49 protein-coding genes, 1 other RNA gene and 2 pseudogenes are annotated in these 56,497 nt (G+C 73.9%); 25 read left to right on the top strand and 27 right to left on the bottom strand.

The window, feature by feature from the left end:
* Positions 1 to 63: 63 nt before the first annotated feature.
* Positions 64 to 2,022 carry a phosphatase PAP2 family protein gene (locus tag ACFYOU_RS08645; protein WP_391304947.1) on the bottom strand — a complete coding sequence of 653 codons (1,959 nt, stop codon included), beginning with the start codon at positions 2,020 to 2,022 and terminating at the stop codon, positions 64 to 66.
* A 558-nt stretch (positions 2,023 to 2,580) separates the two neighbouring features.
* Between ACFYOU_RS08645 and ACFYOU_RS08650 the strand changes: the two genes are divergently transcribed.
* Positions 2,581 to 3,252 (top strand): class I SAM-dependent methyltransferase, encoded by a 672-nt coding sequence (locus tag ACFYOU_RS08650; RefSeq protein ID WP_391304239.1) that lies wholly within the window; start codon positions 2,581 to 2,583, stop codon positions 3,250 to 3,252.
* A 37-nt stretch (positions 3,253 to 3,289) separates the two neighbouring features.
* Here ACFYOU_RS08650 and ACFYOU_RS08655 read toward each other — a convergent pair whose 3' ends face one another.
* Positions 3,290 to 3,685 carry a hypothetical protein gene (locus ACFYOU_RS08655; protein WP_387004995.1) on the bottom strand — a complete coding sequence of 132 codons (396 nt, stop codon included), beginning with the start codon at positions 3,683 to 3,685 and terminating at the stop codon, positions 3,290 to 3,292.
* Positions 3,686 to 4,467: 782 nt separating this feature from the next.
* On the opposite strand from ACFYOU_RS08655, the gene ACFYOU_RS08660 reads away from it, so the two are divergent.
* Positions 4,468 to 5,925 carry an aldehyde dehydrogenase family protein gene (locus ACFYOU_RS08660; RefSeq protein WP_391304240.1) on the top strand — a complete coding sequence of 486 codons (1,458 nt, stop codon included), beginning with the start codon at positions 4,468 to 4,470 and terminating at the stop codon, positions 5,923 to 5,925.
* Between the two features lie 19 nt (positions 5,926 to 5,944).
* Here ACFYOU_RS08660 and ACFYOU_RS08665 read toward each other — a convergent pair whose 3' ends face one another.
* A complete protein-coding gene (locus ACFYOU_RS08665) occupies positions 5,945 to 6,577 on the bottom strand; it encodes a TetR family transcriptional regulator (RefSeq protein WP_391304242.1) in 633 nt (210 codons plus the stop codon).
* 270 nt (positions 6,578 to 6,847) lie between these two features.
* Here ACFYOU_RS08665 and ACFYOU_RS08670 point away from each other — a divergent pair, with 270 nt between their 5' ends.
* Genes ACFYOU_RS08670 through ACFYOU_RS08680 form a run of 3 tightly spaced genes read left to right on the top strand, consistent with a single transcriptional unit; the run spans position 6,848 to position 10,112 of the window.
* Positions 6,848 to 8,311 (top strand): glycosyltransferase, encoded by a 1,464-nt coding sequence (locus tag ACFYOU_RS08670; protein ID WP_391304244.1) that lies wholly within the window; start codon positions 6,848 to 6,850, stop codon positions 8,309 to 8,311.
* Positions 8,311 to 9,045 carry a methyltransferase domain-containing protein gene (locus ACFYOU_RS08675; RefSeq protein ID WP_389770816.1) on the top strand — a complete coding sequence of 245 codons (735 nt, stop codon included), beginning with the start codon at positions 8,311 to 8,313 and terminating at the stop codon, positions 9,043 to 9,045. Before ACFYOU_RS08670 ends, ACFYOU_RS08675 begins: the two co-directional genes overlap by 1 nt.
* Positions 9,042 to 10,112, top strand: a complete 1,071-nt coding sequence (locus ACFYOU_RS08680; RefSeq protein ID WP_391304246.1) for a prenyltransferase — start codon at positions 9,042 to 9,044, stop codon at positions 10,110 to 10,112. The genes ACFYOU_RS08675 and ACFYOU_RS08680 overlap by 4 nt, the downstream gene beginning before the upstream one ends.
* 113 nt (positions 10,113 to 10,225) lie before the next feature.
* Here ACFYOU_RS08680 and ACFYOU_RS08685 read toward each other — a convergent pair whose 3' ends face one another.
* The 4 genes from ACFYOU_RS08685 to ACFYOU_RS08700 form a co-directional block, all read right to left on the bottom strand.
* Positions 10,226 to 11,065 carry a hypothetical protein gene (locus tag ACFYOU_RS08685; protein ID WP_391304248.1) on the bottom strand — a complete coding sequence of 280 codons (840 nt, stop codon included), beginning with the start codon at positions 11,063 to 11,065 and terminating at the stop codon, positions 10,226 to 10,228.
* A 156-nt stretch (positions 11,066 to 11,221) separates the two neighbouring features.
* On the bottom strand, positions 11,222 to 12,196 hold the full coding sequence (locus ACFYOU_RS08690) for an N-acetylmuramoyl-L-alanine amidase (protein WP_391304249.1): 975 nt from the start codon (positions 12,194 to 12,196) through the stop codon (positions 11,222 to 11,224).
* Positions 12,197 to 12,217: 21 nt separating this feature from the next.
* Complete coding sequence (locus tag ACFYOU_RS08695) at positions 12,218 to 12,880, bottom strand: class I SAM-dependent methyltransferase (protein ID WP_391304251.1); 663 nt, start codon at positions 12,878 to 12,880, stop codon at positions 12,218 to 12,220.
* Between the two features lie 99 nt (positions 12,881 to 12,979).
* A complete protein-coding gene (locus ACFYOU_RS08700) occupies positions 12,980 to 14,728 on the bottom strand; it encodes a hypothetical protein (protein WP_391304253.1) in 1,749 nt (582 codons plus the stop codon).
* 10 nt (positions 14,729 to 14,738) lie between these two features.
* On the opposite strand from ACFYOU_RS08700, the gene ACFYOU_RS08705 reads away from it, so the two are divergent.
* Positions 14,739 to 14,990 carry a hypothetical protein gene (locus ACFYOU_RS08705; RefSeq protein WP_391304254.1) on the top strand — a complete coding sequence of 84 codons (252 nt, stop codon included), beginning with the start codon at positions 14,739 to 14,741 and terminating at the stop codon, positions 14,988 to 14,990.
* Positions 14,966 to 15,082 (top strand): annotated as a pseudogene (locus ACFYOU_RS08710) (methyltransferase domain-containing protein); the annotation flags it as partial. The gene ACFYOU_RS08705 and the pseudogene ACFYOU_RS08710, both read left to right, overlap by 25 nt.
* Before the next feature lie 220 nt (positions 15,083 to 15,302).
* On the opposite strand, the gene ACFYOU_RS08715 reads toward ACFYOU_RS08710, so the two are convergent.
* Positions 15,303 to 17,327 (bottom strand): protein kinase, encoded by a 2,025-nt coding sequence (locus ACFYOU_RS08715; protein ID WP_391304255.1) that lies wholly within the window; start codon positions 17,325 to 17,327, stop codon positions 15,303 to 15,305.
* A gap of 443 nt (positions 17,328 to 17,770) precedes the next feature.
* On the opposite strand from ACFYOU_RS08715, the gene ACFYOU_RS08720 reads away from it, so the two are divergent.
* The 4 genes from ACFYOU_RS08720 to ACFYOU_RS08735 are packed head-to-tail and all read left to right on the top strand — an operon-like array spanning position 17,771 to position 21,539.
* Complete coding sequence (locus ACFYOU_RS08720) at positions 17,771 to 18,307, top strand: hypothetical protein (protein WP_389770834.1); 537 nt, start codon at positions 17,771 to 17,773, stop codon at positions 18,305 to 18,307.
* Positions 18,308 to 18,310: 3 nt separating this feature from the next.
* Positions 18,311 to 19,603, top strand: coding sequence for a peptidoglycan-binding protein (locus ACFYOU_RS08725; protein ID WP_391304257.1), 1,293 nt, complete (start codon positions 18,311 to 18,313; stop codon positions 19,601 to 19,603).
* Entirely contained in the window at positions 19,600 to 20,340 is a 741-nt protein-coding gene (locus ACFYOU_RS08730) for an ATP-binding cassette domain-containing protein (protein ID WP_391304259.1), read from the top strand. Before ACFYOU_RS08725 ends, ACFYOU_RS08730 begins: the two co-directional genes overlap by 4 nt.
* Positions 20,337 to 21,539, top strand: a complete 1,203-nt coding sequence (locus tag ACFYOU_RS08735; protein ID WP_391304260.1) for an ABC transporter permease — start codon at positions 20,337 to 20,339, stop codon at positions 21,537 to 21,539. The genes ACFYOU_RS08730 and ACFYOU_RS08735 overlap by 4 nt, the downstream gene beginning before the upstream one ends.
* Before the next feature lie 26 nt (positions 21,540 to 21,565).
* Here ACFYOU_RS08735 and ACFYOU_RS08740 read toward each other — a convergent pair whose 3' ends face one another.
* From ACFYOU_RS08740 to ACFYOU_RS08755, 4 genes are all read right to left on the bottom strand, one after another.
* Positions 21,566 to 23,317: an ATP-binding protein gene (locus tag ACFYOU_RS08740; protein ID WP_391304262.1), complete on the bottom strand. Its 1,752-nt coding sequence runs from the start codon at positions 23,315 to 23,317 to the stop codon at positions 21,566 to 21,568.
* Entirely contained in the window at positions 23,314 to 24,015 is a 702-nt protein-coding gene (locus ACFYOU_RS08745; RefSeq protein WP_389770846.1) for a response regulator transcription factor, read from the bottom strand. Before ACFYOU_RS08745 ends, ACFYOU_RS08740 begins: the two co-directional genes overlap by 4 nt.
* Before the next feature lie 157 nt (positions 24,016 to 24,172).
* Positions 24,173 to 24,520 (bottom strand): PRC-barrel domain containing protein, encoded by a 348-nt coding sequence (locus tag ACFYOU_RS08750; RefSeq protein ID WP_391304263.1) that lies wholly within the window; start codon positions 24,518 to 24,520, stop codon positions 24,173 to 24,175.
* 46 nt (positions 24,521 to 24,566) lie between these two features.
* Positions 24,567 to 24,737: a hydrophobic protein gene (locus ACFYOU_RS08755; protein WP_385495286.1), complete on the bottom strand. Its 171-nt coding sequence runs from the start codon at positions 24,735 to 24,737 to the stop codon at positions 24,567 to 24,569.
* A gap of 263 nt (positions 24,738 to 25,000) precedes the next feature.
* Between ACFYOU_RS08755 and ACFYOU_RS08760 the strand changes: the two genes are divergently transcribed.
* Positions 25,001 to 26,077 (top strand): alcohol dehydrogenase catalytic domain-containing protein, encoded by a 1,077-nt coding sequence (locus ACFYOU_RS08760; protein WP_391304264.1) that lies wholly within the window; start codon positions 25,001 to 25,003, stop codon positions 26,075 to 26,077.
* 163 nt (positions 26,078 to 26,240) lie between these two features.
* Complete coding sequence (locus tag ACFYOU_RS08765) at positions 26,241 to 26,987, top strand: VOC family protein (RefSeq protein ID WP_391304265.1); 747 nt, start codon at positions 26,241 to 26,243, stop codon at positions 26,985 to 26,987.
* A gap of 137 nt (positions 26,988 to 27,124) precedes the next feature.
* On the opposite strand, the gene ACFYOU_RS08770 is transcribed toward ACFYOU_RS08765, so the two are convergent.
* Together ACFYOU_RS08770 and ACFYOU_RS08775 are read right to left on the bottom strand one after the other, a co-directional pair.
* The gene (locus tag ACFYOU_RS08770) at positions 27,125 to 27,277 is read right to left on the bottom strand and encodes a hypothetical protein (RefSeq protein ID WP_389770856.1); all 153 of its coding nucleotides are present in this window, start codon (positions 27,275 to 27,277) and stop codon (positions 27,125 to 27,127) included.
* Between the two features lie 62 nt (positions 27,278 to 27,339).
* Positions 27,340 to 29,133: a hypothetical protein gene (locus ACFYOU_RS08775; RefSeq protein ID WP_391304267.1), complete on the bottom strand. Its 1,794-nt coding sequence runs from the start codon at positions 29,131 to 29,133 to the stop codon at positions 27,340 to 27,342.
* A gap of 209 nt (positions 29,134 to 29,342) precedes the next feature.
* On the opposite strand from ACFYOU_RS08775, the gene ACFYOU_RS08780 reads away from it, so the two are divergent.
* The 4 genes from ACFYOU_RS08780 (at position 29,343) to ACFYOU_RS08795 (ending at position 33,392) form a co-directional block, all read left to right on the top strand.
* Positions 29,343 to 30,386 (top strand): ABC transporter substrate-binding protein, encoded by a 1,044-nt coding sequence (locus ACFYOU_RS08780; RefSeq protein WP_391304269.1) that lies wholly within the window; start codon positions 29,343 to 29,345, stop codon positions 30,384 to 30,386.
* Between the two features lie 71 nt (positions 30,387 to 30,457).
* Positions 30,458 to 31,324, top strand: a complete 867-nt coding sequence (locus ACFYOU_RS08785) for a Nif3-like dinuclear metal center hexameric protein (RefSeq protein ID WP_391304270.1) — start codon at positions 30,458 to 30,460, stop codon at positions 31,322 to 31,324.
* Positions 31,321 to 32,064 (top strand): zinc ribbon domain-containing protein, encoded by a 744-nt coding sequence (locus tag ACFYOU_RS08790; protein ID WP_385495314.1) that lies wholly within the window; start codon positions 31,321 to 31,323, stop codon positions 32,062 to 32,064. The genes ACFYOU_RS08785 and ACFYOU_RS08790 overlap by 4 nt, the downstream gene beginning before the upstream one ends.
* 23 nt (positions 32,065 to 32,087) lie before the next feature.
* A complete protein-coding gene (locus ACFYOU_RS08795; RefSeq protein WP_391304948.1) occupies positions 32,088 to 33,392 on the top strand; it encodes a bifunctional RNase H/acid phosphatase in 1,305 nt (434 codons plus the stop codon).
* A gap of 24 nt (positions 33,393 to 33,416) precedes the next feature.
* Here ACFYOU_RS08795 and eda read toward each other — a convergent pair whose 3' ends face one another.
* Together eda and yaaA are read right to left on the bottom strand one after the other, a co-directional pair.
* A complete protein-coding gene (eda, locus tag ACFYOU_RS08800; RefSeq protein WP_391304272.1) occupies positions 33,417 to 34,097 on the bottom strand; it encodes a bifunctional 4-hydroxy-2-oxoglutarate aldolase/2-dehydro-3-deoxy-phosphogluconate aldolase in 681 nt (226 codons plus the stop codon).
* Between the two features lie 61 nt (positions 34,098 to 34,158).
* On the bottom strand, positions 34,159 to 34,959 hold the full coding sequence (gene yaaA / locus ACFYOU_RS08805) for a peroxide stress protein YaaA (protein ID WP_389770866.1): 801 nt from the start codon (positions 34,957 to 34,959) through the stop codon (positions 34,159 to 34,161).
* A 209-nt stretch (positions 34,960 to 35,168) separates the two neighbouring features.
* Here yaaA and ACFYOU_RS08810 point away from each other — a divergent pair, with 209 nt between their 5' ends.
* Positions 35,169 to 36,902: an ABC transporter substrate-binding protein gene (locus tag ACFYOU_RS08810; RefSeq protein ID WP_391304274.1), complete on the top strand. Its 1,734-nt coding sequence runs from the start codon at positions 35,169 to 35,171 to the stop codon at positions 36,900 to 36,902.
* 28 nt (positions 36,903 to 36,930) lie between these two features.
* On the opposite strand, the gene ACFYOU_RS08815 is transcribed toward ACFYOU_RS08810, so the two are convergent.
* From ACFYOU_RS08815 to ACFYOU_RS08830, 4 genes are read right to left on the bottom strand one after another with little or no spacing between them, the layout of a single operon-like run.
* On the bottom strand, positions 36,931 to 38,133 hold the full coding sequence (locus ACFYOU_RS08815; RefSeq protein ID WP_389770871.1) for a C45 family autoproteolytic acyltransferase/hydolase: 1,203 nt from the start codon (positions 38,131 to 38,133) through the stop codon (positions 36,931 to 36,933).
* Entirely contained in the window at positions 38,130 to 38,882 is a 753-nt protein-coding gene (locus tag ACFYOU_RS08820; protein ID WP_391304276.1) for an SDR family oxidoreductase, read from the bottom strand. The genes ACFYOU_RS08815 and ACFYOU_RS08820 overlap by 4 nt, the downstream gene beginning before the upstream one ends.
* Complete coding sequence (locus tag ACFYOU_RS08825) at positions 38,879 to 39,670, bottom strand: SDR family oxidoreductase (protein WP_391304278.1); 792 nt, start codon at positions 39,668 to 39,670, stop codon at positions 38,879 to 38,881. Before ACFYOU_RS08825 ends, ACFYOU_RS08820 begins: the two co-directional genes overlap by 4 nt.
* Complete coding sequence (locus ACFYOU_RS08830) at positions 39,667 to 40,440, bottom strand: polysaccharide deacetylase (RefSeq protein WP_389770877.1); 774 nt, start codon at positions 40,438 to 40,440, stop codon at positions 39,667 to 39,669. The genes ACFYOU_RS08825 and ACFYOU_RS08830 overlap by 4 nt, the downstream gene beginning before the upstream one ends.
* A gap of 304 nt (positions 40,441 to 40,744) precedes the next feature.
* Here ACFYOU_RS08830 and ACFYOU_RS08835 point away from each other — a divergent pair, with 304 nt between their 5' ends.
* The gene (locus tag ACFYOU_RS08835; RefSeq protein ID WP_391304280.1) at positions 40,745 to 42,148 is read left to right on the top strand and encodes an amino acid permease; all 1,404 of its coding nucleotides are present in this window, start codon (positions 40,745 to 40,747) and stop codon (positions 42,146 to 42,148) included.
* 100 nt (positions 42,149 to 42,248) lie between these two features.
* Here ACFYOU_RS08835 and ACFYOU_RS08840 read toward each other — a convergent pair whose 3' ends face one another.
* Both ACFYOU_RS08840 and ACFYOU_RS08845 read right to left on the bottom strand, forming a co-directional pair.
* The gene (locus tag ACFYOU_RS08840) at positions 42,249 to 42,932 is read right to left on the bottom strand and encodes a hypothetical protein (protein WP_391304282.1); all 684 of its coding nucleotides are present in this window, start codon (positions 42,930 to 42,932) and stop codon (positions 42,249 to 42,251) included.
* A 5-nt stretch (positions 42,933 to 42,937) separates the two neighbouring features.
* Positions 42,938 to 43,726 carry a MerR family transcriptional regulator gene (locus ACFYOU_RS08845; RefSeq protein ID WP_391304283.1) on the bottom strand — a complete coding sequence of 263 codons (789 nt, stop codon included), beginning with the start codon at positions 43,724 to 43,726 and terminating at the stop codon, positions 42,938 to 42,940.
* A gap of 149 nt (positions 43,727 to 43,875) precedes the next feature.
* Here ACFYOU_RS08845 and ACFYOU_RS08850 point away from each other — a divergent pair, with 149 nt between their 5' ends.
* From ACFYOU_RS08850 to ACFYOU_RS08870, 5 genes and pseudogenes are all read left to right on the top strand, one after another.
* A complete protein-coding gene (locus tag ACFYOU_RS08850) occupies positions 43,876 to 44,340 on the top strand; it encodes a DUF4260 family protein (RefSeq protein WP_391304285.1) in 465 nt (154 codons plus the stop codon).
* Between the two features lie 49 nt (positions 44,341 to 44,389).
* Positions 44,390 to 45,022: a WHG domain-containing protein gene (locus ACFYOU_RS08855; protein WP_391304950.1), complete on the top strand. Its 633-nt coding sequence runs from the start codon at positions 44,390 to 44,392 to the stop codon at positions 45,020 to 45,022.
* A gap of 44 nt (positions 45,023 to 45,066) precedes the next feature.
* Positions 45,067 to 45,472: RNase P RNA component class A (gene rnpB / locus ACFYOU_RS08860), an RNA gene on the top strand.
* 31 nt (positions 45,473 to 45,503) lie between these two features.
* Positions 45,504 to 45,680, top strand: a pseudogene (locus ACFYOU_RS08865) (type I restriction endonuclease subunit M); the annotation flags it as partial.
* Between the two features lie 124 nt (positions 45,681 to 45,804).
* Positions 45,805 to 48,063, top strand: a complete 2,259-nt coding sequence (locus tag ACFYOU_RS08870; RefSeq protein ID WP_391304286.1) for a WD40 repeat domain-containing protein — start codon at positions 45,805 to 45,807, stop codon at positions 48,061 to 48,063.
* A gap of 4 nt (positions 48,064 to 48,067) precedes the next feature.
* Here ACFYOU_RS08870 and ACFYOU_RS08875 read toward each other — a convergent pair whose 3' ends face one another.
* The gene (locus ACFYOU_RS08875; RefSeq protein ID WP_391304287.1) at positions 48,068 to 50,596 is read right to left on the bottom strand and encodes a hypothetical protein; all 2,529 of its coding nucleotides are present in this window, start codon (positions 50,594 to 50,596) and stop codon (positions 48,068 to 48,070) included.
* 83 nt (positions 50,597 to 50,679) lie between these two features.
* Between ACFYOU_RS08875 and ACFYOU_RS08880 the strand changes: the two genes are divergently transcribed.
* A complete protein-coding gene (locus tag ACFYOU_RS08880) occupies positions 50,680 to 51,234 on the top strand; it encodes a hypothetical protein (protein ID WP_391304289.1) in 555 nt (184 codons plus the stop codon).
* Between the two features lie 48 nt (positions 51,235 to 51,282).
* On the opposite strand, the gene ACFYOU_RS08885 is transcribed toward ACFYOU_RS08880, so the two are convergent.
* The 4 genes from ACFYOU_RS08885 to ACFYOU_RS08900 are packed head-to-tail and all read right to left on the bottom strand — an operon-like array spanning position 51,283 to position 56,409.
* Positions 51,283 to 51,669: a DUF4913 domain-containing protein gene (locus ACFYOU_RS08885; protein ID WP_391304290.1), complete on the bottom strand. Its 387-nt coding sequence runs from the start codon at positions 51,667 to 51,669 to the stop codon at positions 51,283 to 51,285.
* A complete protein-coding gene (locus ACFYOU_RS08890) occupies positions 51,666 to 53,426 on the bottom strand; it encodes a TraM recognition domain-containing protein (RefSeq protein WP_391304292.1) in 1,761 nt (586 codons plus the stop codon). Before ACFYOU_RS08890 ends, ACFYOU_RS08885 begins: the two co-directional genes overlap by 4 nt.
* A complete protein-coding gene (locus ACFYOU_RS08895; RefSeq protein WP_391304294.1) occupies positions 53,423 to 54,919 on the bottom strand; it encodes an ATP/GTP-binding protein in 1,497 nt (498 codons plus the stop codon). Before ACFYOU_RS08895 ends, ACFYOU_RS08890 begins: the two co-directional genes overlap by 4 nt.
* On the bottom strand, positions 54,916 to 56,409 hold the full coding sequence (locus ACFYOU_RS08900; protein ID WP_391304296.1) for an SCO6880 family protein: 1,494 nt from the start codon (positions 56,407 to 56,409) through the stop codon (positions 54,916 to 54,918). The genes ACFYOU_RS08895 and ACFYOU_RS08900 overlap by 4 nt, the downstream gene beginning before the upstream one ends.
* Positions 56,410 to 56,497: the final 88 nt, after the last annotated feature.

A 56,497-nucleotide genomic window follows, 5' to 3' on the forward strand; every position in this document is an offset into this window, starting at 1 on the left:
GGGGTGGGGGGCGCCGTCCACACCCCCGCCCCCCCCCTCCCGCGTCCCCGACCCTCCGGGCCGTCAGCTCTTGCGGCCCGCCGAAGCGCCGCTCAGCGCCTCGGCCGGTGGGCCCTTCTGCTCGGGGATCTTGACGGACTCCTCGACCTCGGCGGTCCGCCCGGCCCGGGGCCCGGCGAACAGGTAACCGAGCCCGAAGCCCGCGGCGACCACGGCGCCCCCGCCCACCGCGTCCAGCACCCAGTGGTTGGCCGTGCCGACGATCGTCGCCAGGGTGATCGCCGGGTGCAGCGCGCCCAGCAGCTTCATCCACGCCTTCGGGGCGAGGATGACGATGACGACCCCGCACCACAGGGACCAGCCGAAGTGCAGCGAGGGCATCGCCGCGTACTGGTTGGTGAGCCCGGTCAGGGTTCCGTAGTCGGGCTTCGAGAAGTCCTGCACGCCGTGGATGGTGTCGACGAACCCGAGCCCGGGCATCAGCCGCGGCGGAGCCAGCGGGTACAGCCAGAACCCGAGCAGGGCGAGCAGGGTGGCGAAGGCCAGCCCGGTCCGCGCCCACCGGTAGTCCACCGGCCGCCGCACGTACAGCAGTCCGAGCACGCTCAGCGGAACCACGAAGTGGAAGGACGTGTAGTAGAAGTTGAAGAAGTCCTCCAGCCACGGCAGGCTCACCACCTGGTGGTTCACCCAGTGCTCGATGTCGATGAACAGCGCCTTCTCGATGGCGTGGATCTGTTCGCCGTGCGCCTCCGCGGTCTCCCGTCCCGAGGTGGCCGCGAGCCGCACCTGCTGGTACGCGGAGTAGCCGACCCGGATCAGCAGCAGTTCCAGCAGCAGGTTCGGTCGGCTCAGCACCCGCCGCCAGAACGGCACCAGCGGCACCCACTTCCAGCGGGCGGGCACGGGGGCGGCGTACTGGGTGGGCGTCGGGTCGTCGTAGTGCGGCGAGGTGCGCGACAGGAACGGCACGAAGCAGGCCGCGGCGAGCGCCGCGATCAGGATCACGTTGTCCCGCAGCGGATGCATGACGCCCATGTTCGGCAGCATCATCTTCGCGGGCAGCGTCATCGCCAGGACGACGGCGACGGGCCACACCGGCCGGTCCGCTGCCCGCTTGCCGACCCGGCCGACGACGGCGAGCAGCACCCACAGCAACTGGTGCTGCCAGGCGGTCGGCGAGACCGCGGCGGCGACGCAGCCGGTGATGGCGACGGCGAGCAGCAGCTGCCCGTCCTGGGCGTAACGCACGGCCCGGCGCAGTCCGAGGAAGACCACCGCGGCGGCGAGCACCAGGAACAGCGCCCACTCCAGCGGTCCGCTCAGCCCGAACCGCAGCAGCGCGCCGTGCAGGGACTGGTTGGCGAGTCCGTCCGGGGTCGCTCCCAGCCCGGCGCCCGCGATCTGCTCGATCCAGTACGTCCACGAGTCGTCGGGCATCGCGGCCCAGGCGAGGGCGGAGCACGCGGCGAAGGTGGCGCCGGCCGACACCGCAGCCTTCCGGCGGCCGGTCAACCACAGCAGCGGGGCGAACAGCAGCACGGTCGGCTGGAAGGCCGCCCCGACGCCGATCAGGATGCCGCTCGCCCGTTCCCCCCGGGCGGCGAAACAGCCGAGCAGCACCAGCAGCACCGGGATGATGCTGGTCTGACCCAGGTACAGGGTGTTGCGCACCGGCAGGGACAGCATCAGCAGGCAGACCGCCACCGGTGCGGCGAGCAGCGCGGTGCGGCGGGACACCGGCCCGGGCAGGGCGCGCGCGGCGACCAGGCCGAGGGCCACCACGAGCAGGAGGGTCCCGAAGGTCCAGCCCCAGCCGAGGGCTTCCTCGGCCGCGCTCGCGAACGGTTTGAGGACGAGTCCGTTGAACGGGGTACCGGTGAACTGGTCGCTGTCGTAGACCGACCCCGGGACGTGCAGCACGCCGTCCGTGCCGATCCAGGTGCCCAGGTCGGTGAGGCGTTCATCGGGAGGCTGCCGCACTATCACCGCGACCTGTCGGACGGCGAGCAGCGCCGCCATCAGCCACAGGCCGATGCGGACGGCCGCGATCCGGGGGTGCACCGCTGGTGCGGGTGGCCCTCCCGGTCTCGCTGCTCGTGCCTCTCCTGGTCCGTGCTCCGTCTCAGCCACGCCGCGTCGGCCCTCCCGCCCCGTTTCGCTCACTGCGCTCATCGATGTACGGCCTGTCTCGATGGGCCGACCCTAAGAGGCTCGCATTGCCCGTGCGAAGAGACGCAGGCAACCCCCGTTTCACCTGACGGCCTCTTTACTTTTGATCGGACGACGATAGTGGGGAAAAGGCTCAGCACTGAACGCGGAATGCGATCTTGATCACACTCTAGCCGGTTCGTGCGGGTGGTCCTCCGGGCGTCTCCCGCCTGCCGGGGGCGCGGTGGACAGGGCGCGCGACGGGCGCCGCGCCGCCTCGTTCCGCGGTGGCTCCGGCATTTCGGCCGTGCGCCCGAACCACCCCACCGGAGGACCGGGCGCCGGGTCGAGGTCACCGGGGGCTCGGCCGGGATAGGTTCTGTGAGAAACACGACTGAGCGGGACCGAGGAAAGCGGGGAGTCCGTCACATGGCCGAGCAGGAGCGTTGGGACGCCGTCGACGACTACGTCACGTCCGCACTGACCCTCGCCGACGAGGCGCTGGACGCGGCACTGGGCGACAGCGACGCGGCGGGGCTGCCGCAGATCGCGGTCGCCGCGAACCAGGGCAAGCTGCTCCAGCTGCTCGCCGAGGTGCAGGGCGCGCGGAAGATCCTGGAGATCGGGACCCTCGGGGGCTACAGCACGATCTGGCTGGCCCGCGCGCTCCCGGCCGACGGTCGACTCGTCACCCTGGAGTACCAGGCCGCGCACGCCGAGGTCGCGCGGCGCAATCTCGCCCGGGCCGGGCTGGACGGGGTGACCGAGGTCCGCGTGGGCGCCGCCCTGGACACGCTCCCGCTGCTGGAGGCCGAGGGCGCGGGCCCCTTCGACTTCGTCTTCATCGACGCCGACAAGGTCAACAATCCGCACTACCTCGACTGGTCGGTGCGGCTCACCCGGCCCGGCTCGGTCATCGTCTGCGACAACGTGGTGCGCGGCGGGGCCGTCGCCGACGCGGACAGCGCCGACCCCGCCGTCGTCGGGACCCGGGAGCTGATCGACCGGGTGGCCGCCCATCCCGGGCTGAGCGCCACCGTCGTCCAGACGGTCGGCTCCAAGGGGTACGACGGCTTCCTGCTGGCCCGCGTCACCGGCTGAGCCCGGCCCGCCGCCGGGCCCGCCGTCCCGACCGGTTTCACACCTCGTGGTAGAAGCCGACGTTGACCGAGCGGGGCCCGGTGCGGTCCAGGATGACGACCTCGCCGGAGGAGCCCGGGGGAAGCGGTGAGGTGCCGCCGTAGGCGAGCGGCTGCGAGGGGCCCCGGCCCACCGTGAGCCGTACCTCGGAGGACGGGTCCACCTGGGAGCCGCGCAGCCAGGACACCGTCCAGCTCCCGTCGGCTCCGCAGCGGAACTCCAGATGGGTCCGGGACACGAAGAGCCAGTCGCCGGGGGTGGCGAGGCGACACACGCTCCGGTCCCGCCCCACTCGCAGGACCGAACCCGCGTCGCTCGTCTCCTCCGCCATCAGCATGCCGGCGGTGGCGCCTGCGTCGGCCTCCGACAACGTGGCCATGGTCAGCTCAAGCACCCGGTGCTCCTTCGTTCCGCCCGGCCCCTGGCGTCGGCCGTGGTCAGTCGCTGTGGTCATGGGGAGGGTCGCACAGCCCCCCACGGTAGGGGAGCCCCCGCATTTCCCCGAGCCCCCTCGGCAAGCCCCGCCGGCCCTGCACTGTCCCCTGCGGGTGCGCTGTGCTTGCTCGCGCCGTTCCCCGCGCCCCTTGCGGTGCGCCCTGGCTGGGGTGCGCTGTCTCCTGCGGGTGCGTCGTGGTTGCTCGCGCCGTTCCCCGCGCCCCCTTGGGTGCGTCCTGGCTGGGGTGCGTTGTTCAGCTGAGCTATGTGCCGCGTTCGCGCGGTTCCTCGCGCCCCTTGCGGTGCGCCTTGGCGGGGGTGCGCTGTCTCCTGCGGGTGCGCTGTGGTTCTGCGCAGTTCCCCGCGCCCCTTTCCGGTGCGCCCCGGCGGGCCTGCACCGTCCCCTGCGGGTGCGTGGTGGTTGCTCGCGCGGTTCCCCGCGCCCCTTTGGGGGGCTCCGTGCCGCAGACGGCGAGCGGGGCGTCCGGGATCAGGGGCGCGGGGAACTGCGCAACACCACAGCGCACCCCGCCGGACAACGCACCCGTGCGTGAGCGCACCTAGAGGGGCGCGGGGAACGGCGCGGGCAACCACCACGCACCCGCAGGCGCCGGACAACCGAGTACCCCGCGCGCCGAAAGGCCGGTCCGATTCAGGGGGCCCCGCCCGGGGAACACCCTGATCTGGTGTGCGACCAGGACGGACGCCCGTACGGCGTTCCACGGGGAGGCGGTTGAAGGCATGACCGAGCGAGTGGAGCACGGACAACTGTTCATCGGCGGAGCGATGGCCGACCCCCTCGGCAGCGACGTCATAGAGGTGGTGTCACCCCACACGGGCGAGGTCTTCGCCCGGGTCCCGCACGCATCACGGGCCGACGTGGACCGGGCCGTCGCCGCCGCGAGGGACGCCTTCGACCACGGACCCTGGCCCCGGGTGGCCCTCGCCGAGCGCCTGGAGGTCGTGGGCCGGATCAGGGACGGCCTCGCCGCACGGCACGAGGAGATGGCCCGCCTCATCACCTCCGAGAACGGCACCCCGTACACGTCGAGCGTGCACATGCAGGCCCTCGCCGCGCTGCGGGTGTGGGACGCGGCGATCCTCGTCGCCCGGGACTTCGTCCACGAGGAGCCCCGCACGGGAGCCTCCGGCCGGCTGCTGGTCCGCCGGGAACCCGTCGGGGTCGTGGCGGCCGTCGTGCCCTGGAACGTGCCCCAGTTCACGGCCGCCGCGAAGCTCGCACCCGCACTGCTCGCCGGCTGCCCGGTCGTCCTGAAGACCTCCCCCGAGACCCCGCTGGACGCGTACGTCCTCGCGGAGATCGCCGCCGGGGCGGGGCTGCCCGAGGGGGTCCTGTCGATCCTCTGCGCCGACCGCGGGACCAGCGAGTACCTGGTCGGGCACCCGGACGTGGACAAGGTGTCGTTCACCGGCTCGGTCGCCGCGGGCAAACGGGTGATGGAGATCGCCGCCCGCAACCTCACACGTGTCACCCTGGAGCTGGGCGGCAAGTCGGCCGCGGTGGTGCTGCCCGACGCCGACGCGACCACCGCCGTCGCGGGCATCGCCCCCTTCGCCTGGCTGCTGAACGGCCAGGCGTGCGTGGCCCAGACCCGCATCCTGGTGCCCCGCACCCGGCACGACGAGTTCGCCGACGGCTTCTCGGCCGCGGCGAACGCCCTGCTCGCCGGGGACCCCCTGGACCCGGCCACCGAACTCGGCCCGCTGGTCGCCGAACGCCAGCAGCGGCGCTCCCTGGACTACATCCGGCTGGGCCGGGACGAGGGCGCGAAGGTCCTCGCCGGCGGCGGCCGTCCCCGCGGGTTCGACCGGGGCTGGTACGTGGAGGCGACCCTCCTCGGTCAGGTCGACAACTCCATGCGGGTCGCCCGGGAGGAGATCTTCGGCCCGGTGGTCTGCCTGCTCCCGTACGAGGACGAGGAGGAGGCGGTGCGGATCGCCAACGACTCCGCGTACGGACTCTCCGGCAGCGTGTGGACGGCCGACCCGGAGCGCGGGCTCGACGTGGCGCGCCGGGTGCGCACCGGGACGTACTCGGTGAACACCTTCGACATCGACGTGCTCGGTCCGTTCGGCGGGTACAAGGACTCCGGCCTCGGGCGCGAGTTCGGCCCCGAGGGGTACGCCGCGTACTTCGAGCACAAGACGATCCACCTGCCCGCGGGGTGGGAGGGCTGACCCCCGCCCCGGGCGGGGCTCAGTGGCGGCCCGCGCAGGGCGGGTCGAGCAGTCGGCAGGCCGTTTCGACGTCGTGCCGCACCTGCTCGATCGACGCCCGCCCGGACAACCAGGCGATGAGCACCGAGTGCCAGGTGTGCTCGATCACCCGCACCGCGGCCGTCCGCTCGGGGCCGAGGTCGTCCAGGCCCGTGGCGTCCACGATGATCGCGGTGGTCAGCCGGCACACCTCGTCCACCTCGGAGCTGACCGACCGGTCGGCGAACGTCAGGGCGCGCACCATCGCGTCGGCGAGGTGCGGTTCCCGCTGGAGCGCGCCGAACGCCCCCATCAGGGTCCCGGCGACGCGCTCGGCGGGACCGTCCCCGGCGGGCGGTCGCTTGCGCAGCGTGGCGTGCAGGCGTTCCAACCGGTCCCGCATGGTGGCGACCAGCAGATGGACCTTGGACGGGAAGTAGCGGTACAGCGTGCCGAGCGCGACGCCCGACAGCTCCGCCACCTCCCGCATCTGCACCGCGTCGAAGCCGCCCCGGCCCGCGAGCCGTGCGCTGGCGTGCAGGATGCGGCGGCGCCGGGCCTCCTGGCGTTCGGCGAGGGGCGGTGCAGCGGCGGTGCGCCCACTGGCGTCCCCGGGTCTGGCGTGCGCTGTCATCTAACCCGATCGTCCCGTTCCGTGGCCGTCGTGGAGGTCCGGGCGCAGCCGGCCCGCTCGCCCGGAGGCGCCCGGCCCCGCGCCCGGAGGCTCCCCGGACCGTACGGCATGGTAGGGCGCCGCGTCGTGGCGCGAATCACCCGAACCGCCCGGCCACGCAGGGCTACCAGCCGGTAGATTCAAGCTCTTGAACGAGCGGGTCTGAAACTTGTTCTACATTACCGCCCGCGCATAGGGTCGCCGGTGTACGCCGCGAGAAGGGGGCCACGAGTGACGGCTGAGGCCATGGAGGCCCGCCCCCGATCGGGAGGGGACCCCTCGACCGGTCGGCCCGACGGCGCACCCCCCGGGCACGGGGGACAACGGCCGCTGCGGATCGCGCTGCTCAGCTACAAGGGCAACCCCTACTGCGGGGGGCAGGGCGTCTACGTCCGTCACCTGTCCCGCGAACTGGTCCGCCTCGGCCACACCGTCGAGGTGATCGGCGCCCAGCCCTACCCCGTGCTCGACGCCGTCGAGGGCGAGAGCGAGGGCGAGGGCCGTGGCGCCGACGGCGAGGGGCCGGGACGGCTCTCCCTCACCCCGCTGCCGAGCCTCGACCTCTACCGCGAACCCGACCCCTTCCGCACCCCCGCCCGCGACGAGTTCCGCGACTGGGTGGACGCCCTGGAGGTCGCCACCATGTGGACCGGCGGCTTCCCCGAACCGTTGACGTTCTCGCTGCGCGCCCGCCGCCACCTGCGGTCCCGCCGCGGAGAGTTCGACGTCATCCACGACAACCAGACGCTCGGCTACGGACAGTTGGGCGATCTCGGCGCCCCCCTGGTCACCACCGTCCACCACCCCATCACCGTCGACCGGCGGCTGGAGATCGACGCCGCCGCGGACTGGAAGCGACGGGCCTCCGTCCGCCGCTGGTACGCGTTCACCCGGATGCAGAAGCGGGTCGCCCGGCGCCTCCCGTCGATCATCACCGTCTCGGGCAGCTCGCGCCGCGAGATCATCGACCACCTCGACGTGCGCGCCGGCCGCGTCCACGTCGTCCCCATCGGCGCCGACACCGACCTGTTCACCCCCGACCCGTCCGTCGCCGAGGTCCCCGGCCGGATCGTCACCACCTCCAGCGCCGACGTCCCACTCAAGGGCCTGGTGCACCTCATCGACGCGTTGGCGAAGCTCCGCACCGAACACCCGGACGCCCACCTCGTCGTGGTCGGCAAGCGCGCCGAGGACGGCCCGGTCGCCCGGGCGATCGAACGGTACGGGCTCGACGGCGCCGTGGAGTTCGTCAAGGGCGTCAGCGACAGCGCACTCGTCGACCTGATCCGGTCCGCGCAGATCGCCTGCGTCCCCTCGCTGTACGAGGGCTTCTCCCTGCCGGCGGCCGAGGCCATGGCGACGGGCACCCCGCTGGTCGCCACCACCGGCGGGGCGATCCCCGAGGTCGCGGGACCCGACGGCGAGACCTGCCTCGCGGTGCCGCCCGGCGACCCCGGCGCCCTCGCCACCGCACTCGGCCGCCTCCTCGACGACGAGCAGCTGCGCACCCGGCTCGGGGCCGCGGGCCGCGCCCGGGTCCTCGACCGGTTCACCTGGGCGCGCGCCGCCGAAGGCACCGTCGAGCACTACCGCACGGCCATCGCCCGCGCGCACACCGGCCGGGGCGGCGCCCCGGCCGCACCGACAGGCACCGGCCGCACCGCGGCCGTCGCCGCCAGGGAGAACAACCGCTGATGCTGACCGTCGACTTCACCCGCTTCCCGCTCGCCCCCGGCGACCGCGTCCTCGACCTCGGGTGCGGCGCCGGACGCCACGCCTTCGAGTGCTACCGGCGCGGCGCCCGGGTCGTCGCCCTCGACCGCAACGGCGAGGAGATCCGGGAGGTCGCCCGCTGGTTCGCCGCGATGCGGGAGGCCGGGGAGGCACCCCGAGGGGCCACCGCCACCGCCATGGAGGGCGACGCCCTCGCCCTGCCCTTCCCCGACGCCTCCTTCGACGTGGTCATCATCTCCGAGGTGATGGAACACATCCCCGACGACAAGGGCGTCCTCGCCGAGATGGTCCGCGTGCTGCGGCCCGGCGGCCGGATCGCCGTCACCGTGCCGCGCTACGGACCCGAACGGATCTGCTGGGCGCTCAGCGACGCGTACCACGAGGTCGAGGGCGGCCACATCCGGATCTACCGCGCCGATGAACTGCTCGCCCGGATGCGGGAAGCGGGCCTGCGCCCCTATGGCAGCCACCACGCCCACGCCCTGCACGCGCCGTACTGGTGGCTCAAGTGCGCGTTCGGCGTCGACAACGACCGGGCGCTACCGGTGCGCGCCTACCACAAGATGCTGGTCTGGGACATCATGAAGAAGCCCCTCGCCACCCGGACCGCCGAACGGGCCCTCAACCCGCTGATCGGCAAGAGCTTCGTGGCCTACGCGACCAAACCGCACCTCCCGCCGGTGGACGCCCCGTGACCACCCCCCGCACCGAGCACCTCGCCCTGCCCGGAGTGCTCACCGCGGCGCAGGCGGCGGCCACCGTACGGGCCCTCCTCGCCGTCCAGCGGCCGGACGGCGCCATCCCCTGGTTCCGCGGCCACCACCTCGACCCCTGGGACCACGTCGAGGCCGCGATGGCGCTGGACGCCGCCGGCGAACACGAGGCCGCCGCCCGCGCCTACGCCTGGCTCGCCCGCCACCAGAACCCGGACGGCTCCTGGTACGCGGCCTACGCCGACGGCGACCCCGACGACGTCACCGACCGCACCCGGGAGACCAACTTCTGCGCGTACGTCGCGGTCGGCGTCTGGCACCACCACCTCGCCACCGGCGACGAGGAGTTCCTCGACCGGATGTGGCCCACCGTCCACGCCGCCGTCGAGTTCGTCCTCGCCCTCCAACAGCCCGGCGGGCAGATCGGTTGGCGGCGCGAAGCCGACGGCACCCCCGTCGCCGACGCCCTGCTCACCGGCAACTCCTCCGTCCACCAGGCCCTCGGCTGCGCCCTCGCCCTCGCCGAACGGCGCGGGGAGCACCGGCCCGAGTGGGAACTCGCCGTCGGAGCGCTGCGGCACGCGATCGGGCACCACCCCGAACGGTTCCTCGACAAGGACCGCTACTCCATGGACTGGTACTACCCGGTGCTCGGCGGCGCGGTGACCGGCCCCGCCGCCCGACGGCGGATCGCGGCCGACTGGGACCGGTTCGTGGTGCCCGACCTCGGCGTCCGCTGCGTGTCCCCCAACCCCTGGGTCACCGGCGGGGAGTCCGCCGAACTCGCCCTCGCCCTGTGGGTCGCGGGCGAACCGGACCGGGCCCGGGAGGTGCTCGCCGCCCTCGGCCACCTGCGCGACGAGACCACCGGCCTGTACTGGACCGGCTACGTCTACGCGGACCGGGCGATCTGGCCGGCGGAACAGACCGCCTGGACGGCCGGCGCGGTGCTGCTCGCCGTGGCCGCGCTCGGCGGCCACGAGGCGACCCGCGCGGTCTTCACCCCCGAGCGACTGCCCCGGGGCGTCGCCCCCGCCTGCTGCTCCTGAGCGCGCCCCGCCACGCCCTGACACCGCATCAGGAGGCGTACGCGACACGGTCCGAAAAGGGGCGAGGGCCCACCCGCGTACGGATGGGCCCTCGTCGTACCGCTGCGGGGGGATCAGCCCCGCTGGATGCCCGAGGTGTCCTGGAGGACGCCGCGGCGACCGTCCTGGGTCTGGGCGATCAGACCCGGACCGCGCTGGTCCACGGCCAGGTACCAGGTGCCGGGGGCGAGCTCGGCGATCGGGTTCGGAGAACCGTCCTCCGGGTACAGCGGCCGGGGAACCGGAACCGCGAACCAGAACGGCGAGAAGTCCCCGCCGGACGACTGCGGACCGGGCGCCGGAGCACCCTGCTGCGGCTGGCCCTGCGGGGCACCGCCCGGCGTGCCGAACGGGCCCGGCTGCGGCTGGCCGCCGAAGGCCTGCCCACCGGCAGCCCCCGGGTACCCGTAGCCACCGGCCGGCGGCTGCTGACCGTAGGGCTGCGGGGTCGCCGGGCGCGGGGCACCGAGCAGCGGGGCCTTGAGCGCGGGCACCAGCGGAGTCGCCACCGCGGCACCGGCGAGCACCACGGTCGCGATCAGACCGATGATCAGACCCGTGCCGGCGTCCGGGGTGAGGGCGCCGTTCCCGTCGAACGGGCCGGCGGGGTCGAAGATGTTCCCCAGTGCGCTCCACGCCGAGAAGACCGCGAACGCGACGCCGAACTGGCCGAGGTCGAGCCCCACGACCTTCCGCGGCTGGGACTGGGTGTGGGCGAAGACGATGACCACGGCGGCGATGATGCCCGCCAGGTACATGCTCATCAGGGTCGGACCGCTGTCCCAGGCGTTCGGGTACTCGGTGCTGTCACTGGCCCCGTCGATCGAGTACGTGTCGAGGAACGACGCGATGAAGAGCAACACCGCTGCTCCGATCACCACGCCATCGCCTCTAGTGAGGGAGCGGATGTTCACTTCAGGAAGGTCCTTCGTCCGTCGTCTGGTCGGTCGCTGGTGAAGGGGGCTGCGCTGTCGCCCACGGGCGTGGGCGGAGCGGGGGGTGACCCTCCATCGTAGGCTGACCCTATCGTCGGCCCGGCGAAGGAGTCTGCCAGGCCGGGGCAGGGCATACTACCCACGCAGAAAACTCATGATTCCCTCAGCGATCCCCCGCGCCGCCTTCTCCCGCCACGCCCCGTCGGTCAACCGGGCCGCGTCCTGGGGGTCGCGCATGTTGCCGCACTCGATGAACACCTTCGGCACCCGTGACAGGTTGAGCCCCCCGAGGTCGTCGCGCACGTCGATGCCGGTGCCGCCGCCGAGGTAGTTGGCCGGCTCGCTGCCGGTGGCCAGCGCGAACTGCCGGCCGATGCGTTCCCCCAGGTCACGGGAGGGCCCCACGATCGCCGCGGTGTCGGCGGCCCCGGCCTTGACCCGCGCGGGCAGGATCAGGTGGTAGCCGCGGTTGCCCCGGGCCGAACCGTCCGCGTGCACGGACACCACCGCATCGGCACGGGCCTCGTTGCCGATGCGGGCCCGCTCGTCCACGCACGGCCCCCAGGCCCGGTCCGCGTCATGGGTGAGGACCACGGTCGCGCCCTGCTCCCGCAGCCGGGCGCGGAGCTTGCGCGACACGTCCAGGGTGAAGTCCGCCTCCCGGTAGCCGCCCGGGCCGTCGCTCGTCGTCGTTCCCGTGGCGTCGCACGCCTTGCGCCCGGTGCCGATGTCGACCTCCCGGTTGATCTCCTCGGCGTGCCGGAAGTTGCCCGGGTTGTGCCCCGGGTCGACGACGACCACCTTGCCCGCCAGCGGCGCCTTCGCCGCGGGCCCCGCGGACCCGTCCGGGCGGACCCCCTCGGACGGGGACGACCCTGCCGGCCCCTCGCCCCCGCCCCTCCCGTCCACGGAGGCGGGACGACCCCCGGGGGAGCCCTCCTGCGCCAGGGCCAGCCCCGCGACGAGCGCCACGGGCAGCAGGACGGCCGCCGCGACCAGGGCCCGGCGGCGGGTGCGGCGCCCGGTCGACGCGGGGACGGAGCCGGGCTCGGGACGGGAACCGGGGTGCGACTCGGGACGGGGTCCTGAACGGTCTTCTGGGTGGGACACGGCAGCGACTCTAACCCCGGGTCAGCCGCTGGGCGCGGTGCGGCGCAGCACGCGCAGGGAGCCCGTCACCCCGATCTCCTCGAAGGCGCCGGAGGCCAACGCCCTGAGGTAGACCCGGTACGGCGCCTGGCCGGTCATGATGTCCACCGGGTCCGGGAACACGTCGTGGATGACGAGCAGGCCGCCCGTCACCAACCGCGGGGCCCAGCCCTCGTAGTCCGCGTTCGCGTGTTCGTCGGTGTGCCCGCCGTCGATGAAGACCAGCGCGAGCGGCGTGGTCCACACGGCCGCGACCTGCGGGGAACGGCCCACCAGGGCGATCACGTGGTCCTCAAGACCCGCCCGGTACAGGGTGTGGCGGAACTCCGGGAGCGTGTCCATCCGGTCCAGCTCCGGATCCACCGTGTCCGGGTCGTGGTAGTCCCAACCGGGCTGCTGCTCCTCGCTGCCCCGGTGGTGGTCCACGGTGAGCACGGTGCCCCCCGCCGCCCGGGCCGCGTCCGCCAGCAGGATCGTGGAACGACCGCAGTACGTGCCCACCTCCAGCAGGGGGTGCCCCAGGGCCGCCGCCGTCCGCGCGGCGGCGTACAGCGCCAGCCCCTCGTCGCGGGGCATGAAGCCCTTCGCCGCCTCGAAGGCTTTGAGGACCTTCCGGGCGGGCAGTGCGGTCGTCGCCTGGTGCATCGGGGCTCCGTGGGTCATGGGGCGGCCCGGAGGGCGGGGCCGCCGGTGTCGCCGTCATGCTGGCACACACCCGGCGGGTGGTCCCCGGGCACCGCTCGCTCAGGCCGTCGGCCCCGCGCCGGCCCGGACCAGCCGCCACGCCTCGGCGAACAGTTCGGGAAGCGTGCCCGGAAGCAGCTCGAACTCCCGCACCTCGTTCCCGTCCTCGTTCAGCCGCGCGCCGATCAGGGGCGCCTTCCAGGACTCCATCGGCGGCAGCGGCTTCTTGCCGTGCGCCCACGGTCCGGGCAGGAAGAGCCTGCGTCCCGCGCGCGGTCTGCGGTCCTCCACCACCAGGTCGTGCGCCAGCAGCTCCGCCGCGGCCTTCGCGTGGCGGGTCGGCGTCCAGGCGTTCCACCGCCGCACCTTGCGGTCCGAGGGCACCGGGAGCAGCAGCAACTGGAGGTAGAGGGCGGCGGCGTCCTCGGACAGGTCGAGGGTCGCGGCGACCTCCGCGACCAGCTCGGGGACGCAGGCGCGCGGGTCGGACTCGTAGCGGCCGGGCGGCAGGTCGTCGGCGAGGACGCGGGCCGTGACGCGGTCGCAGGTGCCGTCCGTCAGCCAGTCCCAGCGTCGACTTCCGCGGGGGTCGCGGATCACGCCCGCGTACAGGACCCGGGCCGGTGAGTCGCGACCCGCCAGCACCTTGCGCAGTTGTCGGACGACCTCCGGCGCGGCCGTGCGCACCGGGTCCCCGGCGGGGAGGTCCGCGTACGCCCAGGGCAGGCCGGCGAAGACGGCGTCCGCGAGGGTGTCGGCGTCGTAGCGGCGCATGACGTCCCAGGCGGTGCGCAGATGGCGGTGCTCGGGCGGGCAGGGCCAGAGCCGTAGGGCGAAGGCGGGCGGGAGGGTGGCGTGCGCCGGGTCGAGGAACAGGTGGCACAGATGGGCCGCCGGCATCCGGGTCTCCAGCGCCACCGCGGACCGCCAGGTGTCCCACGGGGGGTGCGGGCGGGTGCCGTGCCGTTCGGTCCAGGCCGCGGCGGTGCGCTCCGCGACGCGGGCGGGGCCGTCCGGCTCCCACAGCTCCGCGGGGTCCGCGGGCAGCACGTCGGCGAGCAGCGCGAGCCGGTCGTCGTCGTTCAGCATCGACAACTCGTTCCGCGCCGATTCGAGTTCGGCCGCGCCGAAGCCGAACACGGAGCGCTCGTGCGCATCGAGGTGGGGCACCGAGTAGCCGCCGGAGCCGGGGTTGCCGGCCAGGACCAGCGCCGCCGCCGGACGGCTCAGACCGGTCGCCGCGGCCAGCTCCCGGGCCGCGTCGTCGTTCCAGGCGACCGGGCCGCGCTCCCGGACGAGCTCCACCAGGCGCGACAACTGCTCCGGGGTGCCCCAACCGCGGTGGCAGTCCACGACGTGCAGCGGCTCCTCGGGGCGCGGGACGACCTCGCCGCCGGGGAGCACCGCTTCGAAGTAGCGGGTGTGGCGGGCGGCCGGCAGGTGCAGGCCGAAGGCGACGCCCTGCCGGTCGCGCACGGTGAAGGAGGTCGTTCCGGCGAGCCGGCCCAGCCGGAAGCGGTAGGCCGGATCCGCGAACGGCGTCCCCGCCCACATCTCCAGGAAGTCGATCAGCACCTCGCGGCGCCCCGGTCTGGTCGCTGCGGAGGCCGCGCGCAGCGCGAGCGCGCCGGGGCGCCCCACGAGTTCCGTCCAACTGCCGGCCGCGGGCGGCCGGACCTCCCCTTCGCCCGGGCCCGGCGCCCAACTGCCCGCCACGTAACGGCCGGTCCGGGCGATGTCCGCGAAGGAGTCGCCGTTCCAGCAGCCCCCGGCTCCGACGAAACCCTGGAGGGCGTCGATCTCTTTCATGCCTCCGAGCATGACCGACCCCACTGACAACGGCGGGCGACCGGCCTCCCTGGGCTTCGCCCCCGTGACCACCGAGCCGGACTTCCTCCACGCCACCCGTACCTCCTACGACACCCTCGCCGTCGACTACGAGGCCCGTGCCCGCGGCGAACTCGACGCCAAACCGATGGAACGCGCGCTCCTCGGGCTCTTCGCCGAACAGGTGTCGGCGGCCCCGCGCCGCTGCCCGTGCTGGACGTGGGCTGCGGCACGGGCCGGGTGACCGCCCACCTCACGGACCTCGGGGTGCCCGTCACCGGGGTCGACCTGTCCCCGGGCATGGTGGCCGTGGCCCGGGCGACCCACCCCGGGTGCACCTTCACGGTCGGGTCGATGCTGGACCTCGACGTCCCCGACCGCAGTCTCGGCGCCGCCGGGCCTGTCCGTGTGGTCGACCACGCTGCGGCAACGCGATGTGGACGGCCCCTTCCCCGAACGCGCCCCACAGGCCTTCGTGTTCGCCCACGCTCCCGCGGAGCCCCACGGCACGGGGTGAACCGGGAGCGGGCGGGCGGACGTCACCCCCCGGGGGCCGTCACACCACGGGCAGCCGTCGGGCCACGGCCGTACCCAACTCACCGGCCCGCTCGCACGCCGCGGCGGCCTTCCAGGGGCCCCGCACGGTCACCGTCACCAACTCGATCGTGCGCTCGCCCCGGTTCCCCGGGTACGCGCGGTGCTGGACGCGGACCACGCACGACCCCTCGCCCGCCTCCTCGGGCGAGACCGTGCCGGGTCGCCCGCCGAACCGGGCGGGGGAGCCGTCGTCGGTGAGCGAGTTGTCCCGGTCGAAGCCGAGGTCCACCACCACGTCGTCCGTGTCGCCCGCCCAATCGCATCCCCAGCGTGCGAAGTCGGGGTGTCCGTCGTGCGGGTCGATCCCGGGGACCACGGCGAGCGCCGCCGCGTCCAGCAGCCGGCAACCGTCCACCCGGGCCAGTGACGCGGCGGCGAACCCGGCGGGCCGCTCCGGCACGGGACCCCGGTTCAGGACCTCCGCCGCGTGGTCGACCGCCGTCCGGGCGAGGGTGCAGAGCGCGGGCGCCCCGGCGGCCTCCCGTTCCACCGCCAGCCAGACCTGGTTGCCGTCCGCGAGCTGGAGGTTGCGTACGCATTCACCGCTCTCCGCCGGGAGTTCGGCCACCGTCACCGCGCCGGTCCTCCGCCGGGGCACGTGCGCATCGAACCCGGCCGGTTCGCCGGCGAAGTCCACCTGGATGTCGGCGAGCAGTTCGGCGCTCCGCCGGCCGTCCTCGTCACGGGCGTACAGCAGCACGTCACAGCGGTCGAACGCCCCGTACACCGGGTGTTCGACGGCGGACCCGTACGCGGTGAACACCCGCGGGTCGAGCAGGGCGCACGGGTCGGCCGCCCGTGCCTCGCCCAGGACGGCCCGCGGGCCGGACGGCCGGTCCGGGGTGCTCCCCGGGCGGTCGAACCACCACAGCGCCCCCGGGCCGAGGCCCATTGCCAGGACCAGCGCGACCAGCGCGCCCAGCACGGCGCGCACGACGGGGCGGGTGAACCGGCGTGCGAGCCAGGCCCGCGCGGGGAGCGCACTCGGGGGCAGGGGCGCACTCGGCTCCTCGGGCTCCTCGGCCTCCTCGAACGGCGCCCCCGGGGCGGACGACCAGCCCTGGGTGTCCCCGGACCCGTTCGTGACGGTGAACCCCGCCGCCTGCGGCCACACCGGCACACCGGCCCCGGCGCGCCCTCCCGGCCCGGGCGCCCCCCGCGCGGGCAACGGCACGGCCACCGGACCGGCCGCCCCGCCGAGCATCGCGGACGCCTCGGCCGCGTCGGGACGGTCACCGGGTTCCGCCGCCAACAGTGCCGTCAGGACCCGGGCCAGGACCCCCGCGGCCCGACGCGGCGGTCGGACGGCGCCCTGCTGGGCCCGGGCCACGTACACCACGGGGTGGTCGGCCTCGCCGTACGGGGAGCGGCCCTCGACCGCCGCGTACAGGGTGGCGCCCAGGCCGAACACGTCGGACGCCGGCCCGGCGGTGGCGCCCCGGGCGACCTCCGGGGCCAGATAGGGAGGCTTGCCCCGGACCGAGAGCGTGCGACTGTGCACGTACTCCCGCCACCGGGCCCGGGAGATCCCGAAGTCGGTGAGCTTGGCCAGCCCCCCTTCGGTGACCAGGACGTTCTCCGGGGTCACATCGCCGTGCACCACGCCCTCGGCGTGCGTCGCGACCAGCGCATCGGCGATCTGCCGGCCCAGCGCCGCCACCTCCGCCCCGTCGAGGGGGCCGCCGGTGCGGACCATCCGGGCGAGGCTGTGTCCCGGGACGTACTCCATGACGATCCAGCAGGCGGGCCCCGCCGTCACGAGGTCGAACACCCCGACGAGGTGGGGGTGGACCTGCCGGCCGGCGTTGCTGGCTTCGGCCTTGAGCCGGCGCCGTGCCTTCGCACCGTCCACCCGGGCGCTCTTGACGGCGACCCGACGGCCGAGCAGTTCGTCGTGGGCGAGCCAGACCTCGCCCATTCCGCCCGTGCCGATCAGCCGGACCAGCCGGTACCGGTCGCTGATCCGCTGTCCGGGTTCAGCCATCGTCGTGTCCCGCCATGTTCCGTTCTCCCCGGGGTGGTGGGCCCGCGCCGCCGGTCGTGGAGCGGCCCCGCGCGACGGAGCGTAGGGGAGCGGTGCGACGGCGGACGGCGGGTTGCGGGGACCGCCACGGCACACGGGAAGCGCGCGGGGGCGCGGGGTCTGGACGCGCGCCGGGCGGGCCTCCTCCGGGTGCGCCGGCGAACGCACGGATGGCGGACAGGTTCTTCAACGGTTCTTCATCACCTCCGTCCTACCGTCTCCCTGCCCGACCACGGGGGGATGCGTGCGGCCGGGCGGCAAGGAGGCGGGGCGGCGGGGTCTGACCAGCTCCTCCGCCCCGCCCGGGAGTCACGGAAGGACACGCAACAGTGAGGCACACGACGAGGAATCCAGCGGGACGACCGGGGGCGGCACGGCGCGGGGCACCGGGCCGGTGGGCGCTGGTGACCCCCCTGCTCCTGCTGGCCCTGACCGCCTGCGGCGGACAGGACGACGGCCCCGGGGTGCCCTCGGTGAACAGCGGTGCGAAGGCCAAGTCCGACGCGAACGTCGAGGACGAGATCACCCGGTACCTGGAGGCGCAGAAGAAGTACGTCCGGTGCATGGAGAAGGAGGGGTTCAAGTCCAGTGACCCGGACTCCAAGGGGCGCTACGAGTTCGAGGGCGACCTCATGGCCCTGAAGGCGGACCCGGAGTTCGCCAAGGCGCAGGACAACTGCAAACACCACTCCCTGTCCGTGCCCGAAGAACTGGAACGACGCAATGCGCCGAAGCTGAGCGCCAAGGAGGTGGAGAAGCGCAAGCGCTACTCCACCTGCATGCAGGAGCAGGGCGCACCCGACTTCCCCGACGTCGACTCCGAGGGCTACTCCTCCGAGGAGATGTGGAACCAGAACAGTTCGGGGGCCAAGCGCGCGGGCCGGATCTGCGAGCCGATCCTCGGCAAACCGACCCTCCCGCCCGGCGGGGCCAGGGGCTGAGCGATGACGGACACGTGGACGGGCCAGGACCCGGAAGGGGCCGCCGGGACCCGGACGGGACGCACCCGCGGGGTGCGCGGTCGGCCGGCCGGCCCGGGGCGCCGCCGGACACTGCTCGTCGTGGCCGCCGTCGTCGTGGTGGCGGTCGTCGCGGGGGCGGGGGCCTTCGGGCTCGACCTCGGCGGCGACGACGAGGCGGCCACCGGTCCCGGGCGGGCCGGCTCGGTGGTGGAGGTCGCGCGCCGCACCCTGGTCGACCAGACCGCGGTGGACGGCAAGTTGGGGTACGGCAAGGAGGTCCCCGTCCCGCTCAAGGCGACGGGGACCGTGACCTGGCTCCCCGAACGCGGTGACCGGGTCAGCCGCGGCGAGACCCTGCTGAAGGTCGACGACCGCCCGGTGGTGCTGCTGTACGGGGCCCTGCCGATGTACCGCGCGCTCGGCCCGGGCGGCACCGACTCCGCGGGGTCGGCCTCCGCGGGGTCGGATGCAGACGGGGCGGATGCGGAGGGTTCCGGCTCCGAAGGCTCCGGGGACGGAAAGGCCGGGTCCGGGTCCGGCGCCGGGGCCGAAGAGGGGACGAAGGGCATGGACGTGCGGCAGTTCGAGTCGAACCTCGCCGCACTCGGCTACACCGACTTCACCGTGGACGACGAGTACACCGCCAAGACCGCGGAGGCCGTCAAACGCTGGCAGCGGCACCTGGGCGTGCCCCGCACGGGCCGGATCACGGTCGGGGACGTCGTGTACGCCTCCGGCCGGATCCGGGTCGGCGACGTGGGCGCCCGGATCGGCGCCGAGGCCACGCCCGAGGCGCTCTCCTACACCGGGGGCGCCCGCCGGGTGACCGTCGACGCCTCGGCCGAGGACGGCGCCTGGGCCACCCGCGGCACCGAGGTCACCGTCGAACTGCCCGGAGCCGACCCGGTGGACGGCAAGGTGTCCTCGGTGGGCAGACGGATGACCGCGGCCGAGGGCGACGGTGGCGGCGAGGGCGGCGGGGCGGGTCAGGGGCCCGCGACCTTCCCCGTGACGATCACCCTCGACGACCCGGGCGCGCTCGGCCGGATGGAGAGCGCACCCGTCACCGTCCGCTACGTGCGCGAGCGTCGCGCGGGGGTGCTGTCCGTGCCCGTGTCCGCGCTCGTCGCCCTCGCGGAGGGCGGCCACGGACTGGAACTCGCGGAACCCGAGGGCCGTTTCGTGGCGGTCCGGACGGGGCTCTTCGCGAACGGCATGGTGGAGGTCCGCGGCGCGGGGCTCCGCGAGGGCCTGAAGGTGAGGATCCCGGAGTGACGGACGTCGTGCGGTTCGAGCAGGTCTCGAAGACGTACCCCGCAGGGGTGCACGCGGTCGAGGAGGTCGACCTGTCCCTCGCCCCCGGCGAACTCGTCGCCGTCGTCGGCCCGTCCGGTTCCGGCAAGTCCAGCCTGCTGAACCTGATGGGCACCCTGGACCGGCCCACCACCGGCCGGGTCCTCGTGGACGGCCACGACACCGCCGCCCTCACCGACCGTGAGGTGTCCGCGCTGCGGGCCCGGCGGATCGGCTTCGTGTTCCAACAGTTCCACCTCGCGGTCGGCGTCCCGATCCTGGACGCCGTCGCCGACGGGCTCCTCTACGCGGGGGCCGCCCCGCGCAGACGACGGGCCGAGGCCGCCGCGGTGCTCGACCGGGTGGGCCTGGCCCACCGGACGCAGCACCTGCCGCACCAACTCTCCGGCGGTGAACGCCAACGGGCCGCCGTCGCCCGGGCGGTGGTCGGCGCCCCGGCGCTGCTGCTCGCCGACGAGCCGACCGGCAACCTCGACTCCGCGTCCGGCGCCGCGGTCCTGGCCCTGCTCCGGGAGCTCCACGGCTCGGGCACCACGGTCGTCGTCATCACCCATGACCGGGAGATCGCCGCCGGACTGCCCCGACGGATCGAGATGCGGGACGGCCGGCTGGTCACCGACACGCGTACCGACTCCGGTGCCGAACCGCGTACCGGCGCCGGAGTCGACCGTCCGGCCGGTGCGACGGTGGCACGGTGACCGGGCGACGGGACGTGCTGCGGCCCGCCCGACTGCGGGGACGGGACCTCGTCCGCCTCGGCGGCACCGGTCTGCGCACCCGTCCGCTCCGGGTGTTCCTGTCCGCGCTGGGCGTCGCCATCGGCGTGGCCGCGATGATCGCGGTCGTCGGGATCTCCGCGTCCGGCCAGGCGGAGGTGGACCGTCGGCTCGACGAGCTCGGCACCAACCTGCTGCGGATCGAACCCGGTCGCGACGCGGAGGGCCGGCAGATCCGGCTGCCCGCCGAGGCCACCACGATGATCCGCCGCATCCCCCCGGTGCTGCGGGCCGACGCGACGGGGCTGACCTCCGCCCGCGTCTACCGCAACGAGAACATCCCGGTGGGCCGCACCGGCGGGATCGACGTGGTCGCCGCCGGCCGGGGTCTGCTGCCGGTGATCGGTGCGGAGGTCGGGCGCGGACGCTGGCACGACCCGGCCACCGAACGGGCCCCGACGGTGGTGCTCGGCGCGGAGGCGGCCCGGCGGCTCGACGTGAGCGCGCCCGGCACCCGGCTCTGGCTGGGCGGCCGGTGGTTCTCGCTGATCGGGGTGTTGCGCCCGGTCCCGCTGGCTCCGCAGATCGACCGTTCGGCGCTGGTCGGCGCCGCGGCCGCGGAACGGTACCTGGAACACGACGGCACCCCCACGACGGTCTACGTGCGGGCCGCGGAGGACCGGGTGAACGAGGTCCGTGCGGTCGTCGCCGCGACCGCGCACCCGGAGCGGTCCTCCGAGGTCACGATCTCCCGGCCCTCCGACGCGCTCGTCGCCCGGGAGGCCACCGAGTCCGCGCTGACCGGACTGCTGCTGGGGCTCGGCGGGGTCGCCCTGCTGGTGGGCGGCGTCGGGGTGGGGAACACCATGGTCATCTCGGTGTTGGAGCGCCGCTCCGAGATCGGACTGCGGCGGGCACTGGGGGCGACCCGTGGACAGATCCGCCTCCAGTTCGTGATGGAGTCCCTGCTGCTCTCGGTGCTCGGCGGGGTCGCCGGAACGGTGTTGGGGGTGCTGATCACCGCCGGGTACGCGGTGTCGCGGGAGTGGCCCGCGGTGGTGCCGGCCTGGGCTTCGGCGGCGGGCACCGGATCGACGCTGCTCATCGGGGCCCTGGCCGGGTTGTATCCGGCGGTGCGGGCCAGCCGGCTGGCGCCCACGGAGGCCCTGGCGGGCACCTGATCGCCCCCCCGGCCGTCCCTGTTCCGTCAGCTGCCGTCCCCGCCGGTCGGTGCGGTCGGTGCGGTCGGTGCGGTGGGTGTGCTCGGTTTGTGGGGTGTGTGGGACGCGTGGGGTGGACGGGGCGCCGGGGGAGCGGGGAGCGTCACCGTGAAGGCGGTGCCGCGGCCGACCTCGCTGGTGACGGTGATGGTCCCGCCGTGGTCCGCGACGATCTGCCGGGCGATGGGCAGCCCCAGCCCGCTGCCCCCGGTGGTCCGCCCCCGGGCCCCGTCCGCCCGCCAGAAACGGTCGAACAGGTGGGGCAGTTGCTCCGGGGGAATCCCGCTCCCGGTGTCCCGCACCACCAGGCCGACCCCGTCCGCCGCGTCGACCCCGTCCGCGGGCCGGGCCACCCGGAGCGTCACCCGGCCACCGCGCCCGGTGTGCCGTACCGCATTGCCGACCAGGTTGGACAGCGCCTGCCGCAACCGCGCCGGATCGCCGTGCACCGGGGCCGGCACCGGGTGCGCAGCGACCTCCACCGCGACGCCCGCCTCGCCGGCGAGGGCACGGTGGGCCGTGGCGCAGGCCGTCAACAGGTCCCGGGCGTCCAGGTCCGAGCGGTGGTAGGTCAGCGCTCCCGCCTCGGCGAGTGCGAGGTCCTGGAGGTCGTCCACGACGCGCTGCTGCAACAGCGCCTCCTCGTGCAGGGAGGCGAGGAGCTCCGGGGTGACCTCCACGAACCCGTCCTGGATCGCCTCCAGGTACCCCCGGAGGTTGCCCAGCGGCGTGCGCAGCTCATGGGCGATGTCCCCGATGAGCTGCTGCTGCCGCCGCTCGCTGGCCGCCAGCGAATCCGCCATCCGGTTGAAGGAGCGGCCCAGTTCGCCGATCTCGTCGCTGCCGGAGGCGGGGACCCGCTGCGCGAGTTCCCCCTCCCCGAGGCTGCGCGCCGCCGCGGTCAGGGCCTTCACCGGCCGCAGTACCGCCCGACTCAACAGGAGTGCCCCGAGCACGGCGGCCCCGGCGACCCCCAGCGCGGCGAGCACGGCCGGTTTCCGCTCGACCATCAGCCCCGCGTCGTCGAGGGCACCCAGAAAGACCCGCAGCGGTTGGGGACCGACCGTGCCAGTGCGGGTCACGAACACCCGGTCCACACAGGCCGAGGCCTCGTCCAAGGGGACCTCCACACACATCTGGAGGGCGTCGATCACCGCCTTCCACTCCCCCTCCGACGGCTCCCGCAAGGTGCAGGAGCCGCTCTGCTCGCTGCCGCCGGGGCCCCGGTACACCGGGATGCCGAGGTCGTCACGGGTGACCTCCGGCTCGATGCCGGAGCGGGCCAGGCATTCGGCGAACGCGATGGACCTCGGGTACGCGGCGATGGGGCCGATGCTCTGCTTCACCAGGGCTCTCGGAACGGGAACGGGCCCCGGTCGGTCGGTGAGCCGCGGTCGGGGGTCGATCAGGATCGGCGGTGCGGCTCCGGCGGGGCGGGGCACGCGACCGGCCAGCGCGTCCGAGTCCAGGGCGTGGCCGCCCGTCTCGTCCTGGATCCTGATGCGCTGACCCGTCTCCGCGGCCAGCGACCGCAGGACGTTCGACACGCCGTCCCAGGTGCCGTGGCGCACTGCGTGATCGCGCAGCCGTTGGTCGATGACCCGGATGTCGGCACGGTCGGCTTCGGCGGACTCCTGTACCTGGCGCGAGACTTGACGGAGTGTCAGCCATGCGGTCGCTGCGGTGGCGGCCACGGCGATCAGCATCAGGAGCGCCATCAGACGAACCCGGAAGCTCATGGGCGCGCCGTACCGCCGTCCGTGATCCGGTAGCCCCGCCCGTAGACCGTCTCCAGGTGTTGCGGGTGTGCCGGGTCCTGCTCCAACTTGCGGCGCAGGTTCATCACATGGGCGTCCACCGTGCGTTCGAGGACGTCGTGGTCGAAGCCGAAGGCCCGCTCGATGATCTGGGCCCGGGTGAAGACCCGGCCGGGCTCCCGGGCCAGTGTTTCGAGGATGCCGAACTCCTTGGACGTCAGCGTCACCGTCCGCCCCGACAGCCGCACCTCGAAGCGGACGGTGTCGACCTCCATGCCGCCGACCCGCAGCACCGCGGGTTCCCCGTCCGTCGCCTTCCCGGCGCGCCGTAACAACGCGCGCACCCGGGCGGCGAGTTCGCGGGGGCTGCACGGCTTGGTGAGGTAGTCGTCGGCGCCGAGGTCGAGCCCCAGCAGGATGTCCTCCTCCGTGGTGCGGGCGGTGACCAGCAGGATCGGCACGTCCGACTCGGTGCGCAGGATGCGGCAGATGTCGAGTCCGTCGATCCCCGGCAGCATCACGTCCAGCACCACGAGGTCGGGTCGGGCGGTGCGCGCCCGATCGAGGGCGGCCCGGCCGTCGCCCACCACGTGCACGGCGTGACCGTCCTGCTCCAGGTAGATGCGGATCAACCCGGCGTGCTTCGCGTCGTCCTCGGCGACCAGGATGCGTGCGCCCAAGGTTGTCTCCCGCTCCCGTGGTGGTTGCGGCCACGGTAGTACAGGCGTACGGGCCGGTCCGCCGCTCGTGGACGGACCGGCCCGCGGGGCCCACCGGTAGGGGCCCGCACCCCGGCGGGGCCGTCCCCGCGGCAACCCGCCGGGGGGACGGCGGAGTTCAGTGCCCGGAGCCGTAGTAGCCGCCGAGTTGGTCACGGTAGGCGGGATCGCCGAGGTGCCGGTCCTCGTCGAACTCCGGGGACGCCTTGATCTCGTCCTTCGTCCAGGAGACGTGCACCGTTCGCCGGTCGTTGTCGACGCGCGAGACGGTCGCCGCCGGGAGCATCACCTTCCGGCCGAAGATCCACACTCCGGTGTCCACGACGAGGTACTGCGAGCCGACCTCGTTGGAGAACCCGTCCACCTTGCCGATGGGCCCGTCGGACGCCTCCACCCGGTATCCGGAGAGGTCGTCGTCCCGGGTGTGTCCGGCGGTGGGCAGGTAGTTCCACGGACCGCTGTGCATGAGGGCTCCTTGCGTGAGAAGAACGGGGCGGGTCGGTGCCGGACCGCTACCAGCGGTACCAGCGGCCCCGGCCGCCGCCGGGTCCGGCCGGGCGGACCAAAAAACCGATGAGCCACAGCACCAGGACGACCGCGGCGACCCACCACAGGACCTCCAGCGCGAATCCGGCGCCGAAGAGCAGAACGACGAGAAGAAGAGCCAGTAGGAGCGGAACCATGTCGTATCAACCTCCGAAGCCTCGGGTGCCCCCCGAACGAGGGACCACACGGACGAGCACCGGTTTCTTTCCGGTCCGCCGGCCGCCGGACCGCGGAAGGGGAACCGGTCCGCGCACGGCGCGGGGCCTCGGGGCGCCGGTCACCGCACCTGTCGCGGGCACCGCACTGGAACGCGTTCTAGGATGAGGAGGTCGTAGGAAGCCGTGCGGAACCCCCGGGTTCCGGACCGGCCGGACGCCGTCCCGTGAAGGGGAGCCACAGCATGCGCGCAGCCGTACTGCACGAGACCGGGCACGCCGAGTTGGAAGTCCACGACGACGTCGAGGCGGTCGGTTTCGGTCCCGGCAAGGTGCGCGTCCGGGTCCGGGCGGCCGGGCTGTGCCACTCCGACCTGTCCGCCATGAACGGCACCCTGCGGCAGCCCGCCCCGTTCGTCCCCGGCCACGAGGGCGCCGGCGAGGTCCTCGACGTGGGGGACGGGGTGAGCGGCGTCCGGCCCGGCGACCGGGTGCTGATCAGTTGGCTGCCGGCCTGCGGCGGGTGCGCCCCGTGCGGACGCGGTCAGACCCAGCTGTGCCTGACCGGGTTCAGGAACGCCCGCACCCCCAACTTCCGCCGCCCGGGCGGACCCGTCTTCGGGTTCACCGGCACCGGGACCTTCGCCGAAGAGGTCGTCGTCGACGCGGCGAGCGCGGTCCCGATCCCCGACGACGTGCCCTTCGACCTCGCCGCCCTGATCGGCTGCGGGGTCACCACCGGACTCGGCGCGGTGCTCAACACCGCCCGGGTCCAGGCCGGTTCGTCGGTCGCGGTGATCGGCTGCGGCGGGGTGGGACTCTCCGTGGTCCAGGGCGCCCGACTCAGCGGTGCCGCCCGGATCGTCGCGGTCGACCCGGTCGCCTTCCGCCGCGAGTCGGCACTGCGGTTCGGCGCCACCGAGGCCGTGGACCCCGACGAACTCGTCGACGCCACCCAGCGGATCACCGGGGGCGAGGGCTTCGACTACGTCTTCGAGGTCGTCGGCCGCTCGGACACCGCGCGCACCGCCTACGACACCACCCGGCGCGGCGGGACCCTCTGCGTCGTCGGCGCGGGCGCCCCGGACGACTTCCTGCGCCTGAGCATGTTCGAGCTGTTCTTCCACGAGAAGCGCATCCTGCCCTCCATGTACGGGGGCGGGGACGCCGTGCGTTCGTACCGGCGGACCGTCGAACTGTGGCGGGCGGGCCTGGTCGACCTGGACGGACTGATCACCCACCGGGTGCCGCTGGCGCACATCAACGAGGCACTGGAGCAGATGCGCACGGGCAGCGCACTGCGCACCTCCATCGAGTTCTGAACGCCCGGATTCCCCGGGCCCGCGGTGCGTTAATGAGTTGACCGGGCGGTGCGGGCTGGGCAGGCTCCGGCGAGGACCTGGACGAACGCCTCATCGCCGGTGGAGCGCCCTACCCGATCGGCGGGCCGGGGCAAGCGGGCCGGCAGATCGGAATGACCGAGGGATGACTTCCCACCTCCACGCGCTCCGCTTCGACGCGAACGACCCCCACCGGCTGGCACGCTTCTGGGCCGGACTCCTGGAGTGGGAGCTGACCGACGACGCCCACGGCGACCCCGTGCTCCTGCCGAACGACGACACCGGGTTCCGGATCGGGTTCCGTGCGACCCGGGAGCGCAAGAGCGGCCCGAACCAACTGCACTTCGACCTGACCAGCCGGTCCCTCGACGACCAGCAGCGGACCGTGGCGCGGGCGCTCCAACTCGGCGGCCGCCACCTCGACATCGGCCAGGGGGAGGTCAGCCACGTGGTGCTGGCCGACCCCGAGGGCAACGAGTTGTGCGTCATCGAGCCGGGCAACAACTTCCTCGCCGACTGCGGGTTCGTCGGGGCCCTCGCCTGCGACGGTTCGCAGGAGGTCGGTTACTTCTGGAGCCGCGCCCTGGGCTGGCCGTTGGTCTGGGACCAGGACCAGGAGACCGCGATCCGGTCGCCGCACGGTGGCCCCAAGGTCACCTGGGGCGGTCCGCCGCTGCTGCCGAAGACCGGCAAGAGCCGACTGCACTTCGACCTCGCTCCGCCCGCCGACGGCGACCAGCGGGCGGAGGTCGAGCGCCTGGTCTCCCTCGGGGCCGAGCGGATCGACATCGGCCAGGGCGAGGTCGGTCACGTGGTGCTGGCCGACCCCGACGGCCGGGAGTTCTGCGTACTGCCGCCCGAGCCGCCGCTGCCCCGACCGGCCCGCCGCTGAACGGCGCGCCGCGCCGGCCCCGGAGCCCCCCGCACAGGCCAACGGCCCCGCGGGGCGGGGCCGTTGTGGTGGATCGGGCGGGCGGGGGGCGCCGCTACGGGACTCCCCCCGCCCGGAGGCGCTACGGCGTCCTCCCGCTACCCCTCCTGGGAGGAGTCGGTCCTGCGGTGCCGGCCGTGCGGCTCTTCCTCCTGGTCGTGGGGGGCCACGGCCCCCCGGTGCCGGCCGTGGCCGTCGTTCTCCACGGCCTCGCGCGGGTCGGCGGTCGGGTCCGTCTGGGTCTCGGTCATCGGAAAGGTTCACCCCGTCGAAGGATCTTCACAACAGCCGGGTGATTCTAGCCGGCGGCCCGTCAGCTCCCGAAGGGCACCCGCCCGGTGAGGGGCGCCAGTTGCAGGGGAACGGGCCGGGCGGCGCCGGGCCCGCCCGGGAACGGTGTCGCCGTGCCCTCGCCGCGACTCCTGCCGGGCGCCGGGCCCGGGGGGTTCCCCGACGCTCCGACTCCGCCGCCCGGGCGCCGGCCCGCTCCGGTGCCGGGTGGCGCTCCGGCCGGCCCCGTTCCCCAGACCGCCCCGGCGCCCGGCCAGACCCCGGACCCGGGGGCGCACCGCACCCTCGTCCCCCCGTCCCCGGTCGGCACCGTGACACCGGGACCGTCCTCGCCCCCCGTGCTCCCCACCACCCCTGAGCCCCCCGGTCCGCCCGAGCCCCCCGGTCCGCCCGAGACCACCGGTCTCACCGAGTCCGCCGGTCTCACCGAGTCCGCCGGTCCGTCTGAGTCCGCCGGTCCACCCGACTGTGGCGGTCCGCCCGAGTCCGGCGGGGAGCCCGGGCGTCGCGCGCCGGTCGGACGGCCCGTACCGTCACCGTCGTTCCCGACCGGCGACCCAAAGGCCCCGAGGGCTCCGGGGGACCCAAGCGCCCCGGGGGACCCAAGCGCCCCGGAGCGCTCCGGGGGCGCAGCAGCGTTCGCCGCGTCCGGGGCCGTCGCGCGACGGCCCGCGCCCCGCCCGCCGCCCACGGGACTCGCCGCGAAGACCGCACCCGCGGCATCCGCCGCGAAGACCGCACCGGCGGATCCCGCGGCCAGCGCGGCCGGCGTGAGCCGGGCGACCCCGCACGGCACCGCCCCGGTGGCGTACGGCAACCGCAGCTCCCCGTCCCGGGTCCACCGTCCCGCCCCGGGGAGCCACCCCCGGGGCGGACGCAGTCGGCGGACCCCGCGCAACGCCGGCCGCCAGACGCCGAGCCAGGTGCCACCCGCCCCGTCGACCCGCAGGGCGACCCCGCAGTCCTCCGGTGCGAGGGCCTGGCCCGGCTGCACCGCGAACGGCGTCACCGTGTGTCCGGGCAGCCGCAGGCACTCCGGGAAGCGGACCGGGAGGGTGCTGCCCAGCACGCCCCAGCCCAACCGCTCGCACCCGGGCGACGGGGCGTCCGAACGGATCAGCAACAGCCCGCTGTCCGGGTCCGCGAGCAGCAGCCGATCGGTGCTGTCCTGCGCGATCTGGAGCAGCGGCGACACCGCACCGCCCCGTTCCAGGTCGACGGCGACCGCCTTGGTCCGGCCGCCGGACTCCCGGTCCAATGCCAGCAGGCGCCCCGTCCGGTCGAGCCAGGCCCCGCCCGTGCAGCGACCCGGGACCTCCGCGACCAGTTCGGGCCCGTTGCCGCCGCCCGCCACCAGCCACACCCGGCTGGCCCGCCCGTCCGCGTCGAGCGCATAGGCACGGCTGCCGCCGGGCGCCGGCGGCAGCAGGCTCCAGCGCGCGCCGGCCGACCCCCGCTCCAGCGCACCGAGCCGTACCTCTCCCGTCGTGGGGCCCGTCGGGTACACCAGCGCGAACTCGTGCCGGTCCGCGACCGACCGCCGCACCAGCACCCGGCCGTCCGCCATCGGCTGCACCTCGGTGTCCGCCTCCTCGGGCTGGCGACCCGGCAGCGGTACCGCGTACGGCTCGGGGCCGTCCAGCGTCCAGCGCTCGGGGAACCAGTGGTCGGCCGACCCGGCCGCCAGGGCCAGTCGAGCCGCGTAGCCGCCGTCCGCGGCGATCACGAGGGCATCCGGCCTCGCTCGGGCTCCCGGCGGTGCGGGGGCTGTTGATGGGTCGTTCTCGGCGGTGGTCTCGCCGGCACGGACCGTCATGATGCGGTCACCTCCGGCGACGAAGCTAGGTTTCGCACGCACGGCCGTGGCACGCGTCGCCCGAAGACCACCACAACGGGTGGTCATCGGGCGTTCCCTGCGGGACGCGGTGCCGTTCGTGCTGGGTGTCCGTCCCGTGGGACGGCCGCGTGCCCGCATCGGCAAGCGCTTAAGGTAAGGCGAACCTAACTTCTCGTCGTGGAGTCGTCATGCCCCTGCCCCGCCGCGGCACCACCGCGCTCGCCCTCGCGGTCGCCGCCGCCCTCGCCCTCACCGCCTGCGGCTCCGACTCCGCCACGGAGTCCGGCTCCGGCCCTGCCGCCACGGACCGCAAGGCCGGTGCCACCCCGGGGCCGGTGGAAGAGGACTTCGCCAAGGTCATCGAGCAGACCGCCGCACTGGGCACGGACGCCGCCCTCGGCGAGTTCCCCCGTACCGTCAAGCACGCGATGGGGACGGTCGAGATCCCCGCCCGGCCCCAGCGGGTCGTGGTCCTCGACGTCGGCGAACTCGACAACGTCGTCTCGCTGGGCGTCAAGCCCGTCGGCTACGCACCCACCGAAGGCGACGCCCGACTCCCCTCGTACCTGCGCGAGAAGGCCGGCGCCCCGAAGAGCGTCGGCACGGTCAACGCCCTGAACCTGGAAGCGATCGCCGCCCTCAAGCCCGATCTGATCCTCGGCACCCAGCTCCGCCTGGCCAGCCAGTACGCACAGCTGAAGGCGATCGCGCCGACCGTGCTCTCGCTGCGCCCCGGCTTCCCCTGGAAGGAGAACTACCTCCTCAACGCCGCGGCCCTCGACCGGACCGCGAAGGCCCGGGCGGGCCTCGCCGCGTACGAGAAGAAGGCCGCGGACCTCGGTCGGGACCTCGGCGGCGACAAGCCGACCGTCACCATGCTCCGGTACATGCCGGGGGAGATCCGTCTCTACGCCAGGGCGTCCTTCATCGGCACCGTCCTGGAGGACGTCGGGATTCCGCGACCGGAGAACCAGCAGGCCGACGAACTGTCCACCAACGTGTCCACCGAACGCATCGACGACGCCGACGCCGACTGGATCTTCACCGGGGTCTACGGCGATCCCGCGAAGACCGACCGGTCCGAGGTCGAGGACAGTCCCCTGTGGGAGGGTCTGGGCGCGGTCGAGGCCGGCCGGGCCGAGGACGTGTCCGAGGAGACCTGGTACCTCGGTCTCGGGGTGACCGCCGCCCATGAGGTCCTGGACGACCTGCGCGGTCATCTCCTGAAGTGACCACCCGTTCCGGTCGGCTCCGACGGGGATCGGCCGTCCGGCGGAGCGCGCGGGGCAGGTAGCCTAGCTCCGTGCCCCGCCTGTCTGAAGTCATCGCCGCGCTCGACGCCCTGTGGCCCCCCGAGCGGGCCGAGGGGTGGGACGCGGTCGGCCCCGTCTGCGGCGATCCGGACGCCGAGGTGCGCCGGGTCCTGTTCGCCGTCGACCCCGTCCAGGAGGTCGCCGACGAGGCGGTCCGGCTCGGCGTCGACCTGCTGGTCACCCACCACCCGCTCTACCTGCGCGGCACCACCACCGTCGCGGCCTCCCACTTCAAGGGCCGCGTCGTGCACACGCTGATCAAGCACGACGTGGCGCTGCTCGTCGCCCACACCAACGCCGACCGCGCCGACCCGGGGGTCTCCGACGCCCTCGCCGGCGCCCTGGACCTGAGGGTCACCGGTCCGCTGTTGCCCGATCCCACGGACCCGGCGGGCCGCCGGGGCCTCGGCCGGATCTGCGAACCCGACCGCCCGATGACCGTGCGCGAGCTCGCCGCCCGGGCCGCCGAGCGGCTGCCGGCCACCGCACAGGGCATCCGGGTCGCCGGCGACCCGGATGCGCCCGTCCGGACCGTCGCCGTCAGCGGCGGCTCCGGCGACGGCCTCTTCGACGAGGTGCGGGCGGCGGGCGTCGACGCCTTCCTCACCGCGGACCTGCGCCACCACCCGGTGTCCGAAGCGCGGGAGCACAGCCCCCTCGCGCTGCTCGACGCCGCCCACTGGGCCACCGAATGGCCCTGGTGCGAGCTGGCCGCCGCCCAGCTCGACACGATCTCCGACCGGCACGGCTGGGGACTGCGCACCTACGTCTCCCGCACGGTCACCGACCCCTGGACCGCCCACGCGGCGTCCGCACCACCACTCGTCACCACCAACGACCCGGGAGCCCCCAACTGAACGCCGCGCCAGCCGACCAGCTCCGCCTCCTCGACGTCCAGGCCCTCGACGTCCGGCTCCAGCAGCTCGCCCACAAACGGAGGTCGCTGCCCGAGCACGCAGAGATCGAATCGCTGGGCAAGGACCTCGCCCAGCTCCGTGACCTGCTCGTCGCCGCGCAGACCGAGGAGAGCGACTGCGCCCGGGAACAGACCAAGGCCGAGCAGGACGTCGACCAGGTCCGTCAGCGCGCCGCCCGCGACCAGCAGCGGCTGGACTCCGGTGCCGTCTCCAGCCCCAAGGACCTGGAGAGCCTCCAGCGCGAGATCACCTCGCTCGCCCGGCGCCAGGGCGACCTGGAGGACATCGTCCTGGAGGTCATGGAGCGCCGTGAGTCCGCGCAGGAGCGGGTCACCGAGCTGACCGCGCGGGTCACCGCCGTGCAGGCCAAGACCGACGACGCCACCGCCCGCCGGGACGCCGCCAGCGGCGAACTCGACGCCGAGGCGGCGACGGCCACCAAGGAGCGCGGGCTGATCGCGGCCACGATCCCGGCCGACCTGCTCAAGCTGTACGACAAGCTGCGCGAGCAGCAGGGCGGCATCGGTGCGGCCCGCCTCTTCCAGCGCCGCTGCGAGGGCTGCCGTCTGGAACTCAACATCACCGAGCTGAACGACGTGCGCCGCGCGCCCTCCGACACGGTCGTGCGGTGCGAGAACTGCCGCCGCATCCTGGTCCGCACCGCCGACTCCGGCCTGTAGGGAAGCGTTTCGTGTCGTCTGCCGTGCGGGAGTTCGTGGTCGAGGCCGACGGCGGTTCCCGGGGCAACCCGGGTCCCGCCGGCTACGGTGCCGTCGTCATCGACGCGGCGAGCGGGGAGGCCCTCGCGGAGGCCGCCGAGTACATCGGTGTCGCCACGAACAACGTCGCCGAGTACCGGGGGCTGATCGCGGGGCTCCGTGCCGCGCACGCGCTCGACCCCGGTGTCCCGGTGCGGGTCCGGATGGACTCCAAGCTCGTCGTGGAGCAGATGTCGGGCCGCTGGAAGATCAAGCACCCCGACATGAAGCCGCTCGCCGCCGAGGCCGCCGCGGTCTACCCGGCGGGGCGGGTCACGTACGAGTGGATCCCGCGCGAGCGCAACAAACACGCGGACCGGCTCGCCAACGAGGCGATGGACGCCGGCAAGCGGGGCGAGCAGTGGTCGCCGTCCGCCTCCACCGCCGACCTCGGCGAGGTCCGTCCGCCGGTGCGCGAGCCCGGTGACGCGGCGGCCGGCGCGGCCAGGGCGCGCGCCGCTCTGGCCGCCGCCGCGGGGACCGCCGCATCAGCGTCGGAGGGCGCCTCCTCGGCCGGCGAGGTCAAGGCCCGCGCCGACCTGCGGGCCGCGCGGAACATCAGTGCCGCCGCCTCGAACGGGACCCGGCAGGCGCCGAGCACCGGTTGGGGCCCCTCCGCCGACATGGGCCCGCCCGCGACGTTCGTGCTGCTGCGGCACGGCGAGACGCCGCTGACCCCGTCCAAGGTGTTCTCCGGCAGCGGCGGCGGCGACCCCGCGCTGTCCGAGGTGGGCCGGGCCCAGGCGGCGCTCACCGCCGAGGCGCTGGCCGCCCGGGGCACCGTCCAGGCGATCGTCTCCTCACCGTTGAAGCGGTGCCGGGAGACCGCCGGGGCCGCGGCCGACCGGCTGGGGCTGCCGGTGGACGTCGACGAGGACCTGCGCGAGACCGACTTCGGGGCCTGGGAGGGCCTGACCTTCGGCCAGGTCAGGGAGGCGTACCCGGAGGACCTGACGGCCTGGCTCGCCGATCCGGCGGCCCGCCCCACGGGCGGCGGCGAGAGCTTCCTCGCGGTCGCCGAGCGGGTGGAGCGGGCGCGCGACCGGCTGCTCGCCCGGTACGCGGGCCGCACCGTGCTGGTGGTCACCCACGTCACGCCGGTGAAGACCCTGGTGCGCCTGGCCCTGGGGGCCCCGCCCGAGGCGCTGTTCCGGATGGAGCTGTCCGCCGCGGCGCTCTCGGTCGTCGCCTACTTCCAGGACGGCAACGCGAGCGTGCGGCTGCTCAACGAGACGTCCCACCTGCGCTGACGGCGTGCCGTCCCCGGTCGGTGATCAGCGGTCGGCGGCCAGTGCGGCGGCCTCGCGCGCCAGGGCCTCGACGCGGTCCCAGTCACCGGCCCGCACCGCGGCCTCGGGGAGCATCCAGGAGCCGCCCACGCACGCCACGTTGGGCAGCGCCAGGTAGGACGGGGCCGTGGCGACGCCGATGCCGCCCGTGGGGCAGAAGCGGGCCTGCGGCAGCGGACCGGCCAGGGACTTGAGGTAGGCGGTGCCGCCGGCGGCCTCGGCCGGGAAGAACTTCATGTCGCTGACCCCGCGCTCCAGCAACGCCACGACCTCCGAGGTGGTGGACACCCCCGGCAGGAACGGCACCCCGGACTCCTGCATGGCGTCCAGCAGTGCGGGCGTCCAACCGGGGCTGACCAGGAACTGCGCCCCGGCGGCCACCGCGGCGGCCACGTGTTCCGGACGGGTCACCGTGCCGGCCCCGACGATCGCGTCCGGGACCCCGTCGGCGACGGCCCGGATCGCGTCCAGCGCCGCGGGCGTGCGCAGGGTCACCTCGATGGCCGGCAGCCCGCCGTCGACCAGGGCCCGCGCCAGCGGTACGGCGTCGGCGGCGTCCTGCACGACGACCACCGGAACGACCGGCGCGAGGTCCAGTACGGACGTCGGAGCGGAACCGCGGGCACCGGAAGCGGGCGGCGGCGGGGCGGGCTGCGAGGAAGTCATGGGCCCATCCTGCCGCCCGAGGAGCAGCATGCGCAAAGCGCGTTGCGCATGCTGCAATGTGTTAGTGGATCTCGGTCACCACGACGTCCAACGACCACGGGGCGCCCGCCCGCGCCGGCGGCTGTGCCTCCACCAGGTACCCGAGGTCCCGCAGCGCCCCCACGAGCTCCGCGGGCCCCTTCGGCTCCGCACCCGCGGACAGCAGGCTCCGCACGATCCGCCCCTTCGTCGCCTTGTTGAAGTGGCTGACCACCGACCGCTTCTCCACTCCGTCCACCACCTGGGCGTGCAGCACCCGCACGGTCGCCGTCCGCGAGGCGACCTCGCCCTTCGGCTTCCAGGCCGCCGCGTACGCCGACGAACGCAGATCCAGCACCAGCCCCCGGTCCGCCGCCGCGGGCAGCACCTCGGCCATCACCGGCCGCCAGAAGGCACCCAGCGCGCCGAGCCCCGGCAGCTTCACCCCCATGGCACACCGGTACGGGGGGATCCGGTCGCCCACGCGCACGGCCCCCCACAACCCGGAGAACACCAGCAGCGAACGGGTCGCCCGCCGCTTGGCCGCCGCATCCAGCGACCCCAGGTCCAGCGCGTCGTACAGCACCCCCGTGTACAGCTCACCGGCCGGCCGGGCGCCCGCCGTGCGCAGCGCCGCGTTCTTCCCGACCTCCGCCCGCTGCCCCTCGCTCAGCCCGAGCACCGCCCGCGCCGCGTCCTCGTCCCCCAGACACAGCTCGACCAGCGCGTCCAGCACCGCCTCCCGCGCCGGCGCGAGCCCCGCCAGCGACAACCCCTCCGCCTTCAACGGGGCTCCCCGGCCGGCGGCGGCCTTGCCTTCCGACGGCGGCAACAGCACGAGCACGGCTTCTCCAGTGGCGCGAAGTGACCGGGGCGACCGACCCCGGCCGCCCAGCCTAAGCGCTCCGCGACCCCCCGCCCGGCCGCGGCCCGCGGTCAGAGACCAATGTCCCTGGCCCGGGGCACGGTCGACCGTTTAGGGTGCGTACGCGGGGGTTTTGTCGCACGGTCGGCGTTGGCGCGGACCGTCCCGGCACAAGGGAGGAACAGACCGTGCCGTCGCCACAGCCCCCGGTACCCGTCCCGGCGCGGACAGCGCTCACCTGGGACGTCACCTTCCCCGCCCCCACCGCCCCGGACCAGCCGTCGCGCGCCGCCGCCGAAGGGGTCAGCCCGGCCCTGCTGCGCCGGGTGGCCGGATTCCACCAGGCGCAGCTCACCGACGCCCGCTTCCTGTGGTGCGAGGACGGCGAGTGGGCCCTGTGCCACCTGGAGCTGAGCACCGCGCCCCAGGAGGAGCCCGTCGTCACCCTGCGGACCGCCCCGCTGACCGGGCCGCCCTCCGGGCTCACCGCCCGCGAGGTCGACATCATCTCGCTGGTCGCCCTCGGGCTCTCCAACCGCGAAACGTCCAGCCGCCTCGGCACCAGCATCCGCACCGTCACCACCCAGGTCGAACGCCTCCTCAAGAAGCTCGGCCAGGACTCCCGCGCCGGACTCAGCGCCCTCGCCGTGGACCGTGACCTCATCCGGCTGCCCATCCCCGGCGGGGTCGAGCACCGCTCCGGCATCCGCGTCCTCGACATCGAACGCCACGCCGCGACCGTCGTCGGCCTCCCGGTCGCCCGCCGCAGCCGCCGTCACCACCCCGCCACCGGGCGCGCCGGGCGGCCCACCGTCCGGATCGGCACGATCGTCGTCGCCGGGGCGTTCGCCGCCGACGGACGGGAGTCCGCGCGCGGCGCCGCCCTCGCCGTCCGGGACATCAACGCACTGCGCCACGACCACGGACGCTCCGTCGAGCACCTGACCGTGCACATCGACCCCTTCGACCCCGCCTCGGTCGAAGACGCCCTCGCCGAACTCGCCGAGGCCGACGTCGACGCCGTCACCAGCAGCTACGCCAGCGCCCTGAGCCCCGCCGTCTTCGGCTTCGCCGCCGACTTCGGGCGGACCTTCCTGCACACCAACACCTGGACCCGCAGCGTGGACGCGGTCCGCGCCGATCCCCGCCGCCTCGGACACGTCTTCCAGACCTGCCCCTCGGAGACCGCGTACCAGTCCGCCCTCCTCGGCTACCTGCGCGGCCACCGGGCCGAGGGCGACGCCCCGCCCCGGGTCGCCATCGTGGAACTCGACGGCTACGGCTGCGCGATCACCGACGACACCTTCACCGCACGGGTGCGCGAGGCCGGCTGGAGCGTGACCTCCACGCACCGGGTCGGACTCACCGTCGAGCACGTGGACGACCTGGTCAAGGAGGTCCTCCACGACCGGCCCGACCTGGTCGTCGTCTCCCACCTGAGCGTGGAGACCGCCGCGGCGCTCCAGAACGCGATCACCCGGCACCGGCCCCACCAGCTCACCTACCACATCTACACCCCGTCGGTGCCGGGCTTCGCCCGCCGCATCGAACACCGCGGGGGACAGGTCATCTGGTCCACCGTCACCGGCCGCCCCGACGACCCCCTCGGGCTGCGCTTCAGCGAGCGCTACGCCCGTGCCTTCGGCGTCCCGCCCGGCCGCAGCCAGGCCAGCGCGGCGTACGACCAGGTGCGGATGGTGCACGCCGCGTTCTCGATCACGGGCTCGCTGCGCCCCGAGGCGGTGGGCGCGTACCTCCGGGACTCGGCGTACCGCGGGGTCAACGGCACGTACCTGTTCGCCTCGCCCGGCCAGGCGGTCTCCGGCTACCCGTACGACTCCGGGGACGCCAGCCTCTCCCAGCCGATCCGTACCTACCGCCTCTCCACCGCGGGCCAGGAACTCCTTCCGCTCCCGGCCTGACGACCCTGCCCACGTCCCGGCCGCCGCGTCACTCCGCGAAGAACTCCGCGTACGCGTACGCGACCCGGGGCACCGTGCACGGGTGCCCCAACGCCAGGTGCATCTCCTGCCGCTCCGGTAGGAAGATCGCACTGGCGACGGTCGACCCCTGCTCCAACACGTGCTCGGCCGCGTTGGGGTGGCAGCACAGGGAGTCGGGGAAGTTCTCGTGGTCGCTCAGCACCTCGTGCCAGCCGGCCACCGACGGCTCGGGCATCAGCTCGGCCGTCTGCTCGCCGCGGGCCCGCCGGAACGGCGAATCCGGCATCACCCGGGGACCGAGGTCCTCCGCGACCGAACCGAACTCCGCGTCGCCGCCGTGGAAGTGGTTCGCGTGCACCAGGTACTGCCCGCGCTCCACGGGCGTCCGGTGGACCTCCGCCCGACCGCCCGGACGGGTCTCCGCGTCCACCGCACGACCGTCCCCCACCAGCAGGTAGTTCGCGGAGGACGACCGCTCGACCCGGTCCAGCAGGGCCAAGCCCTCCTCGACCGACGGGGAGTCCAGCAGCGCCCGCAACATCAGGTGGTACGGCACCCCCACCGCACCGACGTCCCGCGAGGTGACCAGGGCGTTGGTGAGGACGGTGACCCCCGCCGCGTTCATCCCGAACTTCGCGAGCAGCCCCGCCTCCACCACCGACACCCACCGCGGCCCGCGGTCCGGCACGGACTCCAGCACCACCACCGTGTCGTGCGAGAACGGGATCCAGTCCCAGTTCTGCCCCACGATCGGCTCCGCACCCCGCAGATCGCAGAAGGACGTGCACTCGGCGGGCGGACGCCCCGCGCCCGCGCCCCGGGCCGCCGCGATCTTCCGGGCCTTCCCGGAGAACAGGATCTCGGTCCGCAGGTTCAGCGCGAGCACGTCCTCGAAGGACACCCCCGCGCCCTCGGCGACGCCCCGCATCTCCGCGAGGTAGCCGGCCCCGGCCCGCGGCCCGTCCGCCGCCAGGTGCACCGCCTCGAACCGCTCCAGCGCGGGCAGGAACGACTCCGCGAGCGCCCGCGCCCCGGACCAGGTCAGCCCGGCGAACTTCGCGTACACCTCCTCGTAGGCGGTCAGGCTCGCCTGCACCCGTTCCTTCGCCGCGGCCCCGTACTGGCGGCCCCGCTCCAGCGGCCCGCCCTCCGTCCGGACCACCAGCGCCGGCGGGTACACGACGTGCGCGGCCCGCGCCCCGCCGCTCATGCCGCGCCCTGCCCGCCGTCGACGGCCACCACGACGCCGCTGACGTACGAGGACTCCTCGGACGCGAGGAACACGCAGACCCGCGCGACCTCCTCGGCCGTGCCGAGCCGCCGGGCCGGAATCCGCTGGAGGACCTGCGCGAATGCCTCCGGGTCACCGGACACCGTCGTCATCGGGGTGTCGATCACCCCCGGCGCCACGGCGTTGCAGCGGATGCCGTCCGGCCCCCACTCCACGGCGAGCTGCCGGGTCAGGGCCTCCACCGCGCCCTTGCTGGCGCTGTACGCCGCGCTCGGCTCGCCCGCGTCCCCGCGGACCGCCGCGATCGAGGACAGCAGGGTGATGCTGCCGCCGGCGCCCCCGTCGATCATCTGCCGGGCCGCCGCCGCGGCCACCAGCATCGAACCGCGGGCGTTCAGCCCGACGACGGAGTCCCAGTCGGCGGCGCCCGTCGCGGTGGCGGCCCGGAAGCGGTAGACGCCCGCGCAGTGCACCACCGCGTCCGGGGCCCGCCCCTGCCAGCGCCGGGCCGCACCGTCGAACGCCTCCTGCACGGACCGTTCGTCACTCACGTCACAGGCGAGCACGGGGTACGGGGCGTCCTCGGCGGGCCGCAGATCGAGACCGACGACCGACCAGCCGAGGCCCCGCGCCAGGTCGGCGGTGGCCCGGCCGATGCCGGAACCGGCACCGGTGACGAGCAGCCGGCGGGGCGCCCGGGCGCCCGGATCGGTGGGTGTGACGCTCATGAGGTGAGCACTCCTCCGTTGACGTTGATGGTCTGGCCGGTCACGTAGGGGGCCCCGGACAGCAGGAAGTGCACGGCGTCCGCGACGTCGTCGCCCGTTCCGTGCCGTTCCAGGGGCACTTCGGCGGCCACCCGCTGCCGCTCCTGGTCGGGGGTGCGACCACTGCGACGGGCCCGGGCGGCCAGCTCCTCGCGGTGCATCTCGGTCATGATGTAGCCCGGCGCCACGGAGTTGACCGTGGCCACCGGCGCCAACTCCACCGACAGGGTCGCCATCAGCGACTGCACGGCCGCCTTCGAGGCGCTGTAGGCGCCCGCACCGGGCGTCGGCACCTGGGCGAACAGGGAGCCGAGCACCACGATCCGACCGCGCTCGCCCCCGCGGCCCAGGAGCGGCGCGACGGCCCGCGCACAGCGCAGCACCCCGAAGAAGTTGATCTCGAACACCCGGCGCACCGCCTCGTCGGAGGTCTCCAGCAGCGGGGTGTCGGGACCGCCCACCGCCGCATTGGCGACGAGCGCGTCCACCGCACCGAACACCTCGACGGCCCGGGCCGCCATCCGCTCGGCGCCCGTCTCCTGAGCCACGTCCACGACCAGCCCGACCGCCTGCCGCCCGGTCGGGTCCAGCCGTCGGGCCACCCCTTCGACCCCGGGGTCCACATCGGCCAGCAGCACGTTCCAACCGCCGCCGAGCAGTCGCTGCGCCACGGCCAGCCCGATGCCCCGCGCCGCCCCGGTGACCAGGGCGGTACGGCGCCGGTCGGTCCCGGCCCCGGCCCCGGTCACGCCGCCACCTCGGCGGCCCGCACGGCGGCGGCGATCTCCTCGCCGCGCGCGAACCAGATCCCGTCGTCCGCGCGCAGCCGGGTCAGGAACGCCTCCAGCATCCGCAGCCGCCCGGGCCGTCCGATGATCTGCGGGTGCACGGTCAGCGTGACCAGGCCCCCACCGGCGTGGATCGCGGAGGTCTCCTCCTCCCACACCTCGGCGACCTCCCGGGCCGAGCGCATCGTCTTGTTCCAACTCGTCGCGTCGAACCAGAAGTGCGGCGCGTCGTCCAACGACCAGTGCACGGGCACCTCCACCAACCCGTGACCGGGGTGCGCGTAGGGCCGGACGGCGTCCATCATGTTCGACGCGTACGAGAAACCGTGCGCGACCAGCAGGTCCAGCGTGTTCCCGCTGATGTCCCAGGACGGCGACCGGTAACCGTGGATCTCACCGGCGATCGGCCGCAGTGCTTCCAATCCGCGGACGAGTTCCGTTTCCTCTTCTTCCCGGGCCATGAGATGCGGGGAACGATGGGTGTATCCGTGATGGCCGATCTCATGTCCGTGGGCGACGACGGATTCCAGTACGTCGGGATAGCGCACGGCGTCCCCGCCGCACACGAAGAACGTCGCCGGAATATCGAGCCGGGCGAAGATCTGGAGGAGTTCCGGCACTGCGGTCCGGGCGCCGTACCGCGCCTGGGAGAGAACTCCGGGGCGGGCGGCGTTCGCGGGGTCCTCGGCGAGCCACAATTCATCGGCGTCGAAGTCGACGGTCACCGCCATGGCCGCTCTACAGCCCACAGGCCACATGTAGGGGTCCTCTCATCGCTCGCGGGATCGCACCGCAGGTCCCCTCGCGGGAACGTGTCGCGGGATTGAGGAACACGGTATCGGCCCAGGTCGCGGGGCGAACTCCGTAAGATTACGTACGAGCCGTGCCGACGGCAGCGCGCCCCGGGAGCGGAGCGGTGGGCCCCGGCGGTGCCATACGTACAGTTGCGTATGTCGGTCACCGCCGCGGTTTGCCACCCTTCGGGAATCGATGGAACCCCGTTGAACCCGACGGGCGCGGAGAGGAATCAAGCCGGTGTCCAGTACCACGACGGAGAAAGCACCCCAGCTGACGAGAGTCCTGAGGCTGCCCGCGATCGTTCTGTTCGGTCTGACTTACATGTCCCCGGTGGCCGTGTTCACCACGTACGGAATCGTGGGCGCGGAAACCGGCGGACACCTTCCGGCCGCCTACGTCCTGGCGCTCGCGGTGATGTTGTTGACCGCGCACAGTTACGGGCGAATGGTGCGGAGTTTCCCGGCAGCGGGTTCCGCTTACAAGTACTCGCAAAAGGTCTTCGGCGGTCACGTCGGTTTTCTGACCGGCTGGACCCTGATGCTGGACTACCTGTTCCTGCCGATGGTGTCGTTCCTGCTCGCGGGCATCTACCTGCACGCCCAGTTCCCGGGCGTCCCGCAGGGCGTGTGGAGCGTCCTGGCGCTGCTGCTGGTGCTGGCCTTCAACGTCATCGGGGTGAAGTTCGTCAGCAAGATCACCGCGATCATCATGGGCGCCACGGCCGTGCTGCTGGCCCTCTTCGTCGCGCTGGCCGGCGCCAAGTCGAACGTCCCGGCCGGTGAGCTCTTCGACTCCTTCGTGCCCGCCTCCGACCAGTGGTCGCTGCTGGCGGGCGGCGCCGCGATCCTCGCGCTCAGCTTCCTCGGCTTCGACGCGGTGTCCACCCTCGCGGAGGAGGCCCACAACCCGCGCCGGACCGTTCCGCTCGGCATCATCCTCACCACCGCGATCGGCGGCGGCCTGTTCATCCTGGTCGCCTGGGTCGGCGCCCTGGTCCGCCCCGACAACAACTTCACCGACCCCGACTCGGCGGGCGCGGAGCTGATGCGCACCGTCGGCGGCAGCGCGATGAGCACGGCGTTCACCGTCGTCTACGTGATGGGCTGCATCGGCTCGGCGATGGTCTCCCAGGCGAGCGTCTCCCGGATCATCTTCTCGATGGGCCGCGACGGGCTGCTGCCCCAGCGGGTCTTCGGCCGGTTGAACCCCCGCTTCGGCACCCCGGTCGGTGCGCTGATCGCCGTCTCGACGGTCGCCCTGCTCTCGGTGGCCCTCACCCTGGACCAGGCCGTCGTGATGATCAACTTCGGTGCGTTGGCCGCGTTCTCGATGGTCAACCTCAGCGTGATCAAGCACTACCTGACCGGCCCCAAGCGTTCGCTGACCCCCCGCTCCCTCCTGGTCAACGGCCTGCTGCCGGGACTCGGCTTCGCCAGCACGGTGTGGCTGTGGACCAGCCTGACCGGCGAGACCTTCGTCGTCGGCCTGGTCTGGATGGCGGTCGGCGTGGTGCTGCTCGCGATCACCACCCGGTTCTTCACCCGCCGCCCGCCGGAGCTGCACATGGGCATGGAGGACGAGGACCTCACCCCGGGCGTGCCCGGCGCGCCGCGCGAGACCACGGCGAACCCCGTGGGCTGACCGACCGGCTCCCCCCCCCCGCGACACTGCGCCCCGCCCCGGGCACCCCCCCCACCTCTCCGTGGGACCCGGGCGGGGCGCTGGCGCGTGCTGCACGGGCTCAGCCGGTGGGGGCCGTCGCGGCACGCACCTCGCCGACCAGGGCGTCCGGGTCCTCCGCGTACAGATGGAGGACCGAGAAGGACTCCGTGCGGCCGAGCAGCGTGGTGTGGGTCAGCGGGGTCGCCAGCTCCAGGATGACGTTGGTCAACGCGCCGACGTCCAGGACCAGTTCGCCCGGTGGCCGCTCGGGGGAGGTGCGCAGCCCCCGACGCACCGCGGTGATCTCCGCGAACGGGATCCGCAGGTCCACCGCGGCGCCCCGGCGCACCCGCAGCTCGGTGGCCGCCAGCACGTGCGGACGGGTGACGGCCGCCGCCTGGAGTCCCAGCACCATCAACAGCGTGTACACGTCGAGCACCAGCATCACCCCGTGGAGGACCGGCAGTTCACGTAGCAGATAGGAGATGCCCACCGTCTCGACCAGGCAGGCGAAGGCGACGCCGTAGACCATCGCGGCCTGGCCCTTCGCGTAACCGAAGGCCCGGTGCCCCGCCCCGACCCCGTTCCGCCGGCGGGTCACCCACAGGACGTGGGAGTGCAGGGTGCGCCCCTCGTGCCGCACGATCCGGCGGAGGGAGCCGGGAGTCCGCGGCGCCCGCTTCCGCCCCGCTTCCCGCGCCTCCTCCGACTCGTCCCCCTGCTCGGCCCCGGGCGCCGTCCCGTTCGCGTTCACGCCGCTCACGCCGCTCACCGGTCCGCCAGGAAGAGGGCGATGGCGCGGTGCACCGCTGCGGCCTGGGCGGGGGCGAACTCCGCGAGGACCGAGTCCATGAGGCCCGGCGCGGCCCCGTCGCCCGCGGTCGGCGCCGCGTCCGTCAGGTGCTCCGCGAGCGACGGGGGCAGCAGCGCGGCCAGGGCCCGGGCCGCCCCGTCCACCCGGGGGTCGGTGGTGTCCGCCGCCGCCAGGTCGTCCAGCAGGGCGTACACCTCATGGGCCCGGTCCGCCGCGCCCGGCGTCTGCACCATCTCCCCGAGCACGGTGACCAGTGGGGCCCGGTCGTCGTCCGAGGTGGTGGAGTCCAGCAGGATCAGCAGTTCCCGGTCCTTCGTCGCCATCGGGGACGCCGGGGCGTCCGGTCGTGACGCCGCCAACTCGCCGAGCAGTCCGGTGAGCTGGGGGGACACCGGGCCGTCCGAGGACACCCGCCCCGCTCTGGCCTCCGTCAGCAGGGCGCCCACGCGCCGTCGTCGTTCGCGCAGCGCCACTTCCTGCCCGGCCAGGTCCTCGTCCAGCTCGGTCAGCACCTCGGCCAGCTCCCGGCCCGCGTCGTCCGCGATGACGTCGCGCACCTCGGGGAGCCCGAGGCCCAGCTCGGTCAGGCGGCGGATCCGGGCCAGCGTGACCGCGTGCCGCAGTGCGTAGTCGCGGTAGCCGTTGGCCCGCCGCTCGGGTTCCGGCAGCAGTCCCAGGTGGTGGTAGTGGCGGACGGCGCGGGTGGTGACGCCGACGACAGAGGCGATCTCTCCGATTCGCATGCCCCCAGTAGAAACGTTGACGCTGCGGCCGGGTCAAGCCCCTCGATTGACGGCTAACGTCGTTAGCCTTACGGTGTGGCTAACGACGTTAGCTTCGGGTTGTCGGTGACCTTCGGGCCGCGGCACCCCCATCCCTTCGAGGAGCCCTCGTGACGACCACCACCGAACCCAGCTGGAGCACCCGCACCGCGCCCGGTCAGGCCCCGGCGCCCGGTGGACGCACCCGGGCCGTGCCCGCCCCCGCGCTACGGGTCGCCTGGTTCGCCGCCGCCCTCTTCTGGACCGCGTTCGCCGTCCTGGAGGGCGTCAACCACGGCTGGCTCGCCGGCGGCACCGCCCTGCTCTTCGCCGTCGCGCCCGACCTGGCCCTGCTGGTCGGCATCCGCGAACACGGCGGTCTCGTCCGGGGCCAACTGCCGCCCCGCGCCGTCCCGTACTACAACCTCGCGCACCGGGCGACGGTCCCGCTCGGCCTCGCGGTGCTCTACGCGTTCGCCGCTCCCGAGGAGTGGGCCCCCCTCTTCGCCGGCCTGTGCGGCTGGCTCGCCCACATCTCGTACGATCGCGCCTTCGGGTACGGACTGCGGACGAAGGACGGTTTCCAGCGTGGCTGAACGGCACACGGGCGCGACGGCGGAGCTCCCCCCGGGCGCACGGGACCCGCTGTCCCGCCTCACGCCCCGGGGCCGGGAGATCGTCCTGGCCGCGCGCGCCCTGGTGGAGGAGTCGGGTCCCGCCGCCCTCACCATGCGGGCGCTCGCCGACCACCTCGGCATCAAGGCGCCCTCGCTGTACAAGCACTTCCCGGACAAGGCGGCCGTCGAGGCCGAGGTGATCGCCCTCGGGCTGCTGGAGACGGCGGAGGCGCTGGAGGCCGCCGAGGAACACTTCGCGCGGTCCGCGCCCTCGACCCCGTCCACCCCGTCGGTGCCGTCCACCCCGCCCACCCCGTCCGTGCCGTCCGTGCCGTTCGCGCCGGAGCCCGACTCCGCCGCTGACGAGCCCCGCACGCTCCTCGCCGCCCTCGCCCGGGCGTACCGGGCCGACGCGCTCGCGCACCCGCACGTCTACCTCCTCGCCACGGAACGCCCGCTGCCCCGCCACGCCCTGCCCGAGGGGCTGGAGGCCCGGGCGGCCATGCCCCTGATGCGGGCCTGCGACTACGACGTGGACCGGGCCCGCGCCGTGTGGGCCTTCGCGCACGGCATGGTGAGCCTGGAGATCCACGGCCGGTTCCCGGACGGCGCCGACCTCGCGGCGGCCTGGCGGGCGGGCGTACGCGCCCTGGAACGCTGACCCGCCGCGGGTGCCCGGCCCGGGTACCATGTGCGTACGGCAGACGAGCCGGGCGGGCGGCCGCGTGGGCATCGCGAGATGCTCCCGAGGAACGTCCGGGCTCCACAGGGCAGGGTGATGGCTAACGGCCACCCGGGGTGACCCGCGGGACAGTGCCACAGAAAACAGACCGCCGGGGACCGTATCCGTACGGGACCAGGTAAGGGTGAAACGGTGGTGTAAGAGACCACCAGTGCCCAGGGTGACCTGGGCAGCTAGGTAAACCCCACCCGGAGCAAGGTCAAGAGGGAGCACTCCGGTGCTCCTGCGCGGACGTTCGAGGGCTGCCCGCCCGAGTCCGCGGGTAGACCGCACGAGGCCGACGGCAACGTCGGTCCTAGATGGATGGCCGTCGCCCCGATGGCCGCGAGGCCCCGGGGAACAGAACCCGGCGTATGCCCGACTCGTCTGCCCCTTGGGGCTTCCTCGGCCGGGCCTCGGCTACTTCGGCGAGGTCTTCGACCGCCCGTCCCCGGAACCGCTGGCCCGGTGGCAGGACTCCGACGGCACCGACCTGTGGGCGACCGGGGACGAGAGCCGCGATCAGATCATCGCGTTCTACCGTCGTACGCGGGAACACTCGGACGCGACGATCGACGAACTCCGTGAGCCGGTCCCCGTTGCTCCCGCCGACGTTCGGCACATGTGGGGCGGCGACTGCCCTCCGTTCCGCATCTGACAGGCTGACAAGTCACGGCTCCGGCACCTGGAGTTGCCCCGCTGACGGAAGAAGGACCGAGAGCATGTCCCCCTTCCCGCCCGTCCCGTCTCCCGCGACAGCTCACGGCATCCGGTACGAGATCGCCCGGCACCGAGCCGGCGAAGGGCACGCGGAGCGCTGCACCGTCGACCTGTCGGCCGACGGGCGTGCCCGACTCAGGTACGAACACGGCACGATACGGCGATCCTGGGCCGCTCGGGTGGAAGACGTCGTGTGGACACGGCTGCTGCGGGCCGTGCAGAACGGGGCCCCGGAAGACCCGTCTCCCGCCGGGCCCGTCCACCGCCGCCTCCAGGTCCTCGACGCCGCTGCGCAGCCGAAGACGGTGATCTGGGGCGAAGGGGCGGCATCCGTCGAGGTCGGTGCCCTCCTGGACTCCCTGGTCGCGCAGATCAGCGGCCTTCCGTCGGACCTGGTCCGCAACACCCTGCCCCCGCTGGCGCACCGGAGCGTTGCGGGCGCGGCCAGTGGCCTGCCCGTGCAGGAGGCCGCCGCCGTCTTCGGGGAGGTGGGCGACCGGCCGGCGTTCGCACTGGCCCGGGGCGAGGGCGGCTTCGGCGTGTTCTCGGTGGATCCCCTGAAACTGCTCGGGGAGACGACGGAAGCGGGGCAGCCGATCCGTGCGCTGGCCCTCGGATCGTCCGGCGGGCGGGACCTCCTGGTGACCGGTGGCGACGACAACATCGTGTGGGCCTGGGACCTGACCGGCAACGAGGGCCTGGTGCACGCGCGCGGCGGGCACGGCGGTGCGGTGCGGGCCGTCGCCTCACGGGTCGACGTGGACGATGACGGACTGGTCTACTCGGGCGGCGAAGACGGCAAGGTCTGGGCCTGGGGCAGCCGGGACGGCGCCGAGATCGGCGCCTTGACCGGCCACGACCGGACCGTCAACGCACTGGTCACCACCCGCCTCGCCGGCCTCAACCTGCTCGTGTCCGGCGGGGACGACGGGGCGGTGCGCGTCTGGAACACCGACACCGGAGAGTCGCTCCGCACCTTCACCACGGGTGCCGGGTGGGTGAACGCCGTGGCGGCCACCGGCACCGGGGAAGGGGAGGGGGTCTGGATCGCCGCGGCCGGCTCCGACCACGTCGTCAACGTGTGGGACGCGGCGACCGGAACCCTGACGCAGACGTTCCACGGCCACGGTGCGGCAGTGACCGGACTGGCCTTCCTCGACCTGGCGGGCCGGCCGGTCCTCGTCTCCTGCTCGTACGACGGCACGATCAGGACCTGGGACGTGGCGGCAGGGCGCGCCCTGGACACGTGGTCGGCCGAGACCGACTGGCCGGCCGCACTGGCCGCTGCCCCCTCGGCTGGCGGAGCGGTCATCGTCTCCGGCGGGGCGACCGGGACGGTGCGCGTCTGGGACCCGAAGGGACGGGCGCTGCGGACACTGACCGCGGAGGGCGGTTCCGTCCGGGCGCTCGCGCTGGCGGAGTTCGCCGGTGCGACGACGGCCGCCGTGGGGTACCTCGACGGCTCCCTCCGGATCTGGGACGTGGCGACCGGTTCCGTGCGCCGTGTGCTCGATGCGGATGACGGCGCCCTCACCTCCGTCGCCTTCGGTCCGGCGGCCGGCACGGTGGTCTGCGGGACCGCTCGGGGCACCGTACGGGTGCACTCCACCGCGGACGGTGCGCTCCAGTCGGTACCGACGCCCCACACCGACGGGATCCGCGCCCTCGTCTTCCTCCCCGTGGCCGACGGCATCGTGGCCTCCGCCGGAGAGGACCGGACGGTGCGCACCTGGGAGGCGGCCACCGGTCGTCCGCTCCTGCGCCTGCGCGGCCATGAGGCGGGGGTGACGCGACTGGCGGCGGGACCGGTCGGCGCGGTCACGGCTCTCGCATCGGCCGACCGCGACGCGAGGATCCTGATCCGGGACGCGCTCTGCGGCCGACTTCTCCTGGAACTCCGTGCCGCCGGACCGCTCAGCGCCCTCGCCCTCGGTGAGGCCGACGGCGTGCCCGTGCTGACCGCCGCGGAGGCGCACGGCCCCGTCCGGGTCTGGAACGCGGTCTCGGGAGAGGAACTGGCCGCACTCGACACCGCTGACGCCGAGGTCGTCGCCCTCGACGTCAGCGTGCTCGACGGCACCCCCGTGCTGCTGGCCGGGGCCCGGGACGGCAAGGTGCGTGCCTGGCGGCTGCCGGACGGAGCCGGGATGGGAGCGGTCGCCCTGACCCAGACGCCGCTCGCACTCCGGCATTCCCCGCCCGACACCCTGCACGTCGCGGGAGAAGGCGGCCTGATGTCCCTCCGGAACTTCCCCTCCTGACGCGTCACCGTCCGGGGGAGCCCCCGCCCTGGCCCGGCTGGGGCGGACGGGGGACGCGGGGCTGCTGGGCCGGAGCCGTGACGCCCGGCGCCTGACCGGTCGGGGGCTTCACGGTGGACGCCCTGCCGGACGACTGGAGGCGCGCTGCGGAGGCCACCGGGTTCCCGCCCGTGACCGGAGTGCCCCCGGCCGTTCCCGCCGACCGCACCGACCCCGCTTCCTCGGCCCGGTGCTTGGCCAGGTGGGACCCCTGCAAGGCCGTGGCCATGAATCCCGCTGCCACGTTGCCGCTCTCCGCCGGGGCCGTCTTCCGGTCGATCACGGCGAGTCGGGCCATGTCGTCCCGGCTGAAGACGTTGCCGGGCAGCATGCGGGACGCGGCTCCGGTCACGTCGACCGTGTGCTTCTCCGCTTCGACCTGGAAGTGCAGCCGGTACCCGAGGTACTGCTCGCTCTTGTCGAAGAGCAGCTCGCCGCGGACCTCGCCGCCCTGTTGCCGGGCCCAGCGGTCAAGGGTGTCCGCCGCCTGCGGCAGTCGTGCCACCCGGCCGAGGCAGGCCACGTACGCGTCGCCCTCGACGTGGAGGGCCTTGAGCCGCACCCCGCCCTCGGGAGTGTTGACCGTCTCGACGGCGCCCAGCCGTTGGTTGGGCACGGTGACGAGACGTCCGTTGCCGCCGAGTTCCGCGTCGTACTCGCGGCGCATCGCCAGGTACTGGGAATCGTTGTGCAGGACCCAGGGCGCGGCGGTCCCCACCATGGTCACCCGGGCGTCCGGGTTGCCCTCCAGGATGATCTCCGCATTGGCGATGGCCCCGCCGCCGATCCCCGCGATCACCCAGTCGTCGGCGACCGTCGGGTCGTACTCCCCGTCACCCACGGCATCGCCCAGCAACACCCGCCCCGGGGCGGCGGCACTGGCCTGCTCCCACTGGGCGGTCGCCTGCAACGTGGTCCGGGCGCCGGCGACCGCCGGGTCCGTCGTCGTTCCGAGGGCCTCGGTCACCTGCGGTTCGGCGAGCACGTCCAGCGCCGCTGCCGCCCGCCCTTCCCCGGCCGGCAGCGCGGTCAACCGGTCCCGGGCGTCCAACGCTTCGGGAGTGCCCTGCGCGGTGAAGTGACGGTTCAGGACCTCCGTCGCCTCCGCCACCGTCGGCACCTGACGGTCCACCCCCGGAACGACCTCCGGCGGCACTCCGGTGGCGAGGAGCGGGGTTCCCACCACCTCGACCTTCACGGGGGCCGACCCGTCCATCGGGGTGATCTCGGCGATCAGGCGCCCGTCCTCGCCGGTGGCCAGTGCTGCGCGGCCGTCGACGAGGGGACCGCGGGCAGCAGCAGTGTCCTCCCACAGCTGGAGGGCGGCCAACGAGACCCGCTCCTTCGGGGCACTGAACTGGTACGGGTCCCAGCCGGCTTCCCTGAGGTGTCGCACCTGGTCCGCGGATTGGACGATGCCCTTGATGGGGTCGACGTGCCAGCGGCCGCGCGAGTCGACGAGCAGGACGTCGGGGTCCCGGCCGGCGAGTGAGGCGCCGCCACCGATCATGACCTGGCGCTGTGGGTACCGGCCCTCCGGCAGCGAGGCCGCTTCGGCGCGCAACTGGTCCAGGGTCTGTCGGCCGACCTCGGTCCGCTGGCCGGCCGCCGCGTCCCGCGCGGCACCGAGCTCCTCGCGCCCCAGGGCGGTGCCGTCGGGGCGCAGGCCGGGGAGTGCGAAGGAGGGGGCAGCGCCCAGTGGCGACTGCTCCGCACGCGCCAGATCGACACGTGTCCGGTGTTCCAGCACGACCCGTGCATCGGCGGGGTTCAGCTGTTCCACGGGCCGGGCGAGTTCACCCAGGGTGCGTACCGCGTCCTGGGTCAGGTGCGGTTCGACCACCTCGATCCTCACCCGAGCCGCGTACGTCTCGATCCTGCTGGTCGCCACGTCCCCGGCCGGAGAGGCAGGCCGGAGGCCGGTGTGGTCGATCAGCTCCGAGAGGTCACTGCGGGCCTGCGCGTGCTGCTCCGCGCTGAGGGCCCCGTCGTTCATGCGGGCGGCGAGGTAGTTCAGCTCCCCGACCCGGCCGAGGTCCTCGTCGGACAGCTTGGGCTCGGCCGGCAGGGCGGCGCCACGGGTCAGCAGGTCCTGTGCGGCCGGTGCCTCGGCACGGGCCGCGCGCTCCCGCACGGAGAGCAGTTCGTTGACCTCGTGGCTGAGGGCCCGGCCGATCTGTTCCGGCGCGATGCGGTCCGAGATCTGGACGACGTGGTTGTCCGAGCCCGTGTTGACGAAGCTCCGGGCGACGGTCCGCGCGGGGAGCGCCGCCGTCTCCAGACGAACGGTCATGGCCCGACCGTGCTCGTCGCTGAGGGAGAAGAAGCGACGATCACCCTCTTCGCTGATGCCGTGCGAGCGCAGCCGGTCGCCGTACAGCCCCTGGAGGACCATCGGCAGGGTGGCTTCGGCCTGTGCCAGCACGTCTTCCGGAGCCCGGGTGCCGCCATCGGCCCGGAAGGCGGTTCCCGCCACGTCCGTGGCGGTGATCATGACCTCTTCCGGACGTTCAGCCTCGTTGTCACGGTTCACTGACGTTTCCCCCCGTCGTGCCTTGAGTCGCTTACGATCATGTCATGTTGATCGCTCGGTCGTTGCAGGAAGCGCACCTCTACATGGACCTCCACGCTTGTGTCTGCGGCGCGGAGGAGTTCGGGAGGGAGCACCGGCTGGAGGACCGGGACGGGGTCCTGGTCGCGGTGTACGAAGGGGCCTGTTCCCGTTGTGGCCGGTCGCGGTCGTTCGAGTTCCAGCTGGCCGAGGAACTGCCGCCGTCGCCGCCGGCGTTCGGTGGGGCCGAGCCTTCGACGATCATCGATCCGGGCGAGTTCATGTCGGTCGGGGACCGCACCTCCACCGCGTCCGGCCTGCGACTGTTGAACACCCCGCTCGCCGAGCACCGGACGATCCGGCCGCAGGTGGCCTACGCGCTCGCCCTCTTCGAGGAGGTCGCCAAGTTCCTGCCCGAGGGCGAGGACCGCATCCCGGCGGACCGGTTCACCTCGGAGCTCGGGCGGGCCCTGTACGAGAAGGACCCGACGCGATTCACCCGGGAGCGGATCGAAGACTCCCTGGAGCGCAAGCGGGCCATCCTCGTCGACCTCGACCACTTCAGTCCGCCCGCGGGCTGAGCCCCCGGGCAGGGAGAGCTGGGGCCGTCCGCGCGGACGGCCCCGTCGTCAGCCCTCGTACGCCTCGACCACCGGCGCGGCCTTCGCCCGGTGGCTGCCCTCCTTGCACCCCGCGAAGGGCCCCGCGGCGGAGCGGAGTTCCGCGAGGACGGGGCCCAGGTGGTCCCGGTGCCAGAGCGCGGGGCCGGAGGCGCCGGCCGCCGGGTCTGTGTGCTCCTGCCAGGCGAGCCACAGGCCGTGCAGCCGGGCGACGGCTTCCAGGTGTTCCCACCACCGCGGGCACCAGGGCTGCTGCGAGGTGGTCTCGCGCCCGTAGACGGGCAGCAGGAGGTCGGAGACCCACAGGGCCAGGTTCCGCATCTCCTCGGCGTATTCGTCGCCGTCGAGGTAGAGGATGAACGGCGGTGCCGCGGGCTGTTCCTGTGCGGTGGTCATCGGATCGCCTTCTGTGCGGCACGGCCGGTGATGGCCTTCAACTCGGCCGCGGCGGCGGCCTGGATGCGCTCGGAGTCCGGTTCGGCGTACCAGGGACGCAGTCGGATCAGCGCCGGCTTGACTCCCGTGGCCAGCAGCAGCGCGGTGCCCTTGGGCAGGGCGCGGATGCGGTCGGCGGGCAGGATGCGTTCCAACCGGTAGGACGTCGAACGGGACCGGCCGTCCTTGCTCCTGGAGTAGCTGACCGTCGACACGTCGTGTTCTCCCACCAGCCGGGACACCTTCTCGACGAAGTCCGCGTCGTCGAGCCCGGCGCCCAGCAGCTTGATGGTGGCGGCGCCCCACAGGGCGTCCATACCGGCCTCGCCCCACACCCGTGCGCCCTGCCGGTAGCTCTGCAACAGGGTGACGATGTTGATGCCGCGCGAACCGAGGTGCGAGTAGAGGTCGGGCAGGTCGGAGATGCGGCACACGTTGGCGGCCTCGTCCAGCACCGCCGTCATCGGCGGGTCCAGCCGGCCCCCCATGCGTTCGGCGGCGACCACTCCGGCCCGCAGCACCGAGTCGGCGACCGCCGCGATGACGCCGGCCGCGGAACCGCCGCCGTCCTTGGAGAGCAGGTACAACGTGTCCTTGGCCAGGACGTGTTGTTCCGGTTGGAACTGCGGCACCTGCGGATCGGGGGTCACCCAGGCGGCGATGGCCGGGTCGAGGAGGCAGGCCACGCACTGGCGGGCCGTCTCGTAGATGCCGTCCCGGGTTTCGACGGCGCCCTGGATGGTGCCCCGCAGCTGGTCGGCCAGGGCGGGCATGGCCGCGTCGTGCAACAGGTCGATGGGGGTGCGGTCGGCCGGGTCGGCGAGCCACGTCAGTACGTCGCTGACCCCCTTCTGCCCGCGGTTCGCGGCGTGGAACAAGGCGGTGAGGGTGTTCTGCGCCGCGGAGATCCAGAAGTCCCGCTTGGAGGCGTCGTCGTTGACGGCGCCCACGAAGTGACCGGCGAGGCGTCGCGCGCCCTCGATGCTGGCGGCGTCGGCGAGCATGTCCCACCACATGTCGCGCGAGGTGTGCGCGATGCCCTGCGGGTCGAACACCCAGACCCGCCCCTCGCCTTCGCGCTCGGCCCGGGTGACGCTGTAGACGTCCGCCTTGTTGGAGGTCAGCAGGACACTGCCCTGGGCGCGCAGCAGACGGGGCACGGCGATGCCGGTGGACTTGCCGGCGCGCGGGGCCATCAGGTCCAGTTCCACGTCCTCGTAACTGGAGCGCAGCTCGGGTCCCTTGGGCTCCAGGTTGCCCAGGAGGTTGCCGGTCGCGTCCGGGTGCAGCTTGGCCGACCCGGACAGCGAGGGACGCAGGGCGCGCGCCCGCTCGGCCGCCCCCTTGGGCAGCAGGCCCGCCAGCTCCTTGCGGCCGGCGAGGCCGCTGGGGCGGGACGTCCGACCGCGCACCAGGACGATCAGCAGTACGACCAGGGCGACGAACACGCCGAAGAGCGTGGCGATCCCGGCGGTCACCGCGCCGCTGTTCGCGGTCGGCCACACGGCTTCGGGGCCCTTGTCGACCAGGGTCGCCAGGGTGTCCAGGGAGAACGGCGGCGGGTCCCAGCCCGAGCCGGACACGGCGGCCCCCAGGGTGCCGCCCAGCCAGGCCCCGCCGAAGACGCCGCCGACCAGGACGGCCACCCCGGGGATGACCCAGGGCAGGAGGTCGTCCCCGGAGGAGTGCCCCTTGCGCGCGGGGCGCGACGTGCTCATCGTGGCATCTCCGTCTGCTTCGTGAGGTTCAGCTCGTTGCCCGTCCAACGGGTGTTGGTGTTGTGCAGGGCGCGTTCCGTGTCGGTGATCGACACCTTGATGGGGATGCCGGGGCGGCCTCCCACCTTGACCAGGAAACGGCCCCGGCCGGGCGGCTCCTCGTTGGCTCCGCTGCTGGCCCAGCCGGGCGGCGACGACCAGGAGGAGACCAGTTCGATCTCCCGCTCCGACATGCCGACGATCTCGCCGAGTTCCCGCATCTCGGTGCGCGGCAGCCCCGCGCAGACCACCATCCCGGCGCGTTCGACGAAGCCGCGGGCCTTCGCCCGGTCCGCCTCGCTGCCGAGGGCCTCGGCGTCCTTGAGGGTGTGCGTGATCTTGGCGTCGCCCAGGCCGAGGGAGCGGTTGAGCCGGGTCAGGGCGTCGATCCGTTCGACGATGCCGGAGGCGGCGCGCAGCGGACGCCACAGTTCGTCGAGGACGGTGAAGAACCAGCGTTGCGGGGCGAGTCCGGCGTCCGCGAGGGCGTGTGCCGCGGCCACCGTGCCGAGCCCGTCGGACCACGCGGCCAGCATCGCCGCCGCGGTCAGCTGGGTGTCGGCCTCGCCGATGCGGGAGATGTCCACGCACACGGCGGGGGACGCGGGGTCGATCCTGGTCGACGTCTCGGAGGCGAACGTGCCGCCGAGGGGGCCGTCGAGGACACCGAGCAGGGAACGGTGCAGCGGGTCGACGGCCTCCTGGTAGCGGGCGACGTCACCCCGGTCCAGGGTCACCGCGCGCACCCGGTCGGGCCCCTCGTCCAACACCCGCAGCAGATCGGGCAGCAGCGGGGCACGGCCCGCCTTCGTCCGCTCCGTGAGGTGGTGCAGACAGGCGGACAGCACCGACTGTTCGTGGTCGTCCATCGGCCGACCGCGGACGATGGTGATCAGGGCGGCGACCATGTTCAGGACCCGGCCGTGGGCCTCGGCGGCCAACACCCGTCCCGCGTCGCCGCCGATCCGCGCGGCGGCCTGCCCCATCGCACCGGGGTCGAGCACGTTGATGCCGCCCACGCCGCGCCCGATGGAGATCACCTGACCGCCCAGGGCCCGCACGGTGTCCGCGTAGTCGGGCTTCAGGTCGCCGAGGACCAGGGGAGTGACGCCGGTGGCCGCCAGACCGATGAGCATCCGGTTGACCAGCGTCGACTTGCCCAGGCCCGGCATGCCGAGCATGAACAACGAGGGGTTGGAGATGTACCGGGCCCGGGTGAACCAGGAGATGGGGTCCCCGCACACGGTCGCGCCGGTGTGCAGGTGCTGACCGAGCGGCACTCCGGTCATGGGGGCGCCCGAACCGGCCGCGAACGGCCACAGACCGCACGCCTGCACGGTGGTCGCCCGCCACATCGAGGGCGGGTCGAGATGGCCGACCTGACCGCCGCCCGGCCCGTACCAGCCCCGCGAAGGGGCCGTGGCCGGACGCGGGGGTCGCTGCTTCCCGCTCACAGGGCCTCCCTGATCTGGTACGGGACGAGGGTGTGCTCCCAGGGCAGGATGCCGACCGGCAGGGTGCAGGTGAAGGCGGACGCCTGCATGCGGTCGGCCGGGCGCATCTGGATGCGGGAGGCCGCCTGGAGGTTGCGCACGGTGATCGCGGCCTCCTGGGGGTCGACCTCGGCGTCGACGGTGACCGTCACCATCAGCGAGAACTCCACCAGGCCGGCGCCCGACGCCTCCTCGGCCGCGGTCTGTTCGGCCGCCCGGATCTCGGAGGAGGCGCGGGCCTGGACCATGCCGCCGCGGGACGTTGCCATGAAGTGCGCGGCACGGCGGTCGGCCTCCACCATGCGGGCCGAGGTCGCCGGATCGATCGGCCGGTAGACCAGCGAGACCCGCTTGCGGCGGGTGCCGGGCGCCGGCTCCAACAGGCCGCGCAGCACACTGGAGCGGACGGTGCCGCGCGGCGCCAGGGTCAGCAGCCAGGTGCGCGAGACACCCGAGTCGTGTGTGTAGGTGTTGACGGTCTCGACCGTGGCGGCGGGGCCGGCGTCCGCCCAGTCCAGACTGGTCGTGGAGTGTTCGGCGCGGGCGCTGAGCACGTCCGGCGCGACCGCCGGGTCGTAGGCCACCCGCACGATCTCGGCGATGCGTTCGGCGGACAGCGGGTGGGCGGCGCCGCCGCCGGCGGCGACCAGCCCGGACAGCAGACCGGGAAGGCGCATGGAGAGGTCGGTGATGACGTCGTCGACGTCCCGCTTGGGACCGCCGGTGGGACCGTAGGTGAGGGCGATGTACGTGTGCATCTCCGAGGACGCCGTCGGATAGCGCTCGACGACCTCCTCCATCACGGCGCGGGCGGCGGCCGGTGCGTCGGGGGCGATGCGCGGGAGGACCTCGGCGGCCAACCGGGTGCCGGTGTCGGGAGCGGTCTCGACGACGACCTGGGCACCCCGCAGGCCCGGTTCGTGGGACAGCCGGGACAGCCAGTCGCCCCAGGAGGCCACCCAGATGTCGACCTGCTCCGGGTCGACGAGCGAGCCGCCGTCGGGCTCGCAGCCCAGGACCAGGGTGTACAGGTTGCGACCGGGGTGGTGGATCACCCCGAACGGGCGGTCGTAGGCGTCCCGCCCCTCGTACATCTTGGTGCGGGCGAGCAGACCGGGAGGCTGGAACCGGCCGCCGGGGCGCCGGGAGAGCGGCCCGGACACATAGGTCGTGGAGCCGTTCGCCTTCCGCTTCATCCAGCCGATGCGCAGGGCGAGCAGCTGGTAGACGTTGCGGCCGTCCGTGGTGCGCAGCGCCAGTGGGGCGAGGAACACGCTGGTGAAGGCGAGCACCACGATCGCGGCGCCCAGGGAGACCAGCGAAGCCAGCAGCGTCACGAGGAGCCCGCCGAAGGCGACGACGGTTCCGAGCAGGCCCAGGGGGCCGAGACCGGGACGGCGGGGCCGCCGCCAGTTCCCGTAGGTGGGACGCTTGATGGCGTCGGTGGACATGGGTTCCCTTCTTCCGGCTTCTGCCGTGGGGGGCGGGTGCGGGGGCGGCCGGACCCCGGGTCAGGGGCCGGCCGCCGACGGATGGGAT

It is taken from the genome of Streptomyces sp. NPDC005955 (assembly GCF_042871255.1).
Lineage (GTDB): Bacteria > Actinomycetota > Actinomycetes > Streptomycetales > Streptomycetaceae > Streptomyces.

Bases quoted from the DNA above. Each gene is read 5' to 3' on its own strand.
- ACFYOU_RS08645 (WP_391304947.1), bottom strand. From the start codon at position 2,022: ATGGCGGCGCTGCTCGCCGTCCGACAGGTCGCGGTGATAGTGCGGCAG.
- ACFYOU_RS08650 (WP_391304239.1), top strand. From the start codon at position 2,581: ATGGCCGAGCAGGAGCGTTGGGACGCCGTCGACGACTACGTCACGTCC.
- ACFYOU_RS08660 (WP_391304240.1), top strand. From the start codon at position 4,468: ATGACCGAGCGAGTGGAGCACGGACAACTGTTCATCGGCGGAGCGATG.
- ACFYOU_RS08665 (WP_391304242.1), bottom strand. From the start codon at position 6,577: ATGACAGCGCACGCCAGACCCGGGGACGCCAGTGGGCGCACCGCCGCT.
- ACFYOU_RS08675 (WP_389770816.1), top strand. From the start codon at position 8,311: ATGCTGACCGTCGACTTCACCCGCTTCCCGCTCGCCCCCGGCGACCGC.
- ACFYOU_RS08695 (WP_391304251.1), bottom strand. From the start codon at position 12,880: ATGCACCAGGCGACGACCGCACTGCCCGCCCGGAAGGTCCTCAAAGCC.
- ACFYOU_RS08700 (WP_391304253.1), bottom strand. From the start codon at position 14,728: ATGAAAGAGATCGACGCCCTCCAGGGTTTCGTCGGAGCCGGGGGCTGC.
- ACFYOU_RS08705 (WP_391304254.1), top strand. From the start codon at position 14,739: ATGACCGACCCCACTGACAACGGCGGGCGACCGGCCTCCCTGGGCTTC.
- ACFYOU_RS08715 (WP_391304255.1), bottom strand. From the start codon at position 17,327: ATGGCTGAACCCGGACAGCGGATCAGCGACCGGTACCGGCTGGTCCGG.
- ACFYOU_RS08725 (WP_391304257.1), top strand. From the start codon at position 18,311: ATGACGGACACGTGGACGGGCCAGGACCCGGAAGGGGCCGCCGGGACC.
- ACFYOU_RS08740 (WP_391304262.1), bottom strand. From the start codon at position 23,317: ATGAGCTTCCGGGTTCGTCTGATGGCGCTCCTGATGCTGATCGCCGTG.
- ACFYOU_RS08750 (WP_391304263.1), bottom strand. From the start codon at position 24,520: ATGCACAGCGGTCCGTGGAACTACCTGCCCACCGCCGGACACACCCGG.
- ACFYOU_RS08755 (WP_385495286.1), bottom strand. From the start codon at position 24,737: ATGGTTCCGCTCCTACTGGCTCTTCTTCTCGTCGTTCTGCTCTTCGGC.
- ACFYOU_RS08760 (WP_391304264.1), top strand. From the start codon at position 25,001: ATGCGCGCAGCCGTACTGCACGAGACCGGGCACGCCGAGTTGGAAGTC.
- ACFYOU_RS08765 (WP_391304265.1), top strand. From the start codon at position 26,241: ATGACTTCCCACCTCCACGCGCTCCGCTTCGACGCGAACGACCCCCAC.
- ACFYOU_RS08770 (WP_389770856.1), bottom strand. From the start codon at position 27,277: ATGACCGAGACCCAGACGGACCCGACCGCCGACCCGCGCGAGGCCGTG.
- ACFYOU_RS08775 (WP_391304267.1), bottom strand. From the start codon at position 29,133: ATGACGGTCCGTGCCGGCGAGACCACCGCCGAGAACGACCCATCAACA.
- ACFYOU_RS08780 (WP_391304269.1), top strand. From the start codon at position 29,343: ATGCCCCTGCCCCGCCGCGGCACCACCGCGCTCGCCCTCGCGGTCGCC.
- eda (WP_391304272.1), bottom strand. From the start codon at position 34,097: ATGACTTCCTCGCAGCCCGCCCCGCCGCCGCCCGCTTCCGGTGCCCGC.
- ACFYOU_RS08815 (WP_389770871.1), bottom strand. From the start codon at position 38,133: ATGAGCGGCGGGGCGCGGGCCGCGCACGTCGTGTACCCGCCGGCGCTG.
- ACFYOU_RS08820 (WP_391304276.1), bottom strand. From the start codon at position 38,882: ATGAGCGTCACACCCACCGATCCGGGCGCCCGGGCGCCCCGCCGGCTG.
- ACFYOU_RS08830 (WP_389770877.1), bottom strand. From the start codon at position 40,440: ATGGCGGTGACCGTCGACTTCGACGCCGATGAATTGTGGCTCGCCGAG.
- ACFYOU_RS08845 (WP_391304283.1), bottom strand. From the start codon at position 43,726: ATGCGAATCGGAGAGATCGCCTCTGTCGTCGGCGTCACCACCCGCGCC.
- ACFYOU_RS08870 (WP_391304286.1), top strand. From the start codon at position 45,805: ATGTCCCCCTTCCCGCCCGTCCCGTCTCCCGCGACAGCTCACGGCATC.
- ACFYOU_RS08875 (WP_391304287.1), bottom strand. From the start codon at position 50,596: ATGATCACCGCCACGGACGTGGCGGGAACCGCCTTCCGGGCCGATGGC.
- ACFYOU_RS08880 (WP_391304289.1), top strand. From the start codon at position 50,680: ATGTTGATCGCTCGGTCGTTGCAGGAAGCGCACCTCTACATGGACCTC.
- ACFYOU_RS08885 (WP_391304290.1), bottom strand. From the start codon at position 51,669: ATGACCACCGCACAGGAACAGCCCGCGGCACCGCCGTTCATCCTCTAC.
- ACFYOU_RS08890 (WP_391304292.1), bottom strand. From the start codon at position 53,426: ATGAGCACGTCGCGCCCCGCGCGCAAGGGGCACTCCTCCGGGGACGAC.
- ACFYOU_RS08900 (WP_391304296.1), bottom strand. From the start codon at position 56,409: ATGTCCACCGACGCCATCAAGCGTCCCACCTACGGGAACTGGCGGCGG.